The sequence below is a fragment of the Novosphingobium flavum genome (assembly GCF_014230315.1).
GTDB lineage: Bacteria > Pseudomonadota > Alphaproteobacteria > Sphingomonadales > Sphingomonadaceae > Novosphingobium > Novosphingobium flavum.
In genome coordinates this window covers 1-54,319 of sequence record NZ_JACLAW010000016.1, presented here as the reverse complement: position 1 = coordinate 54,319, position 54,319 = coordinate 1, and the positions used below count along the sequence as shown (strand labels likewise).

The following is a 54,319-nucleotide window of genomic DNA, read 5'->3' as shown; positions in this document are numbered from 1 at the left end:
CTCGGTCCAGCGCCCGTCGAGGGCATAGGCATAGGCAAGGTTCTGGCGCAGCTTCGCCGTGTTCTCGCCGCCGCGCAGGGCATCGGCCAGCACGGCCACCCCGCGCGAAGTCTCGCCCGAAAGGGCAAGGGCAAGGCCCAGGTCGCTCGCCGGGATTTCCTCGCGCCAGTCGTCAAGGATCGCCACGGCTTCGCGCGACTGGCCCGAGCCAAGCTTGGCCAGCGCAAGGCCGAGCGCGGTGCGGCCCGAATTGTCGCCCAGCGCCATGGCATCGTCGAAAGCGGTCCCGGCCGAGACGAACCGCCCGGCGGAAAGATAGGCCTGACCCAGCGCGGCGCGCGCGGCGGCATTGTCGGGCGCCTTGGCCACTTCGCCCTCGGCCTTGGTCACGGCCTTGGCGATCCGCGCGTCCACCTTGGCGCCCGGCAGGGCGCCCTGCGGCTCACCGGCGGAGGCGGACTTGACCCCGCCCATCCCCGAGCAGCCGGCGAGCAGCGCGGCGGCCACGGAAGCTCCGGCAAGAAGGGCGGTCTGGCGAGTGGTGGCGGTCATGTCACACTTCCCTTTCACGGGCGCAGAATCAAAAGCGGGGATCAGGTGCGGCCAGACCGGCCGGACTGGTCGGCAAGCTGGCTGAGGTCGGGCATGTCATCGAGCAGGCGGTCAAGCGCGGCGGTCAGCAGCGACTGGGCGCTACGGGCGTCGTGCGCGCAGGCAAGGCGCAGCTTGAGATGGCGTTCGGCGTCGAGCCGCAGGGTGAAGGCGGCCTTGCCCCCGGCGGCGAGGCTGGCCCCGCGCGGGCGGCGCGCAAGGCTGCGACCGGCGGCGGGCTCGCTCGGGAAGGCAACCACGCTGCCCATGCTGGTCACGTCGGTTGCCGGAAAGGTATCGGCATCATGGCCCATGTCGTTCCAGCCGAGATCGTCCTCGGCCGATTCGGTCAGGCCCGAGCGCATGGCCGGGGTGGCAGAGCCCTTGCGGGCGAGCAGGTGCGGAGCCAGCCGGGCAACCCTGGCCAGCGGTGCAACCGTGGCGAGTGAGGCAACCTTGCCCGGAGTGCGGCCCGAGGTTCGCGGAGTGGGCATGGCCGCGTGTCCCTCAGGAGCCGGCGACGCGGCGGCCGAAACCGCCGACCGGGCGCGCAACGCCCGAACCCGGCGCACCGGGAACCGCGACCGCCTGCGGCGACGGGGCCGAAGCGAAGACCGTGCGGCGGAAATTCTTTTCCAGCCGGTCGGCGATGTAATTCCACAGCGCCGCCATCTCGAGCGAAGAGCGGCCGTTGGGATCGATTTCCATCACCGTGCGCCCGTCAATCATCGAGGCGGCAAAGTCGGTGCGGTGATGCAGGGTGATCGGGGCGACCGTGCCATGCTGCGACAGCGCAACCGCGGCCTCGCTGGTGATCTTGGCCTTGGGGGTGGCGCCGTTGAGCACGAACAGCAGCGGCTTGCCCGCGCGTTCGCACAAGTCCACCGTGCCGCCCACGGCGCGCAGGTCATGCGGGCTCGGCCGGGTCGGGACCACGATCAGCTCGGCCACCGAGATGACCGACTGGATCGCCATGGTGATCGCCGGCGGGGTGTCGATCACCGCCAGCTTGAAGCCCTGCTGGCGCAGCACCTGGAGGTCGGCGGCAAGCCGGGCCACGGTGGTCTGCGCGAAAGCGGGAAAATCGTCCTCGCGCTCGTTCCACCAGTCGGCGAGCGAACCTTGCGGGTCGATGTCGATGAGGACGACAGGACCCGCCCCGGCACGCTGCGCCTGTACGGCGAGGTGGCCTGAGAGTGTGGTCTTGCCAGATCCACCTTTCTGCGATGCCAGAGCCAGAACGCGCAACGTACAATCCCCCCGGAAAGCAAAACCAGCCTGCGGATAGCCGCGATAAAGCCGGAAAGTCCCTAAGATCGGGTTAATGGGAACCGCCGGTTTCTGCCCCGGCGCCGGGCCCGACAAAGACTTTGCCTAGCCCCGCGCGCCTGTGGCAAGGTCGGGCGATGCGGGGCCTGCGGGGGGTGATGATGGCAATGATGCGATGGGTCTGCGGCGCGGCGCTGGGGGTCTGCGGCGGGGCGCTGGCAGCCGGGCTGGTGGGAGCAGGCGCCGCCATGGCCGACGTCAAGGCCGGCGCCGACGCCTGGGGGCGGGGTGACTATGCCGCCGCGATCCGCGAATGGCAGGGCCCGGCCGAAAAAGGCGATCCCGATGCGCAGTTCGATCTCGGTCAGGCCTACCGCCTCGGCCGCGGCGTCCCGCGCGACCTGTCGAAGGCCGAAGCCCTCTTCGCCAAGGCCGCCGCGCAGGGCCATGTCCAGGCGGCGGACAATTACGGCCTCCTCCTGTTCGACCGGGGCGAGCGGCAGACCGCCATGGCCTATGTCAAGGCGGCGGCCGGGCGCGGCGATCCGCGCGCTCAGTACCTGCTCGGCATTGCCCACTTCAACGGCGACCTTGCACCGAAAGACTGGCCGCGCGCCTATGCGCTGATGACCCTGGCGCAAGGGGCAGGCCTCGCCCAGGCCCGCGCCGCCATCGCGCAGATGGACGAAAGCGTCCCGCTCGACCAGCGACAGGCCGGCGTCACCCTCGCCGCCCGGCTCGGGCAGGAGGCCGAGGCCCAGCGCGCGACACAGCTCGCCGCCGCCGATCTCGCCGATCCCACCCCGGTCCCCGCCGGGCGCTCCGCCGCCCGCCCCGCCCCGCGCCCCGACGATGCCGTAACCGCCGCCGTGCGCACCTCCGCAGGCAGCAGCCCCGCCACGGCCGGGGCCGACTACGCCCGCCCGGCCGCCCCGCCGAAGCCCGCAAGCCCTGTCAAACCCGCCCCCATCATCACGGCCAAACCGGCGACCGCGCCCCCACCCAAGCCCGCCCCAGTCGTCGCGGCCAAACCCGCAGCCGCGCCCAAACCCGCCCCGAAACCCGCCGTCCCCGCGTCCGGCCCGTGGCGCGTCCAGCTCGGCGCTTTCGGCGTCTCCGCCAATGCCGATGCGCTCTGGGCCAAGGCCCGCGCCCGCCCCGAACTCGCCGGGCACCCGCGCATCAACGTCACGGCCGGCAAGGTGATCAAGCTCCAGGCCGGCGGCTTCGCCAGCCGCGAGAGCGCCGCCGCCGCCTGCTCCGCGCTCGCCCGCTCGGGCCTGGCCTGCGTCCCCGCTCAGGACTGACCGCTTGGCTCCACCGCCCACTCGCCTCGCCGCGCTCGATCTCGTGCGCGGCGTCGCCGTGCTCGGCATTCTCGCGATCAACATCGCGGGCTTCGCCGGGCCGGTCATGGCCACCCTCACCCCGCAAGTCCCGCACCCCGCCACCTTTGCGGACAAGGCTGCCTTCGCGCTCGGCTTCATCCTGTTCGAGGGCAAGATGCGCGCCCTGTTCAGCCTGCTGTTCGGGGCCTCGATGCTGCTGTTCATCGACCGCGCCGAAGAAGCCGCGCGCGATGGCGACCGCTTGCAGATCCGGCGCCTGCTCTGGCTCGGCCTGTTCGGCTATCTCCACTTCCTGCTGCTGTGGTGGGGCGACATCCTGTTCACCTATGCCCTCGCCGGGCTGGCCGCCCTCCCCTTCCGCCATGCCCCACCGCGCCGGCTCGCCGCCGGGGCACTCGCCATCTTCGCCTGCTGGCACCTGCTGATCGGCGGCGGCGGCCTGCCCGAAACCTGGCGCGAACACCGCGTCATCGCGGGCACCGCCAGCCCGGCCGACGCCGCGCGGTACGACAAGGCCGAGGCCATCGTCGCCAGCAAGACCGCCGCCGAAATGGCCTCCTACCACCAGGGCTTCGCCGCGCAGATTGCCGGAAAGCTGCGCGATCAGGCGGCCGAACCGCTCAGCTCCGCACTCGGTTCGATGGGCGAGACCCTACCCCTGATGCTGCTCGGCATGGCCCTGCTGCGCAGCGGCTTCTTCTCCGGCGGCTGGCCGGACGGCGCCCTGCGCCGCCTCGCCCGCACCGGCATCGCGGCGGGCGGCACGCTGACCCTGCTCATCCTCGCCTGGGCCTGGTCGGGCGGCTTCCCCCCGGTCCGGATGATGCTGATCGTAAGCGCCGTGGCTGCCTTGCCCCACCTGCTGATGGCCCTGGCCTACGCGGCCACCCTCGTCCGCGCCGCGCCGCGCCTTGCCCGCACCGCCCTCGGCGCGCGTCTCGTCGCCACCGGCCGCATGGCCTTCACCAACTACATCGCCTGCACGCTGGTCATGACCTTCATCTTCTACGGCTGGGGCCTCGACCTGGTCGGCAAAGTCCCCCCGCGCCAGCAGCCGCTCTACGTGCTGGGCGGCTGGGCGGCGATGCTGGCCTGGAGCAAGCCGTGGCTCGCCCGGTACAGGCAAGGCCCGCTCGAATGGCTCTGGCGCTCGCTGACCGAGCGGCGCCGCCAGCCCTTCCGGCGCTGAACCTTACTTCGTGGCGAAGGGATTCTTCGGGCTGCGCAGCGTCAGCCGGATCGGCACGGCATCGAAGCCCAACTCGCGCCGGATGCCGTTGATCAGGTAGCGCCGATAGCTCTCCGGCAGCATGTCGAGCCGGGTGCCGAACAGCACGAAGCCCGGCGGCCGGGTCTTGGCCTGGGTGATGTAGCGCAACTTGATCCGCTTGCCGCCCGGTGCCGGCGGCGGATTGGCGCCGAGCGCATCGTCGAACCAGCGGTTGAGCGCGGCCGTCGGCACACGCTTGGACCAGGCATCGCGGATATCGAAGGCGACCTGCAGCAGGGTGTCGAGCGCCTTACCCGTCCGCGCCGAAACCGCCACCAGCGGCACCCCGCGCACCTGCGCGAGGCCCTCATCCAGCGCGCCGCGGATGCCGTTGAACAGGCCCGAGGCATCCTCGGCCACGTCCCACTTGTTAATCGCAATGATCAGCGCGCGGCCTTCTTCCAGCACCATCGAGGCGATCTTGAGGTCCTGGTGCTCCAGCCCGCGCGTGGCGTCGAGCAGCAGGACCACCACCTCGGAAAAGTCGACCGCGCGGCGCGCATCGGCCACCGAGAGCTTTTCCAGCTTCTCGACCACCTGGGCCTTCTTGCGCATCCCCGCCGTGTCGATCAGCCGCACGGGGCGCGTCTCGGCGGTCTTCGGGTCGGTCCACTCCCAGTCGATCGAGATCGAATCGCGGGTTATCCCCGCTTCGGGCCCGGTCAGCAGCCGGTCTTCCTTGAGCAAGGCATTGATCAGGGTTGACTTGCCCGCATTCGGCCGGCCGACGATGGCCAGCTTGAGCACGGCCTTGGGATCGTAGTCTTCCTCGCTCTCCTCGGCCTCGGCCTCGGGATCGGGCTGTTTGTCGTCCAGATGCGGCAGCAGGGCCTCGAACAGGTCGCCCAGGCCTTGGCCATGCTCGGCCGAAAAGGCGATCGGATCGCCCAGGCCCAGCGAAAAGGCCTCGAGCAGCCCCGATTCCGCGGCGCGCCCCTCGGCCTTGTTGCCCACCACGATCACCGGAAGCTCCTGCTCGCGCAGCCAGCGGGCGATTTCCTCGTCAAGCGGGGTCAGCCCGGCACGGGCATCGAACACGAACAGCGCCACGTCGGCGCCCTGAACCGAAACCTCGGTCTGCGCCCGCATCCGGCCCGGCAGGCTCGAGGGATCCTCGTCCTCCCACCCGGCCGTATCGACGATGGTGAAGTCCAACCCCAGCAGGTGCGCCTCGCCGAAACGACGATCGCGCGTCACCCCCGGCTGGTCGTCCACCAAGGCCAGCTTCTTGCCGACGAGACGGTTGAACAGGGTCGACTTGCCCACGTTGGGGCGCCCAATGATGATAACCTGTGGCAGCATTTCCCCGCCGCCCTGCCGGTTTACGGCGCTTTGTGCAAGCGCGCTGCACCTTGGCTGCGGATCAATCCCTATCCCCGCAGCAATATGTTAACCACGATTTGCGACCCTGCCTTTACCCAATCGGGGGGAAGGCTCGCACATGTTGGGGAAACTGCCGATCCTGCTTGTCGCCGCGCTGGCGCTGATTCCGGCGCCCGCTTCGGCCGACACGATCGCCGAAAGCCAGGGCGTTACCGGCGGCGGCGGGTCCAACCTGCCGCCCTATCTGCAATGCGTGCCCTATGCCCGGCAGGTCTCGGGAATCGAGATTCGCGGCGATGCGTGGACATGGTGGCAGCAGGCCGAAGGCCACTATGCCCGCGGCCCGCAGCCCAAGGTCGGCGCGGTCATGGCCTTCAAGCCCTATGGCCGGATGGAACTGGGCCACGTCGCGGCGGTCAGCCGGATCATCGATTCGCGCACGGTGCTGCTGCGCCATGCCAACTGGAGCCCGATCAACGGACGGCGCGGCCAGGTCGAGGACGACGTGGCGGCGGTCGACGTCTCACCCGAAAATGATTGGAGCGAGGTCCGCGTCTGGTTCGATCCGATCCAGAACCTCGGCGCGACTCACTGGCCGGTCGCGGGCTTCATCTATCCGAAAAAGGCCAAGTCCCCGCCCGGCAAGGCCAGACTGGCAGACACCCAAATCGCCAAGGCCGACCTCGACGACCCCATCGGCGCCATCATCCAAGCCCGCCTGGCCGAACGCTGACCCAGCAGAACCTCCCCATTTTTGCTGAAAGCACAAATGGGGAGGTGGCAGCCGCCACAGGCGGCCGACGGAGGGGCGGGCCCGCACGCCCCAATCACCAAGTCCGCTCAGCCTGAGCCTGCCCAGCCGAAGGCCAGCGAAGCTAATGCTGCGCGCAGCCAACAGGCCGCGCGCCAAACTCAAACCTCAAGCCTTGGCGACCGGCGCGTCCTCGCCCAGATCCTCGAACCACGCCTCAACCGGCCCATTGAGCTTGAGCGTCAGCGGCTGGCCCTTGCGATCCAGCGTCTTGCCGGCCTGAACCCGCACCCAGCCTTCGGAGATGCAATATTCCTCGACATTGGTGCGCACCACGCCCTTGAAGCGGATGCCCACGCCCCGGCGCAGCTTCTCTTCATCGAAGAAGGGGCTGCGCGGATTGATCGCGAGGTGGTCGGGCGGCACGTCGGGGCCGGTCTGGTTTTGGTCGCTCATGGCGAATGCGCTCTAGGCTCCATTCCCCGCTTGTCAACGCGCGCGAAGGCGTCTAGGGGCACCTCTCCCGACGGAATGGGCGCGTAGCTCAGCGGTAGAGCACACCCTTCACACGGGTGGGGTCACAGGTTCAATCCCTGTCGCGCCCACCATTCCCCGGGCTTCCCTCGCAGACCTGATCCACGCAAAAGCGGCGCCTGCACTGCCGTTGTCGCCGTTTCGGCGCAGGCGGCAATTGCCAATCGCAGGCAATTGCGCTCCATCTTTGCCGGGGCCGAAAGGGATTCGATGCAATTTGCCAAATGGGCCCGCCGCCGGGCGGCGATCATCCTTGCGCCGCTCGTCGCGGCGGCGCTTTCCTCCGCAGCCAGCGCGGCAACCGCAAGCCCGACCCCCGCCATGCCGCTCGGCTCACCCGGCAGTTGGATCACAACGAACGACTATCCCGCCGTAGCCTTGCGCTACAGGCAGCAGGGGACGGTCGGCTTCGTCCTGACCATCGATCCCTCGGGCAAGGTTGCCGACTGTACAATCGCCGCCAGCAGTGGGACCGCCATCCTGGATGAAGCCACATGCAAACTTCTGCGTGACCGCGCCATCTTCAGCCCTGCCACCGACAAGAAGGGACGGCCCGTTTCCGGCACCTACAGCAACCGAACCCGATGGATCTTGCCAGCGTCAGTCCCGCCCACTTCCAAGATCACGTTGATCTTGGCACTTGCCTATGGCCCCGATGGCAATGTCGAGTTTTGCAGATTGAGAGAAACGCACGGGCCGGTCAACGCCCTCAATCGCGCCGAACTGGAGCGTCGGGCCTGCGCTCAGGCCGTTTCGGAAAGCCCCAAAGAGGTTTTTACCGACGCCAACGGCAAACCGGTTACCCATGTGCGCACAATCACGTTGGTCGAGGGATTCACGTTGCGCTCGGCCACGAACACATCTGTCCTGCGGATCTCTCCACACGCCCTGGCCCCCGTGCAATGACGCGGCGCGCCCGCTTTGATCCCCGTCAATGCTTCCACGGCGATTTCGATGCGAATATATTAGCATCAACTGATCAAACGCCGTGGAGAGTGCCATGTTCAAGACCAATGTCGGCTCGCTTGACCGGATGCTGCGCATCGTCGTCGGCATCGTGCTGATTGCGCTCGTCTTCGTCGGGCCGAAAACCCCGCTCGGCTGGATCGGGATCATCCCGCTCGCCACCGGGCTGTTCTCGACCTGCCCGCTCTATTCGCTGCTCGGCTTCAACACCTGCGCGCGGCAATAGCCCAGGAAACCCCGCCAATGCCCGAGTCGCTGCGGCGCGTTTACCTTTGGCTCAGACATGAGCGTTAAGGATTTCACCCACCACAACTCCGGGCCTTTCCGGAGGCATGGTCGTCCCGCTTGGCCGTCCGGCTAACCGTGGCCGTCGCAATTTGGGGGGTAAATTGATGTTCGAGACCAATGTTGGGGGCACCGAGCGCACCGTGCGCATCGTCGTCGGCGCCACGCTCATGCTGCTGGCCTTTATCGGCCCGAAGACTCCGTTCGGCTGGCTCGGGATGATCCCGCTCGCCACCGGCTTCCTGTCGTTCTGCCCGCTCTACCACATGCTGGGCAAGAGCTCGGTGCCGACCGACGCCGAGTAACGAAGGGGCCGAATGCGGCCCGTCATGCTTGCGCTGCGCGTGCCTGTGCGGCATTGCGCAGCGCCATGCACGACATCAAGCTGATCCGCGAGAATCCTGACCTCTTCGACGCCGGCCTCGCCCGGCGCGGGGTCGAACCGATGGCCGGCGCGATCCTCGCGCTCGATACGGCGCGCCGCGCCGTCGCCACGCGCATGCAGGAAGCGCAAGGCCAGCGCAACGAGGCGTCCAAGGCCATCGGCGCCGCCATGGGCAAGGGTGACAAGGCCGAGGCCGAACGCCTCAAGGCCGAAGTCGCCGGCCTCAAGGACATCCTCCCCGCGCTCGAACAGGAAGAGCGCGAGCTGACCGTCAATCTGAATGACGCCCTCGCCCGCTATCCCAACCTCCCCGTGGCCGAAGTGCCCGAGGGTGAGGACGAAGCCGGCAACGTCGAAGTCGCCCGCTGGGGCAGCCCGCGCGAATTCGCCTTCCAGCCCAGGGAACACGCTGATCTCGGCCCCGCGCTCGGCCTCGATTTCGAAACCGGCGCCCTGATCTCCGGCGCCCGCTTCACCTTTTTGCGCGGCCAGATGGCCCGCCTCCAGCGCGCCCTCGCCCAGTTCATGCTGGACACCCAGACTGCCGCCAACGGCTACACCGAATGCGCCCCGCCGCTGCTGGTGAAAGACGAGGCCGTGTTCGGCACCGGCCAGCTCCCCAAGTTCGCCGAGGACCTGTTCAAAACGACTGACGGCCGCTGGCTGATCCCCACCGCCGAGGTTTCCCTCACCAATGCCGTGCAGGGCCAGATCCTCACCGAAGCCCAGCTGCCCCTGCGCATGACCGCGCTCACCCCCTGCTTCCGCTCCGAGGCGGGCGCGGCCGGGCGCGACACGCGCGGCTACATCCGCCAGCACCAGTTCGACAAGGTCGAGTTGGTGACCATCTGCGCGCCGGATCAAAGCGATGCCGAACACGCGAAGATGACCGCCGCCGCCGAAGGCATTCTCCAGGCACTGAACCTGCCCTACCGCAAGGTCCTGCTCTGCGCCGGAGACATGGGCTTCACCGCCCGGATCACTTACGACCTCGAAGTCTGGCTCCCGGGCCAAGGCGCTTACCGCGAGATCAGCTCGATCTCCAACTGCGGTGATTTCCAGGCCCGCCGGATGAACGCGCGCTTCCGCCCGGAAGGGCAGAAGGGCACCGAATTCGTCCACACCCTCAACGGCTCCGGCCTCGCCGTCGGCCGCACCCTCGTCGCCGTGCTGGAAAACTACCAGCAGGACGACGGCTCGGTCACCGTGCCCGAGGCACTCTGCCCCTACATGGGCGGGCTCACCAGCCTGACGCCGGCCGCCTGATGCGCATCCTCCTCACCAACGACGACGGCATCAACGCCCCGGGCCTCACCGTCCTTGAAAAGATCGCGCGCCAGTTTTCCGACGACATCTGGATCTGCGCCCCGGCGGAGGAGCAGTCCGGCGCGGGTCACTCGCTCACCCTCACCCGCCCGATCCGCATGCGCCAACATGCCGAGCGGCGCTTCTCCGTGGCCGGCACGCCAACCGATTCGGTCACCATGGCGCTCAAGAAGATCCTGCCCTCGCCGCCCGACCTGATCCTGTCGGGCGTCAATCGCGGCGCCAACCTGGGCGACGACGTGACCTATTCGGGCACGGTCTCGGCCGCGCTCGAAGGCTCGCTCGCCGGCATCCGCTCGATCGCGCTGAGCCAGGTCTATGCCAAGGAAGGCATGGGCGAAGGCGTCTCCTTCTCGGCGGCCGAGGAATGGGGCGCCAAGGCGATCGCCCCCCTGCTCGACCTGCCGTTTGCCCCGCGCACCTTGGTCAACATCAACTTCCCTCCGATCCCGGCCTCGGCGGTCAAGGGCATCCGCGTCTGCCGCCAGGGCTTTCATGACTATGCGCGCGGCTCGGTGGTCGAAGGGGTCGACCCGCGCGGCTTCGCCTATTTCTGGTTCGGCCTTCACGGGATCGAGCACACCTCCGGGCACGACACCGACCTCGAGGCGATTTCCGATGCCTTCGTCGCCGTCACCCCGCTACAGCTCGACCTGACGCACGAGGCATCGCTGGCCGAGCTCAAGGCCCGCTACACTTGAAACGCACCGCGCTGCTACTCGCCGCGCTGCCCCTGCTGCTCGCGGCGGGCAAACCGGCCAGGAAGCCCGCCCCCGAGCCGGACTGGACGACGGTCGACGAATACAATGTCCGCCCGGGCGAAACCCTTGCCGGCATCGCCCGCAAGGTCGAAGTGCCGCGCGTCCTGATCATCGAGGCCAATGCCCTCAAGGCCCCTTATGTGGTCAAGACCGGGCAGGCGCTCGTCATCCCCCGCCGCCGCGAACGGACGGTCAAGCCCGGCGAGACCGGCTTTGCCATCGCCTACGATGCCGGCGTACCATGGCCCCAGATCGCCACGGCCAACGGCCTCGATCCCAAGGCCAGGGTCCGCGCCGGACAAAAGCTCGTCATCCCCACCCTCGCCAGCCCCGGCAAGGCTGCCGCCGTGGTCAAGGAAGCCGAGGACAAGGGCCGCGCCGAAGCGTCGAAAGCCCTGCTAAAGGCCGCACCCACGAAATTCGTCTGGCCGCTCTCCGGCGAAGTCCGGCGCGGTTTCATCGCCCGCGACCTGCCGCGCAGCCACGACGGGATCGACATCCCCGCCGCCAAGGGCGCGCCGGTCAGCGCCGCCGCCCCCGGCCGCGTGGTCTTCGCCGCGCCGGAGCCGAAAAGCTACGGCAACCTCGTCATCCTTGAACACGGCAAGGGCTGGTACTCGGCCTATGCCAAGCTCAGCCGGATCACGGTGAAAAAGGGCGAAAAGGTGGGGCGCGGCGAACGCCTCGGCCTCGTCGGCGATACCGGCATTTCGCCCGGCACCGAACTGCACTTCGAGATCCGCCGCAAAGCCGTCCCGCTCGATCCGCTGCTGGTCCTGCCCGAGCAGGCGCCTGACACCAAACCCTGATGGCATTAAAGTCATCGTCATTGCGAGCGGAGCGAAGCAATCCAGAGCCGTATTACGCCGCCCTGGATTGCTTCGGGCCTTCGCCCCTCGCAATGACGAAGCGGTTTCCTAAGCCGTCGCGATAAGCGCGAGGCCCGCAACCAGCAGGCCAACCACGATATGCCCCGCATCGATCGCGAACAGCGCAAGCGATCGGCGCTGGTGCAGGTAGTTGATCCCGATCGCCGGCGCGATGATCGCCGCGCCGAATCCGCCCGCCATCATCAGCACCACATGCGGCGCCGGGGCCGTGCGCGCCACGAGATGCGCCAGCATCGAGACCACCACGAACTCCGCCAGCAGGGTCAGCCCCATGATCCGGGCTGCGGCCGCGCCCTTGGGCGGCTCGCTCACCCCCACCTCGCGCTGCCAGCGCTTGCCGAACAGCACGCCGTACCAGAGCGCGCCAACCGCGAAGCAACCGGCCGTTCCCAGCGCCACCCCAAGCCAATTGACCGGACCCATATGCGCAACTCCCGATAGACCGTGCCCCCTGCACCACGGGGCGCCGCGCTTGGCAATGGCCAATTCAGCCGCGCGCGTGTATGGGCCGGCCCAAATGGCAACCGAAATCCCCTCCCCCCGCCGCGTCGGCATGGTCAGCCTGGGCTGCCCCAAGGCCCTGGTCGACAGCGAACGCATCCTCACCCGCCTGCGCGCCGATGGCTACGCGATGAGCCCCGACTATGCCGGGGCCGACGTCGTGCTGGTCAACACCTGCGGCTTCCTCGATTCGGCCAAGGAAGAAAGTCTGGCCGCAATCGGAGAGGCGATTGCCGAGAACGGCCGCGTGATCGTCACCGGCTGCATGGGCAACGAGGCCGAGGTGATCCGGGCGAAATTCCCGGACGTCCTCGCCGTCACCGGCGCGCACCAGTATGAAGCCGTGGTCGAGGCCGTGCACGAAGCCGCGCCCGCCAGCCTCGGGCCCTATGTCGACCTGATCCCCCAGGCCGATCCCGATGCGGCCGGGGTCAAGCTCACCCCGCGCCACTATTCCTACCTCAAGATTTCCGAGGGCTGCAATCACGCCTGCTCGTTCTGCATCATCCCGCAGCTGCGCGGCAAGCTGGACAGCCGGCGGATCGACGCCGTGCTGCGCGAGGCGGAAAAGCTGGTCGCCTCGGGCACCCGCGAACTGCTGGTGATCAGCCAGGATACGTCTGCCTACGGGGTCGACGTGCGCCACGAGGAACGGATGTGGAAGGGCCGCCCGGTCCGCACCCACATGACCGACCTTGCCCGCGAGCTCGGCCAGCTGCGCACGCCCGAAGGCCAGCAGCCGTGGGTGCGCCTGCACTACGTCTACCCCTATCCCCACGTCGATGCGGTGATCCCGCTGATGGCCGAGGGACTGCTCACCCCCTATCTCGACATTCCCTTCCAGCACGCCAGCCCCAAGGTGTTGAAAGCCATGAAGCGCCCCGCCAACGAGGCCAAGGTGCTCGAACGGCTGCGCGACTGGCGGGCGATCTGCCCCGATCTCACCATCCGCTCGTCCTTCGTGGTCGGCTTCCCCGGTGAGACCGAGGAGGATTTCCAGTACCTGCTGGACTGGCTGGACGAGGCCCAGCTCGACCGGGTCGGCGCCTTCCGCTTCGAACCCGTCGCCGGTGCCGCCGCCAACGACCTGCCGGGCGCCGTGCCCGAGGCGGTCAAGGAAGAGCGCTACGCCCGGATCATGGAAAAGACCGAGAGCATCAGCGCGGCCAAGCTCGCCGCCAAGGTCGGACGAACCATTTCGGTTATCATCGATGAGGTTGGCGAAGCGGACGAAGATGGTGACATCGGCGCCACTGGCCGCAGCCAGGCCGATGCGCCCGAAATCGACGGCGCCGTCTACCTGCGCGGAGCCTCCGCCGACCTTCAGCCCGGCATGTTCGTCGAGGCCCTGATCGAAGAAGCGGACGCCCACGATCTCTTTGGTGCAATCGTTTAAATCGCGGCGGTAGATTCGGCGCGAGCGGATCAAATTGCGTTTCATGCAACTACCTACGCCGTTTTCGCACTTGCGAATAACCCGAGTCGGCCGCAAAGAGGACGGGCCTTTCAGGCATCCTCTCCCAAGACTTCAAAGGCCCGGTCGGCAACGACCGGGCCATTTTTTTACCAGATTGGCCCATCGAAAACCATATTGGTTATTCAGGCCGAATCTCGCGGGTCCCGCGGCTGCACGAAAACGCGCGTAACGATCGGAAATCGCCCGGATATTTCGCGCTGGATCGCCGCCACCAGCCCCTCCACCGCCCGCGCGCTGATCGCATCGTCGAAATCGGCGGAAATCAGCACGGTCACCATGTCGGGGGCAAGATGCAGCGTCAGCACCTCGCGCACCGCGACCACGCCGGGATGGGCCAGCGCCGCCGCGCCGATCGCCGCAACCAGTTCCGGCTCGGCCGATTCGCCGATGAGCAGCCCCTTGGCCTCGAACAGCAGGACCAGCGCCAGCGCCCCCAGCACCAGGCCAATCAGGACCGAGGCGAGCCCGTCCCAGAACGGATTGCCGGTGACGAGCGACAGGGCCAGCCCCAACGCGGCCACGCCCAGGCCAACCAGCGCGCCCGCGTTCTCCAGCAGCAGGACCAGCGTCGGCGCGTCCTTGGAATGGCGGATTTCCTTCCACACCGAGCGCGTTCCCCGGGCGCGGTTGAAATCGACCAGCGCCGCCACGGTCGACCAGCCCTCCAGCGCCGCGGCAAAGCCCAGCACGAGAAAGGCGATCAGCGGATCGCTTGCCGCCTCGGGCTCAAGGATGTGCAGGACGCCTTCATAGACCGAAACCCCCGCGCCAAGCGCGAAGACGAGGATGGCCACGACGAAGGACCAGAAATAGAGCTCGCGGCCATAGCCGAAGGGATGGAGCGCATCGGCGGGCCGCTGCGCCTGCTTGCGCCCGTGGAGCAGCAGCAACTGGTTGGTCGAATCGACCATCGAGTGCACGCCCTCGGTCAGCATGGCCGACGACCCGGTGATCGCGGCGGCCACGAACTTGGCTGCGGCGATGCCGAGATTGGCGCCGAGCGCGATCAGGATGGTCTTGTTCGATCCGCTCGCCATTGTGCCCCAACGCCTTCTACAGCCAACCGATCCGCCTGAAGCGCAGCCACAGCCCCCCACAGACGGCAAGGATCGCGCCCAGCACCATGGGATAGCCATAGCGCCATTCGAGTTCCGGCATGTGCTGGAAGTTCATGCCGTAGATCCCCGCGATGGCGGTCGGCACGGCCAGGATCGCCGCCCAGGCCGCCAGTTGCCGGGTCATCTCGCCCTGCCGGTGCTGTTCAAGCAGGCTCGCGGTCTCGACGATCGAGGCCAGGGTATCCTTCAGCCCGCGCATCCGCGCCAGCGCCCGGCGCGAATGGTCGAGCACGTCGCGGAACCAGACATGGGCCGCGGGATCGATATTGGGCAGGTCGGTCGTCGCCAGCCGCTCGCAGACCTCCTCCATCGGCCCGGCGATCCGCTCGAAACGGCGAATCTGGCGGCGCACGCGGAAAATCCGGCGAATCGTCGAAGGCTCCGGAAAAGTGTCGATCGCCCGCTCCTCCATGTCCTGAACCGCCTCCTCGAAACGCTCGATGATCGGCGCAAAGCCGTCGACGATGAAATCGAGGATGGCATGGGCAACATAGTCCACCCCTTCGGCCATCCGCTCGGGATTGGCCTCCAGCTTGCGGCGGATCGGGTGATGGGCCCGGCTCGAGCCGAACCGAACGGTGACGATGAAATCGTGGCCAAGGAAGATCGCGGTCTGGCCATAGGCGATCTTGTCGCCCTCTTCGAACTCGGCCGTGCGGGCGACGATGAACAGGGTCCGGCCATAGACCTCGACCTTGGGCATCTGCTGCGGATTGAGCGCATCCTCCACCGCCAGCGGATGCAGGCAGAACTGGCGCTTTACCGTGGCCATTTCGTCGGGTGTGGGCTCGCACAGCCCCACCCAGTCGAAGGCATGGGCCGGCAAGGCCTCGCGCGGCTCCCCGGTGAGCGGCAGGGCCTCGTTCTGGGTCATGCCATTGTGATAGCGGCGCGCGGCGATGATCGGCATGAGCAGGGTCTGGCAAAGTCGCAGGGCTCTGGCAATCGGCAGCGAGCCGTCCTAACCCAAGCGCCATGCCTGAACTGACGCCTGAATCGCGCATCTATACCGCCGCCCTGATCGTGATCGGAGACGAGATTCTCTCGGGCCGCACGCACGACAAGAACATCGCCCAGGTCGCCACCTGGCTGCAGGTGCAGGGCATCCGCCTCAAGGAAGTGCGCGTCGTGGCGGACGAGACGCCCGCCATCGTCGAGGCGGTCAATGCCCTGCGCACCCGGCACGACTACCTTTTCACCACCGGCGGGATCGGCCCGACTCACGACGACATCACGGTCGACGCCATTGCCGAGGCGCTGGGCGTCGCCGTGGTCATCCACCCCGAGGCGCGTGAAATTCTCTCCGCCTATTACGAAAGCCGCGGCGGCGGCCTGACCGAGGCCCGCCTGCGCATGGCCCGCGTGCCGGAAGGGGCCAGCCTGATCCCCAACCGCTACACCGGCGCGCCGGGGATCAAGTGGGGCAACATCCACATCATGGCCGGGGTCCCATCGATCACCAGCGGCATGCTCGAGGCCCTGACCGGCACACTCGAAGGCGGCGCACCCCTGCTCTCCGAAACGATCGGCTGCTGGGTGGGTGAGAGCGAGGTCGCCGCCCTGCTCGGGCAGACCGAAAAGGACCACCCCGGCAGCCAGATCGGCTCCTACCCCTTCTGGCGCGACGGCAGGACCGGCGCCAACTTCGTCGTTCGCGCGGTCGAGCCCGAACTGCTCGCCGCCTGCGTCGCCGCTCTCGTCGCCGGTCTCGCCGCTGCGGGCAAGGAAGCCGTCCCCGGTGGCATCTAGGCGCATTTGCATTGCCGTTGCAGTAGCGTTGCAGTGCGGTTGCACGCCCCCCCTGCCCCGCTTCGAAAAGACCCTCGCCGCCCAGGACAGCGCCACGGCGGCGCTTGGGGCGTGGTGCGAGGCCCGCCACATCGCCAGCCCCGCCCGCATCACCGCCAGCCGCATCCGGGGCGACGATGCCCCCCCGCCCGCCGAACTGGCCGGGGCCAATGCAGGCTACCGCCACGTCCGCCTGTCCTGCGGAAATTCCGTTCTTTCAGAAGCACATAACTGGTATTCGCGCGATCTCCTCACCCCGGAGATGAACCGCGTCCTCGACACGACCGACACGCCCTTCGGCACGGTCGTCGCCCCCCTCCACTTCCGCCGGGAGCGCCTCTCCTCCACCCGCGGCGCAGCCGCCGGCTGCCCGGCAGGCACGATCCTCTCGCACCGCGCCCGCCTCACCCTTCCGGGCGGCCAGCCGCTCGCCCTGCTGGTCGAGTGCTACACCCGCGCCAATCTCGACTGACTTTACGCGCGCGCCCAAAAGGCGCAGATTGTCGGAAGGAATCAGGGGGACAGGCCATGGCAAGAACGCCGCTGATCGTCCAATCCGGCCAGGCCGGCGAACCGCTCAAGGTTGTCGGCGCCGAAATCTCGATCCTCGCCGCCAACCAGGCAACGGGCGGCATGGGCTTCACCCTCCAGCAGGGCGACGAGGGCACCGGCCCGCCGCCGCACAGCCATCCGTGGGACGAGGCTTTCTTCGTGCTCGACGGGCAGGTCGAGTTCATCCTCGATGGCGCGGGAACCATGCTCCAGCCCGGCGCACTGGTCCACGTTCCGGGCGGCTCACCCCATGCCTTCCGATTCGGCCCGGGCGGCGGGATGATGCTGGAAGTGACCGGCCCCGGCAGCAATGCCGCGCAGATGTTCCGCGATTTCGACGCCGAGATGCCGCCCGACCGGATGGACATCATCAAGGCGGTCGAGATCTTCGACCGCCACGGCGTCAGCCTCATGGGCTGAAGTGCAAAAAGCAAAAGGGCCGGAGGTTTCCCCCCGGCCCTTTCGTATTTTGCGCGTTCGAGCGGTTTAGCCGCCGTGAACTTCAGCAACGTCGATCTTCAGGCCGGGGCCCATCGAAGAGGACAGGCCGACCTTGCGCAGGTACTTGCCCTTGGCGCCCGACGGCTTGGCCTTGACGATCGCATCGACGAAAGCGTCGAAGTTGGCGCGCAGGGCTTCGTTCGAGAACGAGAGCTTGCCGATGCCGCCGTGGATGATGCCGGCCTTTTCGACGCGGAACTCGATCTGGCCGCTCTTGGCAGCCTTGACCGCGTCGGCAACGTTCGGAGTGACGGTGCCGAGCTTCGGGTTCGGCATCAGGCCCTTGGGGCCCAGCGTCTTGCCGAGGCGGCCGACAACGCCCATCATGTCCGGCGTGGCGATCACGCGGCCATAGTCGAGGTTGCCGGCCAGCATGTCTTCCATGAGGTCTTCCGCACCGACCTTGTCGGCGCCGGCGGCGAGAGCGGCCTCGGCCTTGTCACCGCGGGCGAAGACGGCAACCTTGACGTCCTTGCCGGTGCCCGAAGGCAGGGTGACCATGCCGCGGACCATCTGGTCGGCGTGGCGCGGGTCGACGCCGAGGTTCAGCGCGACCTCGAGGGTCTGGTCGAACTTGGCGCTCTGCAGGTCCTTGAGGAGCTGGATCGCATCATCGATGCTGTAGAGCTTCTGGTTGTCGCCCAGCTTTTCGTTCAGCGACTTGTGCTTCTTGGTCAGCGTTGCCATCGGATCAGCCCTCCACAACCTGAAGGCCCATCGAACGGGCCGAGCCCTCGATGATCTTGGTGGCCTGTTCAATATCGTTCGCGTTGAGATCGACCATCTTGGCCTTCGCGATTTCCGCGAGCTGCGAGCGCTTGATGGTTCCGGCCGAAACCTTGCCCGGCTCCTTCGAGCCCGACTTGAGGCCAGCGGCCTTCTTGATCAGGAAGCTCGCCGGCGGGGTCTTCGTCACGTAGGTGAACGAGCGGTCCGAATAGACGGTGATGACCACCGGCAGCGGCGTGCCCTTTTCAACTTCCTGCGTGGCGGCGTTGAACGCCTTGCAGAATTCCATGATGTTGACGCCGCGCTGACCCAGCGCCGGGCCGATCGGCGGCGCGGGCTTGGCTTCGCCTGCAGGAACCTGCAGCTTGATGTAACCTTCGATCTTCTTGGCCACGATGGGCCTCCTTTCTTCCTGTCGCCCCGGAAATCCGGGCCTCAGAGTGAGCGGTCCAACGGTGCCCGAAGGCCCCTCCCGCACGGAATCACAAGGGAATCACCCCTCACGAAGGGTGCGCGCCTAGGCGAAAGCGGCACAAAAGCCAAGGGCTAAGTGCGCATGGAGCTGACGCTCAGCTCTCCAGCATCAGCGCATAGTCCTTGAGCACGTCGAGACAACGCCCCTCCGCCAGGATCAGGCGGTCGTCGCGTTCGTTGCCGCTCTTGCGCTTGAGCATGCGGACCGCGGCGGCGCGGTTGGGGCCGGACAGGCCGTTCATCGTCACGATCAGCTCGGGATTGTGCGAGAGGCTGCCGTCGATGATCAGGTCGAGGCTCTGCGGCGAGAAATCACAGCCGAGGAAAACGATGCGCTGCGACTTCGCCACGGCACCGCGCAGCTCGGCAAGGCTGGCACGGTCGGCCAGCGCCTGGTCGCCAGTCTTGAGTGCGGTCGAGAGCGCGGCCATGTTCCACGGCATCTCGTTGGCGAATTCGACGTCGGGCAGGTCGCCCAGTTGCCAGGGCAGGCGGCCCACCGAACCATAGGGATGATAGAACTTGAGCCGCGCGGCGACGATCCGCTGGGCTTCCGACAGCGTCATGCCATAGGCCGTGGTCAGCACGAAGGGCAGGAAGTGCTCAGTCGCCCGGTCATAGCCGAAGTTGACGATCACCACGTCGCCAAGGCCCTGCTCGAGCTTGTTGCGCGGCAGGCCGGCTGTGATCAGCTTGCCCAGTTCGAGCAGCCAGTAGTCCCCGGTCTGCAACGGCAGGGCATTGTGCCCCTGCGGCGTCGCGCGGACCGACGAGCGCTGCTCCGACTGCAAGGTAAAGACCGCCAGCGCCAGCTTGCCGAAGGCTGCAACCAGCGGATTATCGTTGTTCTGCTCGATCACGCCCTCGATCGTGCGGGCGACCTTGGCCGACTGGTTGATCCGCTGGGCGGCCTTGAACAGGGCCTCCTCGCTGCTCTTGGTCCGCTCCGCCAGCTTGGCGACATGGCGCAGGATCGCGGCGGCGTCGCGCGTCAGCTGGTTGGCCGAAGCGCGCGAAAAGTCGAGCGCCTGGGCGATCCGCTCGAGAACGTCGAGCGGGCTCGGCATGTGCAGCTCGGCCGCGGCACCGGGCCCGAGAATGAAGGCGGTCTTGGTACGGATCATCTTGCCCGCACCAATAGGGGTAATTCCTTAACCAAGCTTATGCGCGTTGGCGCAAACCAGCCCAGACCGGTTCAGCGCAGGCTTTCCGGCCCAAAAGCATGGGGCAACAGGTCGGACAAGCGCAGTTCGAGCACTTCCTCGGCCGAAACGCACCAGACCACCGGGTCAGTCCCGCCAAGCTTGGCCAGTTCGCTGAGCACCTGGCGGCAACGCCCGCAGGGGGTGACCGGCTCGGGGCCGGACTGGGCCTCGCCCCCCTCACCCGCCGGACCGCCAACGAGGGCGACGGCGACAAGGCCGCCTCGGGCGCCAGCGTTCATCGCGCTGGCGGTCGCCACGGTCTCGGCGCAGAGCGCGAGGCCGTAGCTCGCATTCTCGACGTTGGCGCCCGAAACGAGGGTGCCATCGGCAAAGCCGAGCGCGGCGCCGACGTGGAAGCCAGAATAGGGGGCATAGGCCTTGGCCGAGGCGGCGCGGGCGGCTTCGATCAGGGCGGCGCGGCTAGGCGGACGGGTCATGCGGCCGAACCTAGCGCGATCACGGCTGGACGACCACCCAGCGCAGGGGTTCGTCACCCGCGTCGGTGACGAGGTGGGTGTTCGCGGTCCACATCGTCCACGGCCGCCCGGCATAGTCGGGCTGGAAGCGCTCGCCGGTCAGCCACAGGTTGCGGTCGATCTGCGCGGCAACGTGATAGCGCTCCTCGAACCGCTTCGAGACCTTCAGGATCGCGGGCTTGCCGGTGTGAATCTCGATCTGGTTGAGGAAGGTCATCAGTTCGCTTTCGACCGCAGAATCCGAGACCTTGACCGGGCAATCGTCCGCCAGACGGTCAAGATCGACCGCGGGCGGGAGCAGGCTGGCATCGCGGGGGATCACGGTAACGAAATTGGCTGCCTGCCGCTCGGCCGGCTGGCACGGATCGTAAAGGTGGATCGCCCCGACCTTGAGCTTCGCCGCGCGGGCATCCTCGATGTTCTTCACGAAGGCCGGATCGCGGGCAAAGGCGCTGGCCGAAGCATCGAGATAGGCAAAGTCCGCGCCGACCGCCTTCAGCGCGGTCCAGTCCACCGCCCCCTCAAGCGTGCCGACCTCGACCCCCTGCACCGGCCAGGCAGCGCGCGTGGGAGTCCACTGGCGCAGATGCCACCAGCCGGCGATCACGGCGACCAGCGCGGCAAGCAGCGCGATCCCGGCCAGCCGCAGCCGCCAGCGCGAGCCAATCCTGCGTGCCATGTCCTGTTTCGTCCTGCTGGTGTTGCCGGTTTCGGCCGCGTGATCAGGCGGCCGGTCCTCAGGCCCTGATATGGAGGACGCTGATCAAGGTAAAGAGCCTGCGCGCCGTGGCGAAGTCGGTTTCGATCTTGCCTTCCAGCCGTTCGAGCAGAAGCTCGGCCGCCTCGTTGTGGACACCGCGGCGGGCCATGTCGATCGTCTCGATCTCGCGCGCGGAAGCCTTGCGCACGGCCTGATAATAGGAGCCGCAGATCGCGAAATAATCACGGATGTGGCGGCGGAAGCGGCCCAGGCCGAGGATCTGGGTTTCGACCAGTTGAGCCGCCTCGTCGCTGATGTCGAGCTTCAGCCGGCCGTCGTGGACCGAGAGATGAACCCGGTAGGGCCCCTCATGCCCGGCGGAGAAAGCGCGCAGCGGCTTGAAACTGTTATCCTCGATCAGGTCGAACACGGCGACGCGCCGCTCCTGGTCGATATCGGCGTTGCGCCACAGGATCGTGCCTTCGTCGAGGTCGATATGCGAGATGCGCGGGTCCGCCATTGGGGGCGCAGCTTTCGCAAATGCCGGGGCGCCCGGCAAGGCCTTCCCCGCTATCCACAGGCGAGGGCCTGTCATTTGATCGAAGGACACCTTGTCACGCCCGCGCCCCGGGCGCATTGCGATGCCATCATGGCCGAAGACTTTTTGATCACCGCACTCGATGCTCCGCAACCTCCGCAGGCGCGCCAACTGCCCGCCAACATCGAGGCGGAGGCGGCCTTTCTCGGCGCCGTGCTGATTGACAACCGGGTGATCGAGGAACTCAATACCCCGCTGAAACCCGGGCATTTTTTCGAACCGGTCCATGCCCGCATCTACGAGCGGATCGTGCAACTGCTCGATCGCAAGGCGGTGGTCACGCCGGTCACGCTCAAGCCCTATTTCGAGGCGGACGAGGCCCTGCGCGAACTGGGCGGGGTGACCTACCTCGCCCGCCTGACCGCGGACGGACAAGGCCTGCTCGCCCCGCGCGAACTGGCCGAGCAGATTTACGATCTCGCCATGCTGCGCGAGCTGGTCTCGGTCGGCCGCAACCTGGTCGAATCGGCGCTCGACACCTCGCAGTCGGTCGAGCCGATGCAGCAGATCGAGCAGGCCGAGGCCGCGCTCTATGCGGTGGCAGACGGGGCCAGCACCAACAACGAGGCCAAGGACTTCTCGACCGCAACCAAGACCGCGCTCGGCATGATCGAGCAGGCGCTGCTCTCGGGCGGGCATGTTTCGGGCAAGACCACGGGCCTCACCTCGGTCAACGAGAAGGTCGGCGGCCTGCACGATTCCGACCTCATCATCCTCGCGGGGCGCCCGGGCATGGGCAAGACCTCGCTCGCCACCAACATCGCCTTCAACGCGGCCGACCGCCTGCGGCGCGACCGGCTTGACGGGATCGCGGACGAGAAATCGGTCGGCGCGGCCACGGCCTTCTTCAGCCTCGAAATGAGCGCCGACCAGTTGGCGACGCGTATCCTTGCCGAGCAATCGGGCATCAGCTCGGAAGCCCTGCGCATGGGCAAGATCAGCCGCGATGATTTCCAGGCGCTGTCGTTCGCCAGCCAGCGCCTCGCCGAGTTGCCGCTGTTCATCGACGATACCCCGGCGCTGACCATCGCCGGCCTGCGCGCCCGCGCCCGGCGGCTGAAGCGCCGCCATGGTCTCGGGCTCGTGGTGGTCGACTATCTCCAGCTGTTGCAGGGTTCGGGCCGGGCGACCGACAACCGCGTCAACGAAATTTCGGAAATCTCGCGCGGCCTCAAGACGCTCGCCAAGGAACTGTCGGTGCCGGTAATCGCGCTGTCGCAGCTCTCCCGCGCGGTCGAACAGCGCGAGGACAAGCGGCCGATGCTGTCGGACCTGCGCGAATCCGGCTCGATCGAGCAGGATGCCGACATGGTCTGGTTCGTTTACCGCGAGGACTATTACGTCGCCTCCCGCGAGCCCAAGCAGCCGGTCGGCGGGGACGACCCCAAGATCCATGATGCCCATGCCGCCTGGCAGGCGGAAATGGAACGGGTCTATGGCCTCGCCGAACTGATCGTGGCCAAGCAGCGCCACGGCGCCACCGGCAAGGTGCGGATGCGCTTCGAATCGCGCATCACCCGCTTCTCCGACCTTGCCGAGGATGCGCTCGCCGCGCATGCCTATGGCGACGACGAGTGAGCCGGGCTGATTGGCGGGACCGCGTCGCTTTCCTTGACTTTTTCGCAGCCAACCTCTAGCGGCTGAACTTTCCAGCAGATTCTGCCTTACCGGAGTGCCCTATGGCGCGCGTTACCGTTGAAGATTGCGTCGACAAGGTTCCCAACCGTTTCGACCTCGTCCTGCTCGCCGCGCAGCGTGCGCGCGAAATCTCGGGCGGCGCCGAGCTGACCATCGACCGTGACCGCGACAAGAACCCGGTCGTGGCCCTGCGCGAGATCGCCGACGAAACCGTGCGGCCGACCATCCTCAAGGAATCGGTCATCTCCTCGCTGCAGCGCGTCCAGCCCGAAGACGACGACGAAGTCGATGAAATCGGCTCGCTGTCGCAGCAGGCCGAGGCCCTGCGGATCACCGCCGCGGCCCCGGTGCGCAACACCTCGCTCGGCGGCGATTACGACGGCTGAACTGTCGGCGAGAGCCAGAAGAAAAAGGCCCCGGGAAACCGGGGCCTTTTTCGTTGTGCCACCAGCGCGCCGCAATCAGGCGCGTGGCGGTCAGGCTCCTTGCGGAGCCGTCCCGCCCGAATAACGCCGACCCGCCTTGGGAATGGCCGAGCCGCGCACCGGTACCGGCTGCGACGGGCCGCTCGAACGGTCGGGCCGGTCGATCTTGCCGTCCTTCATCAACTGGGTGATTTCATCGCCGGTCAGGGTCTCGTACTCGAGCAGAGCCTGGGCGAGCAGGTGAAGCTGTTGTTCATTGGCATTGAGGATGTCGCGCGCGCGCGCGTGAGCGCCATCAACCAGTTCGCGGATCTCGGTGTCGATCAACTTGTTGGTCTCGTCCGAGGCGAACAGTCGCGCCGAGCCGCCCATGCCGAGATAGCCTTCCTGCTGCTCTTCGTACTGCAGCGGCCCCAGCTTGTCCGACATGCCCCACTTGGTGACCATGTTGCGGGCCAGCGAGGTGGCGTACTGGATGTCGGACGAGGCGCCCGAGGAGACCTTGTCGTGGCCGAAGATGATCTCTTCCGCCACGCGGCCGCCCATCGCGACCGAGAGGTTCGCGTGCATCTTGTCACGGTGGTACGAATAGGAATCGCGCTCAGGCAGGCGCATGACCATGCCCAGCGCCCGGCCGCGCGGGATGATCGTGGCCTTGTGGATCGGGTCCGAGGCATCTTCATGGACCGAGACGATGGCATGGCCGGCCTCGTGATAGGCGGTCATCTTCTTCTCGTCCTCGGTCATGACCATCGAGCGGCGCTCGGCGCCCATCATGACCTTGTCCTTGGCGTCCTCGAACTCCTGCATGGCGACGAGGCGCTTGTTGCGGCGCGCCGCGAGCAGGGCCGCCTCGTTGACGAGGTTGGCAAGATCGGCGCCGGAGAAGCCCGGCGTGCCGCGCGCGATGGTGCGCGGGTTGACGTCGGGCGCCAAGGGCACCTTCTTCATGTGGACCGAGAGGATCTTCTCGCGCCCCTCGATGTCGGGGATCGGCACGACGACCTGGCGGTCGAACCGCCCCGGGCGCAGCAGCGCCGGGTCGAGCACGTCCGGCCGGTTGGTCGCGGCGATGATGATGATGCCTTCGTTGGCCTCGAAGCCGTCCATCTCGACCAGCAACTGGTTGAGGGTCTGCTCGCGCTCATCGTTCGAATTGCCGAGGCCGTGGCCGCGATGGCGGCCGACCGCGTCGATTTCGTCAATGAAGACGATGCAGGGGGCGTTCTTCTTGGCCTGCTCGAACATGTCGCGCACGCGGCTGGCGCCGACGCCGACGAACATCTCAACGAAGTCCGAGCCGGAAATGGTGAAAAAGGGCACGCCCGCCTCACCCGCGATGGCGCGGGCCAACAGCGTCTTGCCGGTGCCGGGCGAGCCGACCAGCAGGGCGCCCTTGGGGATCTGGCCGCCGAGCTTGGAGAAGCGCTGCGGATCGCGGAGGAATTCGACGATCTCCTCCAGCTCCTCGCGCGCCTCGTCGATGCCGGCGACGTCGTTGAAGGTGACGCGGCCCTGACGCTCGGTCAGCATCTTGGCCTTGGACTTGCCGAAGCCCATTGCGCCCGAGCCGCCGCCCTTCTGGACCTGGCGCAAGGCGAAGAAGGCCACGCCGAGGATCAGCATGAACGGCAAGGCCTGAACGAGGATGTAGAGCAGGACGTTGGGCTCTTCCTGCGCCTTGCCCTGATAACGTACGCCGTTGTCCTGCAGCAGCTGGGGCAGCGTGGTGTCGTTCGGGATCGGCACGGTGTTGAAAGCCTCGCCGCTCTTGTAGCGGCCGCTGATCCGCTCGGTCCCGACCTGGACCTCGGACACCGATCCTTCGACCACCTTGGCGCGGAAGTCCGAATAGGGGATCGTGGTCCCCCCGGTTTCTCCGCGCGCCCCGAACATCGAGACAACCAGCAGCAGGGCCATGAAAATCCCGCCCCAGACCAGGAGGCTCTTGAGCCAGGGATTTCCGTTAGGCTGTTCTTCGTTCATCGGGGGAGGCATCCTTTCGCCCTGCAATGTAGGGTGGGAGGGCTGAATGGCAAGCTAACGGCGCGGGATTCTGGCCGGAATCGGCCCGGCCGGGCAGCGCTTGCGGCATTTGTGCCGGAGCTGCCGGTGCGCCGGCAGGCGGCGAGCGCGGCAGGGTGACACGAGTGTAACCCGTGCTCGTTGCGTGAACCACGTGATTTCAAGGACTTGGCGTAAAGTGCATGGGTGACACTTGTCCAACCCGGACGCAGCGGGCTCCGCTTTTCAAGGAACCGGGGGACTATCGCAGGAACGGGCGGTGTAGGAAAATGGAATGGCGCGCGCGGTACGCCATGAGGCCAGTCAGGATGGGCCCCTACCTTCCCAAGGGCGACGGGAGGTAGGGGCAGCAGGCCCGACATTGCCGTCATGGGCACACCCGTTCGGCGGCCCGGAAGCTGCCGTTCCGCCGAGACATTCGCGCATTGGGCAGCGCTGCATGGGGCGACGGAATTGGGGTTGGCCTGCCTCGGTGGGGATGGCCGCGGCGCCCGTCAGATGCTCAATTTCTTGAACACGGCCTCGGGGATGTGGCGGATGATCAGCATGACGAGGCGCCAGATCGGGCGGACGTAGATCACGTCCCTGCCCTTTTCCACCGCGCTCCACACCGCTTGGCCGAGTTCCTTCGGTTCGGCGGTGAGCTTCCTGGGCAGGTCCATGCCCGCCGTCATCCGGGTGTTGACGAAGCCGGGGAGGACCGTGACGACGTGGACCCCGGTCTTGCCCTTGGCGAGGCGGTTCCTGAGGCCAGAGAGGAAAGCGGTGAACCCGGCCTTGGCCGAGCCGTAGACATAGTTGGCGGCGCGGCCGCGAATGCCTGCGACCGAGCTGATCCCGACGAGTGTGCCCGAGCCGCGCACGATCATGCAGTTGGCGAGGATGGCGAAGAGGTTGGCCGGACCCTCGAAATTGCTGCGCAGGACGGTGACGGCCTTGGCCGGGTCAGCCTCGTTCTCGGCTTGCTCGCCCATCAGGCCGATCGCGGTGACGGCAACGTCGGGCAGGACCGGGAGGGCGGCGATGAAGCGCTCGTGCGCGGCGAGATCGAGCGCGTCCAGTTCATGCAGGGTGACGGGCACGTTGAAGCGCACGGCGATGTCGGCCTGTTCGGCGCTGAGCGCGACGGCATCGCGGGCGGCGAGCTGGACCGCCCAGCCCTTGGCCGCGAAGGCATGGGCCACGGCGAGGCCAATGTCGGAGCGGGCGCCGAGAATCAGGATGGTCTGGGTCAAAGTTCAAGTCTTTCCGAAAGGGCGGAGACGAAGCGGCCCGCGCTGCCGCTGGCCGCGCGCATGGCGGTGAATTGGCCGGTGCGTCGATCGGCGGCGCGCAGGGCCTCTGGCGAAAGAAAGGCGTCCTTGGCGAGGTAGAACCGGCCGCCATGATCAATGACGATCCGTTCCAGTTCGGTAAACAAGGCTGCGCTTGCGTCCTTGACCGGGAAATCGAGCGCGAGCGTGTATCCCTCCATCGGGAAGGAGAAGCGGCTTTCCTGCGGGCCCATCCGCTTGAGCACGGCGAGGAACGAGCCCTGCCCCGAGCTTGCGATGCGGCGCAGCAGCGCGGCCACGCCCGCCTCGGCGGCGGCGAGCGGGATCACGCACTGGAACTGGGCGAAGCCCCGCCTGCCGTAGATCCGGTTCCATTCGAGCAGGGCGTCGAGCGGATAGAAGTAGCTGTCGTAATCGATCAGCCCCTCGCCCCGGTTCCACGCGCCCACGCCGTAGTAGAGTTCGTTGAAGGCGCGGACGCTGAGCGGGTTGAGCGCGATCTGGGGAAAGTCGAACGGCACAGCCTTGGCGCGCTTGCCCTGGCGCACGAAGCGGTCGGCGCTTTCGCGCGGGGTGAGTTCGCCGGCTTCGGCATGTTCGCCGGTCATCACGAGCGAGCGGCCGAGCGACTGGCCCCCGGCGAGGCAATCGATCCAGGCGACCGAATAGGTCGCCGCGTGGTTTTCCTCGAACAGGGCCATGGCCGACCTGAGGCCCGGAGCGGGATGGCTGCGCTGGCGGATCCAGCCGCTTTCCACCCGGCGCAGGCGGATCGCTGCGCGCAGGATCACCCCGGTCAGGCCCATGCCGCCGCAGGTCCATGCGAAAAGCTCGGGATTTTCGGCCTTGCTGGCGCGGCGCACCGTGCCGTCCGGCCCGGCAAGGTCGATCCATTCGACGCAGGTGGAGAAAGAGCCGTCCTTGTGGTGGTTCTTACCGTGGACGTCGGCCGCGATCGCCCCGCCGATGGTGACGAACTTGGTGCCCGGCGTGACGGCGGGGAACCAGCCGCGCGGCAGGAACACGTCGATCACCTCGGCCAGTTGCACCCCGGCCTGGGCGGTGAGGATGCCGCTCGCCTCGTCAAAGGCGAGCATCCGGTTGAACTGGCCCATGGCGAGTGTTTCCGGCGCGCCGAGCGCGGCATCGCCGTAAGCCCGGCCATTGCCGCGCGCGATCAGCGGGGTTTGGCCGACCAGCGCGGAGACGTCATCCAGGGCGCGCGGACGCAGGAGCCGGCACTCCGCCCGCGGATAGCGTCCCCACCCGGAAAGCTGCATTACGTCTCCCCCGTTCCGGCCCCGGCTGGCGCCTATTCGAGCGCGACCGGCACCTCGAACCCGTGGTGCTTGAGCAGGGCATGGCGGCGCGCGGTCTTGAGGTCATCGGCGACCATTTCGGCGCACATCTCCTGCACGGTGATTTCCGGCACCCAGCCGAGCTTTTCGCGCGCCATGGTCGGATCGCCAAGCAGGGTCTCGACCTCGGCCGGGCGGAAATAGCGCGGATCAACCCGCACGATCACGTCGCCGGGGCGGACCGTGACCGCATCGATGTCGGCCACGGCCTCGACCGTGGCCACCTCGTTCACCCCCTCGCCCGAGAAGGACAGGGTGATGCCGAGTTCGGCGGCGGCCCAGAGGATGAACTGGCGCACCGAATACTGGACGCCGGTGGCGATCACGAAGTCTTCGGCCACGTCCTGCTGCAGCATCAGCCACTGCATCCGGACATAGTCCTTGGCGTGGCCCCAGTCGCGCAGGGAATCGAGGTTGCCCATGTAGAGGCAGGTTTCGAGGCCCTGGCTGATATTGGCGAGGCCGCGCGTGACCTTGCGGGTGACGAAGGTCTCGCCCCGGCGCGGGCTCTCGTGATTGAACAGGATGCCGTTGCAGGCGTAGATCCCGTAGGCCTCGCGGTAGTTCACCGTGATCCAGTAGGCATAGAGCTTGGCCACGGCATAAGGCGAGCGCGGGTGGAAGGGCGTGGTTTCGCGCTGGGGGGTTTCCTGGACGAGGCCGTAAAGCTCCGAGGTCGAGGCCTGGTAAAACCGGGTCTTCTTCTCGAGGCCGAGGAAGCGGATCGCCTCGAGCAGGCGCAGGGCGCCGAGCCCGTCGACATCGGCGGTATATTCCGGCGCCTCGAACGAGACTGCGACATGGCTCTGCGCGCCGAGGTTGTAGACCTCGTCGGGCCGCACTTCGGACAGGACGCGGGTGAGGTTCGAGGTGTCCGACAGGTCGCCGTAGTGGAGCTTGAGGTTGGGCGAATTGGCGTGCGGATCCTGATAGATATGGTCGATCCGCTGGGTGTTGAACGAGGAGGCGCGGCGCTTGATGCCGTGCACCTCGTAGCCCTTGGCGAGCAGGAATTCGGCGAGGTAGGAGCCGTCCTGCCCGGTGATTCCGGTGATCAGCGCAACCTTGCCCTTGCAATCATCACTCATACCGCCGCCCGTGTCCTTCGCATCGCGCTATCGCATTGACGCGGAACAGCGCCAAGTGAGGGAAGGACCGTAGAGAGGCGCCCGCGCCGGGTCAATCGCGTGGCTTCGCACGTGCAATATCAACGGGATGAAGCGATCGCCGCAGCGGCGCGACATCCGTGCGAGCGCGCCCTGTTGCCGCCGCCGCCGCCCTGTGCCAAGGCAGGCCGCACCAGCGAAACCTTGCGCGAGTCACACGGATTACCATGGCCAGCACCGATACCCTTTCCGGCAAGCTCGTCGTCCTCGTCGGCGGGGATGGCTTCATCGGCTCCCACGCCGCGCAGGAACTGCTGGGGCGCGGGGCAAGGCTCAGGGTGATCTGCCGCCATCCGGAACGGGCCGTGAAGCTGAGGCCGCTGGCCAACCTCGGCCAGATCCAGTTCGTCCGCGCCGACGTGACCAAGACGGATGCCGCCAAGCTGGTGGCAGGGGCCGACGCGGTGGTCTATCTCGCGGGCTCGTTTACCGGCGATCTCGATGCGCTGCACGTGCGCGCGCCGGCCGCCCTTGCCGCCGCCGCCAGCGCCGCGGGCGCATCGGCCTTCGTGCTGGGTTCGGCCAATGGCGCCGACGCCAATGCCGCCACCGACTATGCGCGGACCAAGGGCGAAGGCGAGCAGGCCGTGCTCGCCGCCTTCCCCAAGGCGACCGTGCTGCGCCCCTCGGTGGTGTTCGGGCCGGACGACAAGTTCATCAACATGTTCGCCGCCCTGATCGCCTCGGCCCCGGTCCTGCCGGTGTTCTGCCCCGAGGCGAAGCTGCAGCCGGTCTTCATCGACGACGTGGCCCAGGCAGTCGCTTCGGCCCTGCCCGACCCGGCCCGCTTCGGCGGCAAGACGTTTGAACTGGTCGGCCCGGAAGTGGTGACCATGCTGGAGCTGAACCAGCGGATCGCCGCCGGCGAGGGCCGCAAGCCGCTGTTCGCGCCGCTGCCCGAGATCGTCTCGACCGTGATCGCCGCCGTGCCCGGCACGCCGATCAGCTCGGACCAGCTGGCCCTGCTGCGCGCGGGCAATGTCGGCACCGGGCTGCCGGGGCTGAAGGCGCTGGGCGTGACGGCGCGGCCGATGGGGTTGTTTCTTGACCGCTGGCTGGTGCGCTACCGCAAGCACGGCCGCTTTGGCGACAAGCGGGGCCTCGCGTAAGCACCCTCGGTATTGCGAGCGCAGCGAAGCAATGACGAATTAGGGTACAATCTTACCAGTTCACGTCCGCATAGTGGCTCGGCGGCTGAATCACTTCCATGCGTTCGGCCAGCAGGGGGCGGAAGCTGGGGCGGCTCTTGAACACCGAGTACCAGCCTTTGGCCTGTTCATGGCCCGACCAGTCGAGCCCGCCAAGGTAGTCCGCCACCGAGATCTGGGCGGCGGCGGCAAGATCGGCGAGGCTCATCGTCGCGCCGGCCAGCCAGGGGCGGGTATCGATCAGATAGTCGATATATTCGAGATGCTCGTGCGCCAGCTTCATCGCCTCGCGCAGCATCCGGCTGTCGGGCGACTGGCGATAGACGAGGCGCTTCTTCATCCGTTCGTGCAGAAGCGGAGCGGTGACGTCGCCGTAGAAATTCTCGTCGAACAGGGCGACGAGGCGGCGGATCTCGGCCCGGTTGGCCGAGGTGCCGTTGATCATCGGGTTCTTGTCGACCGTTTCCTCGAAATATTCGGAGATTGCACGGCTATCGACCACGGTGATGCCGCGTTCCTCGTTGCGGATCACCGGGGTGCGCGCGGCCGGGTTCATCACCACGAATTCGTCGCGCATGTCCCACGGATTTTCGCGCCACAGCTCAAAGGGAATGCCCTTTTCCGCGAGGTGCAGGCGAACCTTGCGGCTGAAGGGACAAAGAGGAAACTGGTAAAGCTGCCACATGGATACGGCCATGCCGCAGTGCGGCGGCCAAGATCAACCGCCGGGTGCGCAAATAACCGGTGAATACTGCCTGTTTATCGCGGCGGGGATTTATCGGGGCGCGAAACCGGGCTGGGCATCGAGCATCTTGAGGCAGAAGGGCATCATCCCCTCCACCCCGCGCTGGCGGGCGAGGACCTGCGCCTCGGCGCGGGCGGCAGCGCGCACCCCGGCCTCGTCCATCCCGGCATCGTCCATCAGCTGCGCGGCGAGGCGCACGAAGTATTCGCGGCCGCGCTGGGCCATGGGCGGATATTGCTTCATCGCCGCATCGCCCCGGGCCTGACCGGTGGCGACAACGGCGAAGGCCGCGCCGCAGCGCAGGGCCATGCGCTCGTCCGCCGTGAGCGGACGGGCGGCGAAAGCGGGAGCGGAGAGGGAGCAGGCGGCCGAGGCCAGCAGGGCGAGGGAAAGGGCGGCGCGGTTTTTCATCGCGGGCCTCATAGCCGCCCGAACCTGAATGGCACTCATCCAAAATGGCTGAAGCGCCAGACTGGCGATTGTGCCGGAGCGGATTTCGGCCCAAGAACCATGCCGGGCACAGACCAGAGCGACCCAACCAAGCGGAGCCTCCATGTTCACTCACATCACTGTCGGCAGCAATGACGTTCCCGCCTCGCAGCAGTTGTACGACGCGCTGTTCACCGCTCTCGGCGGCGAGCCGGGCGTGCCCGCATCGGACGGCAGCCGCGTGCGCTACATTCACAAGGGCGGCGTGCTGCTGGTGACGAAGCCGGTCAACGGCGAGCCTGCGACCTTCGGCAACGGCGTTACCATTGGCTTTCAGGCCGAGAGCCCGGAACAGATCGATGCCTGGCACGCCGCCGGCATCGCCAATGGCGGGACGACGGCGGAAAGCCCGCCGGGCGAGCGCAACGGTCCCTTCGGGCACCTCTACCTTGCCTATCTGCGCGACCAGACCGGCAACAAGCTCTGCGCGGTCTATCGCTACGGCTGAGGCGGCGATGACCGACGCTTTCACCGTATCGGCCGAGGGCGCGCTGCGCCCGGTCACGCGCGACTGGGTGCCGGAAGCCCCGGTCGCGCTCGAGTTCAATGGCCTTGCCTATGCAGTGATGATGGCCACGCCCGAGTACCTCGTCGACTTTGCCACGGGCTTTGCCCTGTCGGAAGGATTGGCGACGAGCGCGGACGACGTGACCGACGTGGGGCTGGCCGAGGTCGAGCAGGGCTGGATCGTGCGGGCAAGGCTGGCGGGCCTCGGGATCGAGCGGCTGACCGAGCGGGTGCGCACGCGCGTGGCCGAATCGAGCTGCGGCCTGTGCGGGATGGAGAACCTCGCCGAAGTGACACGGCCCCTGCCCCCGGTGGCGGCGCACGAGCCGATCGACCCGCAGGCGATCTTTGCCGCGCTGGAGGAACTGCCCGAGCGGCAGGACCTGAACCGCCGCACCGGGGCGGCACATGCCGCGGCCTGGTGCACACCCTCGGGCCGGATCGCCGAGATCCGCGAGGACGTGGGCCGCCACAACGCGCTCGACAAGCTGATCGGCGGCATGGCGCGGACCGGCTGGCCGCTGGACGGCGGCTTCGTGCTCTCGACCGCAAGGTGCAGCTACGAGATCGTCGAGAAGGCGGTGAAGGCGGGGGCGACCACGCTGGTTACGGTTTCGCTGCCGACCTCGCTGGCGGTGGAGCGGGCCAAGGCGGCAGGGCTATCGCTCTGGGTTCTGGCGCGGGGGGACAGCGTGACCTGCGTGAATGATGCTTCGCGGGTGGATTGAGTCACTTCTTTGCGAGCGCAGCGGAGGAATCCAAGGCCGCTGCGCTCAACCGCCCTGGATTGCTTCGTCGCCGCGCTCCTCGCAATGACGACGGGTGAGCGGGATGCTTCGCTCCTCGCAATGACGAGGCGCGGGAGATGAGGGCGCCTTAGCGCGAGATCAGGAAGACGGCGTGTTCGGCGCGGAAGTTGGCGGCCGTGGCGCTGGTCTGGCGATCACCCTTGAGGAACCAGGCGTGTTCGACCTTTATCCCGCGTTCGGCCATCAGGGCGCGGAAATCGTCGATCGTCAGGTGGTGGATGTTGGGCGTTTCGTACCAGGCCACGGGCAGCAGGCGCGTGACCGGCATGCGGCCGCCCCACAGCAGCGAGAGGCGCACCCGCCAGTGGGCGAAATTGGGGAACGAGACCACCGCCTTGCGCCCGATCCGGAGCAGTTCGTCGAGCACCTTGTCGGGGCGCATCGTGGTCTGCAGGGTCTGGCTGAGGATCGCGCAGTCGAACGCCTTGTCGGGGTAGAAGACGAGATCCTTGTCGGCATCGCCCTGGATGACCGAGAGCCCGCGCGCCACGCATTCGGCGACGTTGTGGGGATCAAGCTCCATCCCGCGCGCATCGCAGCCCTTTTCGCGCAGGGCCGAGAGCAGCGCGCCATCGCCGCAGCCGACGTCTAGCACGCTGGCGCTGGGCGACACATTGTCCGCGATGATCGCGAGATCCGGGCGCAGCGCGTTCATGCCCCGAGGAAGCCCTTGATCACCCCGTCAAGCGCGGGGACTTCGAGCAGGAAGGAATCGTGCCCGAAGGGGGCCGACAGTTCCATGAAGCTGACCGGACAGCCGGCGGCGTTGAGCGCATGGGCGATCGAACGCGATTCGGGGGTGGGATAGAGCCAGTCCGTATCGAAGGAGACGAGGCAGAAGCGCGCCGTGCTGTTCGCGAAGGCATCGGCGAGACGCCCGCCGTGTTCCTCGGCCAGATCGAAATAGTCCATCGCCCGGGTGATGTAGAGGTACGAGTTGGCATCGAACCGCTCGATGAACGAAAGGCCCTGGTAGCGCAGGTAGGATTCGACCTGGAAATCGGCGTCGAAGCCGAAGGTCTTTTCCGAACGGTCCTGCAGGTTGCGGCCGAACTTGTCGTGCATCCCCTCTTCGGAAAGATAGGTGATGTGCGCGGCCATGCGGGCGACGGCGAGGCCCTTTTCCGGGCCCTTGCCCCCTTGCCCGGCGCTTCCGTAATAGTCCCCATCCTTCCACTTGGGATCGGCCATGATCGCCTGGCGCCCGACCTCGTGGAAGGCGATGTTCTGCGCGGAGTGGCGCGCAGTCGAGGCGAGGACCAGCACGGCGGCGGCCCGCTCGGGGAAATTGGCGGCGAGGCTGAGCGCCTGCATCCCGCCCATCGAGCCGCCGACCACGGCGTGAAGGCAGTCGATCCCGAGCGCGTCGAGCAGGGCGACGTGGGCGCGGACCATGTCGCGCACGGTGATCACCGGGAAGCGCATGCCCCACGGCTTGCCATCGGGCGCAAGGCTGGCCGGGCCGGTCGAGCCCATGCAGGAGCCGAGGACGTTGGCGCAGATCACGAAGAAGCGGTCAGTGTCGATCGGCTTGCCGGGACCGACCATGCGCACCCACCAACCGGGCTTGCCGGTGATCGGGTGCGGGCTGGCGACGTGCTGGTCCCCGGTCAGCGCATGGCAGATCAGGATGGCGTTGGAGCGGTCTGCCGCGAGGGTGCCGTAGGTTTCGTAGGCAATGCGCACGCCGTCGAGCTGCTGCCCGCCATCGAGCGGGAGCGGCTGGGCAAGGTCCAGCACGGTGCTGGAGGCAAGGAGCGGTGCGGTCGCCATAATGGCAAGCGAATTGGGGGACCGCAGGCACGGTGTCAATGCAAGCGAGGCTGTCAAACGCGCGCAAGCCTGCTAAGGGCCAGCCGTCATGACCAAGCTTCCCGCCCCCAAGCCCTGGATCGCCGAGATCCACGCCTATGTCCCCGGCAAGTCGGCCGGCGCGGACGGGCGCCCGCTGATCAAGCTTTCGGCCAACGAGAACCCGCTCGGCACCAGCCCGGCGGCGCTGCTGGCGCGCGACCATGCGGTGAAGCCGTCGCTCTATCCCGATCCGGACAGCCACGCCCTTCGCAAGGCGCTCGGCGCCCTGCACGGGATCGACCCGGCCCGCATCGTCTGCGGCACCGGATCGGGCGAGCTGCTGGCCATCGCGGCGGGCTGCTATGCCGGGCCGGGGGACGAGGTGCTCTACGTCCGCTACGGCTTTTCGCTTTACGACATCGCCGCGCGCCGCTGCGGGGCGACCCCCGTGATCGCGCCGGATGACGACTATGGCACGGACGTCGATGCCCTGCTCGCCCTGGTGAGCGAGCGGACGCGCGTGGTGTTCATCGCCAACCCCAACAACCCGACCGGCTCATACCTGCCGCAGGGCGAAATCGCGCGGCTCCACGCGGCGCTGCCGGGCGACGTGCTGCTGGTGATCGATCAGGCCTATGCCGAATATGTCGCGCCCGAGGATGACGACGGGGCGCTGGCGCTGGCGGAGACGGCCGGCAACGTGCTGGTCACCCGCACCTTCTCCAAGGCTTATGGGCTGGCTGGAGATCGGGTCGGCTGGGCAACCGGCGCGGCGGAACTGATCGGGACGATGAACCGCATCCGCGGGCCGTTTCCGCTCAGCAATTCGGCCCAGGCGGCGACGCTTGCGGCGGTCGAGCACCAGGAGTTCGTCGACCATTCGCGCCGCCACAACGCGGCCGAGCGGGCGCGCTTCGTCACGGCGCTTGGCGGCCTTGCCAACCACGGCCTGCGCCCGGTGCCGAGCGAGGCCAATTTCGTGCTGGTGCTGTTCGAGGGCAAGCTGACCGCCGAGACGGCCTACAACGGGCTTGCCGCGCAGGGCTACATCGTCCGCTGGCTGCCGGGACAGGGCCTGCCGCATGGGCTGCGCATCACCATCGGCACGGCCGAGCAGATGAACGACATCGTCCGCATCCTGCGCGATCTGGCCAAGGCTGCGTGATGTTCGGAGCGGTCGCGATCATCGGGCTGGGGCTGCTGGGCGGATCGACCGGGCTGGCCGTGCAGGAGTATCTGCCCGGTGTGCACACCACCGGCTATGACGCCGACCCGGCGACGCGCGAGCGGGCACGGGCGCGCGGACTGGTGGCGCAGGTGTGCGAGACGGCGGCCGAGGCCGTGGCGGGGGCCGACCTCGTGGTGTTCTGCGTGCCGGTCGGCGCGATGGGCGCCGCAGCGCGCGAAGTGGCGGGCCACCTCAAGCCGGGCGTGCTGGTGAGCGACGTCGGCTCGTCCAAGCAGACCGTGCTGTCCTCGCTGTCCGAGGCCCTGCCCGGCGTGGCGATCATCCCGGCCCACCCGGTTGCGGGCACGGAAAACTCCGGCCCGGACGCGGGCTTTGCCAGCCTGTTCGGGCGGCGCTGGTGCATCGTCACCCCGCCGGACGATGCCAATCCGATCCTGCTGACCAAGCTGGTCCAGTTCTGGGAAGGGCTCGGCGCCCATGTCGAGCTGATGAACCCGCAGCATCACGATCTGGTGCTCGCAGTCACCAGCCATGTGCCGCACCTCATCGCCTATACCATCGTCGGCACGGCCTCGGACCTCGAGGAAGTGACCCAGAGCGAGGTGATCAAGTATTCGGCGGGCGGCTTCCGCGACTTTACCCGCATCGCCGCTTCCGACCCGACGATGTGGCGCGACGTGTTCCTGTCCAACCGCGATGCCGTGCTGGAAATCCTCCAGCGCTTCACCGAGGACCTGACCGCCCTGCAGCGCTCGATCCGCAACGGCGAGGGCGACAGGTTGTTCGATCACTTCACCCGCACCCGCGCGATCCGCCGCTCGATCATCGAACAGGGCCAGGACGACGCGCGGCCCGACTTCGGGCGGTCCGACCATAACGGTCAGGGCTAACTCAGCAGGAACACCGCCGCGACCGCAGTCATCACCGCGGTCGAGACCCAGCCGCCGAAGGCCAGCCACGGCGAAATGACATGCTTGTGCATGACCCTGGGATTGCGCGAGATCAGCATGGTCACCACCATCAGCGGCGGGGCGAGCAGACCGTTGACCACGGCGGCCCAATAGAGCGCCTGCATCGGGTCGATCGCCAGCAGGTTGAGCGCCATGCCGCCCGCCGTGGCCAGGGCAATGATCGCGTAGAAGGCCTTGGCCTCGCGCGGCTTGCGGTCGAGACCTTCGACCCAGTCGAACGTCTCGCTGACCGCATAGGCGGCGGAGCCCGCGAGGATCGGCACGGCGAGCAGGCCGGTGCCGACAATCCCCAGCGCGAAGAGAGCGAAGGCAAGGTCGCCCGCGATCGGGCGCAGGGCCTCGGCAGCCTGGGCGGCGCTGGCGATTTCGCGGATGCCGTGCGCGTGGAGCGTCGCCGCCGTGGCCACGACGATGAAGATCGCGGTGATGTGGGAAAAGCCCATGCCAACCAGCGTATCGAGCCGGATCCGCGCCAATTCCTCACCGACGAACTGCCGGGGGCTGACCATCAGCGGCTTGACGTGGCGGCGGTGCTGTTCCTCCACTTCCTGCCCAGCCTGCCAGAAGAACAGGTAGGGACTGATCGTGGTGCCGAACACGGCGACGAGCGCCATGGCCTGTTCCTTGCCGAAGCTGAAGGAGGGCACGGTGAGGCCGCGCAGCGCCTCCAGCACCGGGACATGGGCGACGAAGGCCACCGCGACATAGGCGAACAGCGAGAGCGTGGTCCATTTCAGAACAGCGGCATAGCGCTCGTAGCTCAGCCAGACCTCGAGCACGACCGAGACCACCCCGAAGCCCACGACCCAGGCCATCGCATTGCCCGGCAGCAGCAGGGCGACCGAGGCGGCCATAGCGCCAAGATCGGCGCCTATGTTGACCACATTGGCGACCAGCAGGAGCAGGACCGTCACGCGCAGGAGCGAGCGGGGATAGTGCTGCCTGAGATTGCGGGCGATCCCCTTGCCGGTCACTGCGCCGATCTGGGCGCAGACCGCCTGGATCGAGGCGAGCAGCGGAAAGCCGAAGAACAGGGTCCAGCCAAGCGAATAGCCGAACTGCGCGCCGACCTGGCTGTACGTGCCGACGCCGGAGGGATCGTCGTCGGCCGCGCCGGTCACCAGCCCCGGCCCCAGCACCTCGTACCAGCGGCGCTTGCGCTCCGGCTCGCTCATGCCGGCACGGTCATGCAGGATTCAGCACGTTGATCGCGGCGTGGACGCGCGCCTCGATCTCCTCGCGCGGGAGACCGGGCGGGATGGTCTCGCCGATCCGGATGGTGATCCGCCCCGGCTTTTTCCAGCGCCGCTTGTAGCGCGCGCCGCTGTCGATCGCGATCGGCACGACCGGCACGCCGATCAGCTTGTAGATCCCGGCGAACCCCGCCTGGAGCGGCGGGCGGGTGCCGTGCTGCACGCGGGTGCCTTCGGGAAAGATCGCCAGCGGGCGCCCCTCGGCAACACGCTTCTTCGCCTCGCTGATCATCGTGCGCAGGGCCTTGGCCCCCTGATCGCGCTCGACCCCGATCAGGCCGTAGTGCCGCCCGGCGCGGCCCCACAGCGGCATGTGCAGCAGCTCGATCTTGGCGAAAACCGCCGGATAGGAGAGCAGGACCGGCATGTCGATCGCTTCGAAATAGCTCTCGTGCTTCATCGCCACCAGCACCGGGGCGACCGGCACCTGTCCTTCGATCCTGACCTCGATCCGCAGGATATGCTCGACGCACCAGCGATGGAACCGGACCCAGGTGTGGACCGTGTGAACGAAGCCGCGGCCCGGCATGATCAGGCGAAAGGTCACCACGAAGGCGAGCAGCACGGTCGCGCCATAATAAATCAAGTAGAAGGCGAGGCTGCGCAGCACGTCGGCCGGGCCGGCCGGGGGAAGCGGCTGAGCAAGCTCTGGCGCGAGCGGGGACGCGGTCACGAGCCGGTCACCCGCTGCACCAGCCGCGCCAGCAGCTTGTGGTATTCAAGGAACAGCACCTTGAAGCTGGGCCGGGTCGAGACCGCGTCCTCGACCACGGTGAGGCCCGGCGGCGCGACCTGCGACAGGTCGAAGGCGGCGCGGCGGATGTGCCAGTCGCTCGTCACCAGACGGACCGAGGTGAAGCCGTTCTTCGCAATCCACTGCGCCGCTTCGCGCGCATTGGAGCGGGTGTCGACCGATTCGTAGCCGAGCGTGATGCAGCAGGACATGCGGGCGCGGGGGATATGGTACTGCGCGGCGAACTGGCGCGCGGTCACCTCGCGGTCCACGCCCGAGACCAGCATGCGCGGGGCCAGCTTGCTCGAAAGCACTTCCAGCCCGCGGTCGATCCGCCCGCCCGAGCCGGTCAGCACGACCACGGCGTCGGTCTTTTCCCCGCCGGCTGGGCGCGGCAGGAACACGGCGAACCAGAGGAAGCCGAGCATCCACAGGAGGAGAAGCGAAGAGCAAATACGGCGGATCATATGGGAACCTATAGCATCCGGCGCAGCGCGCGCATCACTGTCCAGCGCGCGGTGATCGTTGCCACCACTGCGGCCACGGCCGGGACCAGCGCGAGCAGGGCCCAATCCATCCAGCCGAGCGCCGAGCCGGTGACGATCCCGGCCTGAAGCTGGGCAAAGCTGCGCCCGAGCAGGGCAATCACGACGAAGGCGGCGCCGAAACCGACCACGCCGCCGCCGATCGCATCGAATGCGATCGAGCGCTGGAAAATCGCCGCGATCTGCGCATCGGTGCCGCCGAGCAGGTGGACGATCTCGATCGTCTCGCGGTTGTTGCCGAGCGCGGTTCGCGCCGCCAGCAGCACGGCCGCGCCGGTGGCGCCCGAAAGCAGCACGATCAACGCCACGGCCAGCCACTGCAGCGACTGCGCGGCCCCGAACACCGGGCGCAGCCAGATCGCCTGATCATCGACCCGGGCGGAGGGCGCGGTGCGGCGGAGCTGCTCCTGCAAGGCCGCGAGGCGCGCGGGCGCGAGCGATCCGGCCAGCCGCGCATCGATCAGGGCCGGGACGGGAACGCCGAGGCTGTCCCCCTGCCCGCCGCCCTGCGCCTGCTCGTCCACCGCCTCGCCCAGCCACGGCTCGACCAGCGCGTCCAGCTCGGCCTGCGGCACGATTCGCGGCTCGGTCACCCCCTGCGCGCGCTGGAGCAGGGCCAGGGCGGCGCGGGCCTGCCGGTCGCGCTCGGCCGGGCGCGCCTCGACGATCTGGACCGTAATCCCGCCGGAAAGCTCGCGCGCCGCCGCCTTGCCGGTGTTGCGCAGGGCGAGGCCACCCGCGGCGGCAACCACCATCAGCGCGACCATGATGGCGATCACCCACGGTATCGGGCCCGACATTCGTGCCTGCGGCACGATCTCGGCAGAGCGGCGCGGCAGGCGAGAGGCGGCCTGCGGAATCGGCGGCGCGTCGTTCATGCCGGCCCCGTCTGACGCCGGGGCGGATAGCGCAGGGCCCCGGTAGGATCGGAGAGGCGGCCCTTGTCGAGCCGCATGATCAGGCTTTCCGGCACCTTGCGCAGCAGGTGGGCATCGTGAGTCGCCACGACGACCGTGGTGCCGAGGCGGTTGAGCGCCTCGAACAGGCGCAGCAGTTTGACCGCCATGTCGGGATCGACGTTGCCGGTCGGCTCGTCGGCCACCAGCAACTGCGGCCGGCCGATCACCGCGCGGGCGATGGCCACGCGCTGCTGCTCCCCGCCCGACAGCGTAGCCGGGCGCGCGTCCATCCGGTCGGCCAGGCCCACCCATTCGAGCATGTCGGCCACGGGCTGGACAATGTCCCGCTCGGCCGCGCCAGAAACGCGCAGCGGCAGGGCGACATTGTCGAAGGCGGAAAGGTGGGGAACCAGCCGGAAGTCCTGGAACACGACCCCGAGGCGGCGGCGCAGCAGCGGCAGGCGCTCGCGCGGCATGGTGATCGCATCTGTCCCGAACATGTGGATCGCCCCGCGCGAAGGCCGCTGCGCGAGGTAAAGCAGCTTGAGCAGGCTGGTCTTGCCCGCGCCGCTGGCCCCGGTGAGGAAATAGAAGCTGCCAGGATAAAGGGTGAAGGAAACGTCGCTCAGCACCTCGCGCCCCGTGCCGTAGCGCAGGCCGACATTGTCGAACTGGACGATCTCGCCTTCGGCGTCCGGCGTCATGCGGCAGGCCGAGTCAGGCAGCGTCGATCACGGCGAAAAGTTGCGAACACGGCGAAACAATGGCTCCCGAACCGACCGGCGGCTACCCCTTGTGGCCTATAGCCATCAATCGGTGTGGAAAAAAGGGGCGCAACCGGAGTGCATTCCGGCCGCGGCCTTGTCGGGCGGCAAGCGCACGTGCTTAATCCCCATCCATGATCATCGCCTGCCCTGCCTGCGCGACCCGCTACGTGGTTCCCGACAGCGCCATCGGCGTAGATGGGCGCACGGTGCGCTGCGCGAAGTGTCGCCATTCGTGGTTTCAACATGGCCCGGAGCTGCCACAGCGCCCCGAACCCGTGCCGGTTGCCGCGCCGCCGCCTGCCCAGGCCTCGGCTGAGCCGGCCGCACAGGCTGCCGCTCCGGAAGCGGATGCGGCGAGCGAGGCGGTTCCTTCCGGTACGGAGGCCGAGCCCCCCCCGCCGATTCCCGAAGAACCGCGCATCCAGCAGGTCTATTCCGACGAGACGACAGCGGAAGACTTCTCCTATTCGAGCTTCGCGCACGAGCCGCCGTTCCGGCCGCGGCGCAACCGGCTCAAACTCTACACCATCGCCGCCTCGGTCTTTGCCGTGATCGCCTTCGCCGCGATCGGCGCGGTCGCCTGGTACGGGCTGCCCGACTGGGCGCCGCTTGCGCGCCAGACCTTCGCCTCGGCCCAGCCCGATCTCGTGCTCGAATTCCCGCCCAACCGGCAGGACCGGCGCACGCTGCCCAACGGCGCTGAATTCTTCGGGGCAAGCGGCAAGGTCACCAATGTCGGCAAGGAACGCCGCAATGTCCCGCCGATCCTGATCGTGCTGCGCGATTCGGCCGACCGCATCGTCTATTCGTGGGAGGTCTTCCCACCCAAGCGCCAGCTCGCCCCGGGCGAGAGCATGACGATCAACGAAGCCGTGACCGATGTGCCGCGCTCGGCCAAGTTCGCCGAAATCGGCTGGAAACCGGGCTGAGAGGCCCTGTTGAAAAAAGCCTTCGCAAAAAGCGCATATCATCGCTTGCAGCCCCCCGGACCATTTGCTAGGGGCGCGCTCCTACCCCGCGGGGCCAGCTTCTTCTCCTAGAAGTGGCCCTGTTCGATTATGCGGTCGTGGCGGAATTGGTAGACGCGCAACGTTGAGGTCGTTGTGGGCGAAAGCCCGTGGAAGTTCGAGTCTTCTCGACCGCACCATCCCTTGAATTCATCGACGAAATTCAAGCGGTCAGGGCCAAGGTAGCAAGCCCCCCTCTCTCAAGCCATCCTCCGACAAGATCCTGATCCAGCCGCGCAAGGCGACCGAAACCCCGCGCCTGCGAGGGCGACGATCGGAGAAACCGGCGATCTTCAGGGAAATATGGTGAATGACGCAGTCGGGGCCTAACGGGTCTCGCCGCCCCGTTTCCCTACTTAACTGGGAATCTACAGGGAATTGTTGAAACGAAGCGCCCAAAAGGAAGAAATTTCTTCGATCACACTCGCAGAATTCGGCCACTTCCGCCGGCATTTCCCTGGTGAACGAACAGGGAAAAAATCCGGCCATGCTGGGAACGGCGGAGTGAAATCTGCGTGTTGCAGGCGAGCCGGATCAGAGGCATTCATTTCCCGTGAAATTCGATTTCTCCAACATCTCCGTTATTACTACAGACACGGTCGTCTCGCACCTCGAGGAGGGCCAATGCCCCACGGACGAGATGCTGCTGGAGGCCGCCGAACGGGTAACGCCTGCACTGATGCCGGCCATGATGATGCGCTTGCTCCGAACGGAGCTTGGACATCAAGCACAGCGCAAGGGACGGCCGCGCCGCAATGTGCCCAGAAACGTATTGTTGGCGCACAGGCTGCGGAAGCTGCACCGCCCCAACCTGCCGGCGAAATATCTTGAATGGCTCGTTGCCCGGCTCGAAGGCAAGGTGCCCAGACTGTCCGAATTTCAGCGCAGCCTTCGCTGTCACAACCGCATCGCGAAGCTCAAGCGGAACAACGCCATTCGTGGGATCTATGACGACCTTTACCCACTGATCCGAGAGCACAACAGTCAATCGATCGAACACCCGATCATCGGGACAATCTCAGTCGCTCCTGGCAGCACGCCAAGCGAACGAGCGCTCGCGACAACGGCTAACACGGTGCGTTGGCTTTTAGGCTACAGCCCTTCCCCGGCGACAATCCGCAATCTGGTATCAGGGAAAAATCGGACCCGCTTTCGTGAGTCAAAGCGGCGCTGACGTGGTGTAGCTGAACTGCTTCCTTTTTGAGGAGCAGTTGATGACCCACATCCCCAACCACCCGCATCTCGAGCTGGTCGCGACCAGTTCGCTCACGCCCAACCCGCGCAATGCGCGGACCCACTCCGACAAGCAGATCAGCCAGATCGGGGCGTCCATTCGGAAGTTTGGCTGGCTGGTGCCGATCGTGATCGACGATGCCAACATGATCGCGGCCGGGCATGGCCGCTGGCTGGCGGCCAAGGCGCTCGGCCTCGACGAGGTCCCGGTGATCCGCGCGCGGTTCATGACCGACCACGACCGCCGCGCCTTTGCCCTTGCCGAGAACCGTCTCGGCGAACTGGCCGGCTACGATGCCAAGCTGCTCACCGAAGAGCTCGAGATCCTGTTCGCCGACGGCTATGATCTCGAGATCACCGGCTTCACGACCGCCGACCTCGACTTCGCGCTGCCGGAGGACAAGGTCGAGGAGAAACCGGAGAAGGTCGAACTGCCGGATGAGGACGCGGTTGCGGTCAGCCGCGAGGGTGACCTGTGGCTGATCGGCCCGCACCGGCTCTACTGCGGCGACGCGCGCGATGCGGCGAGCTACGAAGCCCTGCTCGGCGAAGACCGGGCGGGAATCGTCTTTGCGGACCCACCCTACAACGTGCCGATCGACGGGTTCGTCTCGGGCACCGGCCGCCACCGCGAGTTCGTGATGGGCACCGGCGAGATGAGCGTGGCTGAGTTCACCACTTTCCTGCGCGCGATCTTCCGCCAGTGCGCACGGTTTTCGGCCGAAGCCTCGATCCACTACATCGCGATGGACTGGCGTCACGCGCGCGAACTGCTCGATGCGGCCGACGGGGTCTATTCCGAGCACAAGCAACTGGTGGTCTGGGACAAGGGCACCGGCGGCATGGGCAGCTTCTATCGCAGCCAGTACGAGCTGATCTTCGTGTTCAAGTCGGGCCGCGGCAGGCATACCAACAACTTCGGCCTCGGCGACACCGGCCGCTACCGCACCAATGTCGTGAAGTATGCCGGCGCGAACACCTTCCGCAAGGGCCGCAAGCGTGACCTGGCTGATCACAGCACGGTCAAGCCGACCGCGCTGATCGCCGACTTCCTGATCGACTGCTCGAACCGCGGCGAGATCGCGCTCGATCCCTGTGCCGGCTCGGGCTCGACCCTGATCGCCGCCCACCGCACGGGCCGGCGCGGCGCCGGGATCGAGCTCGACCCACGCTATGTCGATACCGCCCTCGCCCGTCTGGCCGATGCCAGCGGTCTTGTCCCGGTGCTTGCCGCCACCGGTCAGACCTTTGCCGAGGTCGCGGCCGAGCACGCCGGCCTGGTCGAGGAGAACTGACCATGAGCAAAATCGACGATATCCCCGGCGAGCCCTCGGACGACGACCTCGTCGGCTATGGCCGGCCGCCGAAGCACAGCCGGTTCAAGCCCGGCCAGTCGGGCAATCCCAAGGGACGTCCGCGCGGCAGCCGCGGGTTGAAGACCGATCTACACGAGGTGCTCTCGGCCCGGCACACCATCCAGATCAACGGCAAGACCCTGAAGGGTACCCGCCAGCAGCTTGCCCTGGTCACCCTCAGCGCTCGCGCCGCCACCGGTGACCTCAAGGCCCAGGCGCTGCTGCTGCCGCTGATCATGCAGGTATTCGGGACCGAGGACCGCGGCGGGGATAAGAACACCTTGCCACCCGCAGAACTTGCCATGCTGGAGGGCTTTCTCGCCGGCATCGGCGAGTTGCCTGTCGAAGCCGCCGCCACGGCTGCTGACGCCGCCATGGCCGGACATCTGCGGGATGACCCGAGCGACCACGACTTGCCGCTCGCACCCGGTCCCGACGAACCGGAGGGGCCCGCATGATAGAGCGGGGCCTGCCTCCCGGGCTGGCGGACCGGTTCAGCGATCCGGTCGCGGTCCACAACTGGCTGCTGGTCCACGACTTTGCCTACTTCCTGCGCAAGGCCTTCGCCTTCGTGAACGGCGGCGAGGTCATGGTCTGGAACTGGCACTTTGACGCGATCGTGCACCAGCTCGATCGCGTCCGGGCCGGCGACAACCGCCGCCTGCTCATCACCCTGCCCCCGCGCAACGGCAAGTCGATCGCGATCAGCGTCGCCTGGGTGGCCTGGATGCTGGGCAAGAACCCGGCCCTCAACTTCGTCTGTGTCAGCTATTCCAACGAACTGTCGGGCAAGCTGGCGCGCGATTGCCTCTCGGTCATGCAGTCTGCCTGGTACCGCGAAGCCTTTCCCGGCACCGTCATCGCGCAAAAGCGCTCGGCCAACTATGACTTCGAGACCACCCGGCGCGGCGGCCGGCTCTCGACCTCGGTCGGGGGCACCCTGACCGGGCGCGGCGGCGACATCATCATCATGGACGACGTGATCAAGCCCGAGGAGGCGAACTCGGAGACCACCCGCACCTTCGTCAACGGCTGGTTCCGCTCGACCCTGTCCTCCCGGCTCGACGACAAGAGCCGCGGGACCATGCTCTGCGTGATGCAGCGCCTGCACGAGGATGACCTGGCCGGGATGCTGCTCGAGAGCGGCGGGTGGGAGCACCTCACGCTGGCGGCCATCGCCGAGGTAGACATGACGATCCCGCTTACCCGCAGGCGGGTCCATCGCCGCAAGGCGGGTGAACTGCTCCACCCCGCGCGCGAGCCGCTGCCGGTCCTGATGGAGCTGAAGGCGGCCATGGGCTCCTATGCCTTTGCCGCACAGTACCAGCAGGACCCGGTGCCCGCGCTCGGCAATGTGATCCGGGGCGAGTGGTTCAGGACGTTTGCTACCGCTGGCTTTGCCCGCTTTCCCGGGACCGTGATCCAGTCGTGGGATACGGCAAGCAAGGACAACCCCCACAACGACTGGTCGGTCTGCGTGACCGCGCTGGTCCGCGGCAACGACGTCTACATCCTCGACCTGTTCCGGGGCCGGCTGCAACTGCCCGATCTCACCCGCACCGCGATCAGCCTGGCCCGCGAACATCGCGCCGATGTCCTGCTGATCGAGGACCAGGCCTCGGGCACCCAGCTGATCCAGAACCTGAGGCACGACGATCCGCCGGGCGTGCCTTCCCCCGTCGGGCGGCGGCCCGAGACCGACAAGCAGAGCCGCGCGCTCGGGGTCAGCGCGATGATCGAGGCCGGCCGGGTCCATGTGCCCGAAGATGCGCCGTGGCTGGCCGAGTTCATCCGCGAGGTGAGCGCCTTCCCCAACGGGCGCCATGACGATCAGGTCGATGCCCTGTCGCAGTTGCTCGGCTGGGTGCGCCAGCACGGCGCCTGGTGGAACAGCCCACCCGCCGCGCCGGAAGAGATCGGCATCGGCTACGGCTTCCGCTACTACGGCGATGAGCGGGACGAGGAGGACGACGAGGCCTGGTACAACGTCAACGAGGACGACGATCCTGGTCTGTACTGACCCTTCAGTTGCGGTTGAGCCCGGCCTCGCGGGTGTGCAGGCGGTTCTTCCAGCTGGCTTCCAGCGCGATGACATCGGCTGGCTCAAGATCGGGCGAGGTGCGCTGGAGGATGGAGAAGCGCAGGTTTGCAGGATTGCTCTGGCGCAGAGCGACATTGCCGCCGTGGCCGGTACGGGCATAACCCCGCCAGCGGCCGAGGATATTGTCCTCGCCATAGGCCGAGCCGACATAGCCCGCCCGCCTCTCGACATCGTGGATCAGGTAAACCCCGCGCCACTGCGCCAGCGCGCTGATCCACGACGCAGGCAGGCTCTGCAACTCGTACCAGCTCAGGATCAGATCACTCCATTCCGGCATCGCGCGGACGAACCGGCTGTCCGGATCGATTGCGCTGACCGGGAACGAGGCATTGCCAGCCCAGCGCCACCACTGACGCGAGGGCGTCGGCCAGTTCACCACCAGCCGACCGACGTAATCGGCAAAGCAACCGGTCTCCTCCAGCTCGAAGGCGAGGCAGTGTTCCATGTCTGGCCCGCGCAGGTCCATGCCGAGGTCGGCCAGTTCGCGGTTGCCGGGAAAGTCGAGATAGGCCGCATGATCGAGGCTCTGCCAGCCGGTGATCCGGCTGATCCCGGCAAAGGTTGCCATGCCGCTGTCCTGCCCCACGAACGAGGCCATGTAGCGGGCCCGCATCAGGGCCTTTTCCAGTTTCTCCCACTGGATCTGCTGCCAGGCCATGAACAGTTCGGGGCGCTCGACCACCAGCCAGGGCAGCACGCGGCGCAGGGCCTTCTGCTGCGGGGCATGGCGCACGGCTACCACCTCACGCGGGTCGAGGCTGGCGAGGTCCAGCATTCCCCGGAAATCAAGGTTGGCCGGCAACACGCTCACGGCCGTTTGCTCGTCCTGTGCTCGACCGCGAGCAGCAGCCCGGCCGCCTCGGCCGGCGCAATCCGGTCTTCCCAGTCGAGCCCGCTTTGCGCCTTGAAGCGGAACCGCCACAAGGGTGAGCCGCCGGGGTGGTACTGCGCGGCAATCTCGCGGACCGCCGCCTCGGGAAGGTCGAACCCGAGCGTGTCGCGGTAGGAGCAGGTCCCGCCGAAGCAGCCCAGCACCTCGTGGGCGAGTTCGGTCACCGCAGCCGACTGCGCCCCCGCCGCCGTCGCATAGACCGCCTGCCGGAACATGCGGTAGGCATAGTTGTACGAGACCTCCTCGTAGACCTGCCAGCGCACCTCGCCGGTCCTGGTGCTGATAAAAGCCCGGAGCATCGCGTCCGAGCGGACCGGATCGGTAAAGGCGCCCTTGCTCTTCCACGCCTCGGCCGTGGTCAGCACCGTCACCGGTTCGAGTTCGTCGCCCTTCACCGTCACCAACGCCGCGACGCCTTCCGGGGTCAGGGCATTGAGCTTGGCCAACTGGGCCGGGCTCGGCTCGATCCGTTCCTCTTTGGACTGGGCCGCTACCCCGCTTGCCAGCAGCCCAGCCGCTGCCGCCATCCAACAAATCCGCACATCCATGCCGCGCCCCAATGTCGTCGATCAGTGACACCCATCAGGCTTCGTTTGCGGGGCAAGTCAACGTCAAATGTCACTGATCGTCTGTAGATCGATGAGCGACATGGCTGTCTGTAGACGGCCGTGGATATTCGGATACGCCTCGGCCGGAATGTACGCGCCCTGCGCGAGGCCAAAGGCTGGAGCCAGGAAGACTACGCCGACCGCGCCGGCATCCACCGCACCTATGTCAGTGACATCGAGCGAGGACGGAGGAATCCGACAATTACTGTCGTGGAGAAGCTTGCGGAGCCACTTGGGGTGACCGCTGGGGCTTTGCTGGACGGCGATTGATGGCCCTTAAGGAACCCGCGTGAGATCGACCGACTGATTACGACCTTCGCAAAGATATGGGAACCGGGCGACGGTCGCGCGTACTTCCTTCAGTCGCCCACCATGGTCGCCCCACAGGATGACCACCTCGGCCCCCTCATTCGCTTCAGCCCCATCAATGGTACAGTGCGAGATCACCTTGCGGAAATGATAGCTGTACACCGTGCCGGAGGAGATGCCGACCGGCACACCATCTTTCATCACATGATCTGCGTGGCCACAAATTCCCCGATTGGCAGGCGAAACCGGAATTTCGAGATATTTGTATTCCTCGCCTTCGCGCAGCAGCGAGGCATAGATGTCGATGACATCCTCCGCATTCCATTCAAGGGTGACGACGGTCCGCCGCGGCGCGGCCAGTTCCGCCTCGACCGCAGCGCGGCCGGTAAAATCGTGGTCAAGCCGAACCGAACGCTCCCAGCCGACCTCGACAGGAGTGCGGCAGCGGGCGCGAAAGTCGGCCGGATCGACACTGCCGGCGGGCGCCGGATCGGGGAAGTGCCAAGGCTGCTGCGCCATCCATCCGCGAAAGCCGGGATCGTCGTGCATCGCGGACTGGAAGGTCCAGAACTGCTGCGGAAATCCGCCCTCGACATGGTTGACCTGGAAGGTCTGCCAGCCGAGCGGCTCGATCCCGAAAGGAACCCCGGCGCGCAGGATCGCGTCATAGATCTCGGGTCCATGCGCCAAGGAGCCGTGCAGTTCGAAGGCCAGCGTACCGGCCATGCCGAGACGCATGATCTGGATCTCGTGACCGCAGATGGTGACCTGCCGATAGCGCAGGAAGGCAATGTCGCGCAGGCTCTCCCCGGTCGCAGCCTCCAGCGTTTCCAGCGAGGTCGGTCCGGCAATCTGGAACAGGAAGTCGTCGCCCACCGCCTGCTCGACATCCCCGGAAAAGCGGCTGAACGCATAGGGCGTCCAAGGCCCGGCGACATAGAGACGGAATTCCTCCTCACCCCGCTTCTGCAGCACGCCGTGGCCGGCGATCAAACCGCGATCGTCGCAGGCGATGGCATGTTTGGCCGTGCCGACGCGAAACTTGCTGAAGTTGTTGACGAAGGTCCGGGCGAGAAAGGCTTCCGCATCGCGGCCGCGATAGGTGATCTGGCCCATACCGGACAGGCCCGCGTGGATGTAGCAGGTCTTCTTCCACGACAGGCTCTCGCGCTTCCAACCGTTGTATTCCCATTGCCGGACAAACCCGCCCGTGAGGCTGAACAGGCCGTACTGCGGATAGAAGGGGATCGCGCAGGCCTGCTTGAAGGGGGACGTGAGCATCGCTGAATTCCTGTTCCCGAGAACAAAGGCGCCACCGGTTCCTGGGAACGGTGGCGCAGGCTTGAGATGGCCTTGCGGCCGGGAGTCAGTATTTGAAACCGAGTGTCACGCCGTAGGTGCGCGGCGGGGCGGCGACGCGGTTGTCGCCCACGTCGAGCGCGTTCTGCTGCTGGGTATGGAAGGTATCGGCCAGGTTCTTGCCCCAGACCTTGACGAAGAGACTGTCGGCCCGGGCATACCAGGTTACCGAGGCATCCAGCAGGGTGTAGTTCGGCTGACGCAGGCGGTTCTGCGGATCGTCGTAATAGCCGCCATTGTAGTAGACGTTGCCCGCCAGATCGACGTGGCCGCTGCCCACCGGGACGGAATAGGTGAAGCCGGCGTTGAGAGTTACGTCCGGCGTATTCTGGATGTGCAGGCCCGATGCATCGCAGGGCGCGAAAGTGGCCGGAACGAAGGCGTTGACCCCGCCCACGGCCGGGCACTGGATCACCGAATTGCCGCCGATGGAATGGAAGAACGGGTTGGCGTTGCTATTGGCATTGGGAGCCGGAATCGACCAGAAAGCCGAGGTAAACCCTTGCTTGTAACGGGCGTGCAGGAGGGCGGCGCCAGCGGTCAGGGTCAGGTTCGGCGTGGCCCTGATCGCCAGATCCGCATCGAGGCCGTAATTGATCGAGCCGGGGGAGTTGTAGACGAACAGCTGCCCCTGGATGATCTGGTTGGCCTGAATGTTGGTATAGTCGTAATAGAAGGCCGAAAGGTTCAACCTGACCTTGCGGTCGGCAAGGTCGGTCTTCAACCCCACTTCGAAGGCATCGACCGTTTCAGGCTGAAGTACCTTGGGCGGGAAGCTGTTGGGCTGAAACGAGCCGCTCTTGAAGCCGCGGTTGTACGAAGCGTAGGCCATCACCTCGGGCGAGAAGCGGTGGTCCATGGCCAGCCGCCAGGTCAGCTTCGGGAACTTCTTCGATGCCAGCGCCGTGCCCGAGACAACGGTATTCGCCCCGAAGAACGGCACGGTGGTGATGGTCTGGCTCTCGTCGATCAGGCGGTTGTCGATCGTATAGCGCAGACCGGCCGTAATGTTGGTGGTATCGTCGATGGCATAGGTGCCCTGCGCGAAGGCGGCCCAGGAATTCAGCTTCTGCCGAACGTACTGGACGATGATGTCGTTGGCACAGGCAAAGCCGCAAGCCAGCACGCCCTCGGTCTTGATCGGATCGTACTTGCCTTCCGACCACATGTAGAAACCGCCGAGCGTCCATTTGAAGGGGCCGGTGCCCGTGGACAGCAGCTGGAGTTCCTGAGTGAACTGGCGATCCTTCTGCACTTCCGAAAAGGTCAGCGAGTTCGCCGTGGTCTGGTCGGCGTCGATCTTGGTGTAAAGCCGCGCTTCGCGGAAGGACGAGATCGAGACCAGTTGCACGCCCGCGAAATCGTGGCTGACGTTAAGCATTGCGCCGCCCTGGTGGGTACGCACGATGGGATCGACGTTCAGGTAGATGTCGCGGTCGCCGCCGGGGGTCGGCGTGCCCGCGATCGTCAGCCCCTGGTAAGTGCGGATTGCCGGATCGCTGCGGCTCGATTCCGAATAGTCACCCGCCAGCGTGATGCTGGTCGCACCATCGGGCAGTTGCCAACGCAGCTTGCCGCGCAGGCCATAGTCCCAGCCCTTCTGTACTTCGCTGCCGGTGGCGAGATTGCGACCGTAGCCCTTGTCCTGCTGATTGAACACGCCGGCGATGCTGGCGGCGAGCCCATCGGCAAGCCCTCCCGTGGCATAGGCCGAACCGCCCCAGCTGTCATAGTTACCGTAATGGACCTGCCCGCTGACGTGGGGCGTGTCGGTTGGCTCCTTGGTGGTAACCTGGATCACGCCGCCGGTAGCATTGCGGCCGAACAGGGTGCCCTGCGGCCCGTTGAGCACGTCGATCTGCTGGACGTCGGCCAGGGCGAAGATCGCGCCGGTGGACGAACCGATGTAGACGCCGTCGACATAGGTCGCGACCGGGTTCTCGATGCCGGGGCCGGTCGCCGTGGTGCCGATGCCGCGGATGCGCGGCTGGCCGAAGCCGCCAAGATTGGTATTGAAGTTGAGCGCAGGTGCGAGTTGCTTGAGCTCGGTCGTGTCCGTGATGCCGGAGCTCGACAGCCTGCCCGGATCGATCGACGTAATCGCCACCGGCACGTTTTGCGCCGCCTCGGACCGCTTCTGTGCGGTGACGATGATCTCGCCGAGGCCGCCGCCATCGCTCGCTTGCGCAAGGGCGCTGGTCGAACCCAGGGCTGCTGCGGCGATCAGGGCCGCCATGCCCGACGTATGCTTCCACCGGTTGTCCATATACCTCTCCCCCTCGCTCGATCCGCCAGCTATTCCCGCCTCGCATCCGCTTGATTTCGCGGTTCTCCGAGTGCCTGGAAGGAAACATATCACTCCATGCGGTAAACAGTGATTACCAACTTGTGGACAATCTGTTGCGAATGGCACACCAATGGGCCGCGCATAGGCGGGTGCAATGAACGTGCTGCACGCTATGCTCCATGAAGCGCGCGGCTGGCAGACGAGGCAGAGTTGAACCTAGCGAAGTCCGATCTCGATCGCCCGCGCGACGTTCGCCGCGCGTTGATCGAGGCCGGCCGCGCCTTGCTGAACGAGGAGGGTGCCGACGGGCTTTCGCTGCGCGCAACATCGCGCAGGGCGGGCGTCAGTCCGGGTGCTCCCTACAAGCACTTTGCCGACAAGAAGGCCTTGCTGGAAGCGATCGCCGACGAGGGCTTCGATGAGCTTTGCGCAGAGACCGGCAGCGCTTTCGATCGATATGCGTCCGGCCCGGAACGCATTCGCGCGCTTTGCCTGATCTACGTGGAATTCGCGCTGCGAAATCCGCTTCTGTACGGGGTCATGATGTCGGCCACGCGCAGCCGCGAACTCGTGAACGATGGAGGGCGGGGTCAGGCCGAAGTGGTGCGGTTGATGCGCCTCAGCATTGCCAGCGCTTCCGGCCTGACGATCGATGATCGCGCGGTCGAACTGCGGGCACTGGCCGTCTGGTTCGCGCTTCATGGCCTGATCGAGCTCCATTCATTTCGGGCGGTTCAGACCATGCGTACCGCCTCGGAAAACCTGCACGACTTCCTGGATGAGATCATCGCGCAGATCGTTGGTTGAGGCTGAACTCGGCCTAAATCCCGCGGGTGACCTCCAGCCCCCTGAGGCCGTCTTGCAAATGGTCCATCAGCGCCCGGACCCGCGCGGGCAGGGCCGGGGCCGGCGGATGAACCGCGAAGATCCCCACCTCTCGCGAGCCGCGCCAGGCCGGCAGGATTCGCCGCAGCGCGCCGCTCGCCAACATGTCCGCCACGTCCCAGATCGAGCGCAGGGCAATGCCGCAGCCACCCACGGCAAGCTCGCGCACCACTTCGCTGGAATTGGTCCGCACCGCGCTTCTGCCATGGTGGATCACCGTCCCCTCCGGCCCGTCGAGGTGCCACGGCAATTGCCGCTCAGTGGCCAGCAGGCGGTGGCGCGTCAGGTCCGCAATGCCGGCGGGCAGGCCGAACCGGTCGAGATAGGCCGGCGCGGCGCAGAGCACCCGGTTGCTGGTGGCAAGACGGTGCCCCACCAGACCCCCGCCGATCCGCGCCCCGATGCGGATGGCAAGGTCGTAGTTGCCGTCCATCAGGTCGACGAATTCGTCGGACAGGTCGATCGCCAGGTCCACCTCGGGATGGCGCTCGAGGAAGGCGGGCAAGTGCGGCACGACATGCATCCGCCCGAACGAGGTCGGCGCCGTGATCCTGAGCGGCCCGCCGATCTCCGCCTGCTTACCGGCGATGCGGTCCTCGGCTTCGCGCAGCGCGGCGCGCAGCGGCAACAACGCGCCGAGCAGGTCCTGCCCCGCAGAGGTCGGGGCCATCCGCCGCGTCGTGCGATGAACCAGCCGGGTGCCGAGCCGCTGCTCCAGCCGCACCAGCC

General features: G+C 67.0%; 59 protein-coding genes and 2 tRNA genes (1 of these 61 cut by a window edge). 29 read left to right on the top strand and 32 right to left on the bottom strand.

The window, feature by feature from the left end:
- The 3 genes in view from H7F51_RS17155 to H7F51_RS17145 are tightly spaced (at most 41 nt apart) and all read right to left on the bottom strand, a layout consistent with a single transcriptional unit that may run on beyond the window.
- On the bottom strand, window positions 1-552 hold the 5' portion of the coding sequence (locus H7F51_RS17155) for an SPOR domain-containing protein (RefSeq protein ID WP_185665544.1). It extends 816 nt beyond the left edge of the window; the window shows 552 of its 1,368 coding nt (coding positions 1-552); it begins with the start codon at window positions 550-552; the stop codon falls past the left edge of the window.
- A gap of 41 nt (window positions 553-593) precedes the next feature.
- Window positions 594-1,085 carry a hypothetical protein gene (locus tag H7F51_RS17150; protein WP_246448672.1) on the bottom strand — a complete coding sequence of 164 codons (492 nt, stop codon included), beginning with the start codon at window positions 1,083-1,085 and terminating at the stop codon, window positions 594-596.
- A gap of 13 nt (window positions 1,086-1,098) precedes the next feature.
- On the bottom strand, window positions 1,099-1,839 hold the full coding sequence (locus H7F51_RS17145) for a ParA family protein (protein ID WP_185665543.1): 741 nt from the start codon (window positions 1,837-1,839) through the stop codon (window positions 1,099-1,101).
- A gap of 182 nt (window positions 1,840-2,021) precedes the next feature.
- On the opposite strand from H7F51_RS17145, the gene H7F51_RS17140 reads away from it, so the two are divergent.
- Window positions 2,022-3,167 carry an SPOR domain-containing protein gene (locus H7F51_RS17140; RefSeq protein WP_246448671.1) on the top strand — a complete coding sequence of 382 codons (1,146 nt, stop codon included), beginning with the start codon at window positions 2,022-2,024 and terminating at the stop codon, window positions 3,165-3,167.
- Window positions 3,168-3,171: 4 nt separating this feature from the next.
- On the top strand, window positions 3,172-4,398 hold the full coding sequence (locus H7F51_RS17135) for a DUF418 domain-containing protein (protein WP_246448670.1): 1,227 nt from the start codon (window positions 3,172-3,174) through the stop codon (window positions 4,396-4,398).
- A 3-nt stretch (window positions 4,399-4,401) separates the two neighbouring features.
- On the opposite strand, the gene der is transcribed toward H7F51_RS17135, so the two are convergent.
- Window positions 4,402-5,781: a ribosome biogenesis GTPase Der gene (gene der / locus H7F51_RS17130; protein WP_185665542.1), complete on the bottom strand. Its 1,380-nt coding sequence runs from the start codon at window positions 5,779-5,781 to the stop codon at window positions 4,402-4,404.
- A 139-nt stretch (window positions 5,782-5,920) separates the two neighbouring features.
- Between der and H7F51_RS17125 the strand changes: the two genes are divergently transcribed.
- On the top strand, window positions 5,921-6,535 hold the full coding sequence (locus tag H7F51_RS17125) for a CHAP domain-containing protein (RefSeq protein WP_185665541.1): 615 nt from the start codon (window positions 5,921-5,923) through the stop codon (window positions 6,533-6,535).
- A gap of 186 nt (window positions 6,536-6,721) precedes the next feature.
- Here H7F51_RS17125 and H7F51_RS17120 read toward each other — a convergent pair whose 3' ends face one another.
- On the bottom strand, window positions 6,722-7,009 hold the full coding sequence (locus H7F51_RS17120; protein WP_185665540.1) for a DUF3297 family protein: 288 nt from the start codon (window positions 7,007-7,009) through the stop codon (window positions 6,722-6,724).
- A 77-nt stretch (window positions 7,010-7,086) separates the two neighbouring features.
- Here H7F51_RS17120 and H7F51_RS17115 point away from each other — a divergent pair.
- The 7 genes from H7F51_RS17115 to H7F51_RS17085 all read left to right on the top strand — a co-directional run bounded on the left by H7F51_RS17115 (window position 7,087) and on the right by H7F51_RS17085 (window position 11,619).
- A tRNA-Val gene (locus H7F51_RS17115) sits at window positions 7,087-7,161 on the top strand.
- 136 nt (window positions 7,162-7,297) lie between these two features.
- Window positions 7,298-7,993: an energy transducer TonB gene (locus tag H7F51_RS17110; RefSeq protein WP_185665539.1), complete on the top strand. Its 696-nt coding sequence runs from the start codon at window positions 7,298-7,300 to the stop codon at window positions 7,991-7,993.
- 94 nt (window positions 7,994-8,087) lie between these two features.
- Window positions 8,088-8,279, top strand: a complete 192-nt coding sequence (locus tag H7F51_RS17105) for a YgaP family membrane protein (RefSeq protein WP_185665538.1) — start codon at window positions 8,088-8,090, stop codon at window positions 8,277-8,279.
- Between the two features lie 166 nt (window positions 8,280-8,445).
- Window positions 8,446-8,643, top strand: coding sequence for a YgaP family membrane protein (locus H7F51_RS17100; protein ID WP_185665537.1), 198 nt, complete (start codon window positions 8,446-8,448; stop codon window positions 8,641-8,643).
- Between the two features lie 65 nt (window positions 8,644-8,708).
- Window positions 8,709-9,989: a serine--tRNA ligase gene (serS, locus tag H7F51_RS17095; RefSeq protein ID WP_185665536.1), complete on the top strand. Its 1,281-nt coding sequence runs from the start codon at window positions 8,709-8,711 to the stop codon at window positions 9,987-9,989.
- The gene (surE, locus tag H7F51_RS17090) at window positions 9,989-10,750 is read left to right on the top strand and encodes a 5'/3'-nucleotidase SurE (RefSeq protein WP_185665535.1); all 762 of its coding nucleotides are present in this window, start codon (window positions 9,989-9,991) and stop codon (window positions 10,748-10,750) included. The genes serS and surE overlap by 1 nt, the downstream gene beginning before the upstream one ends.
- Entirely contained in the window at window positions 10,747-11,619 is an 873-nt protein-coding gene (locus H7F51_RS17085; RefSeq protein ID WP_185665534.1) for a peptidoglycan DD-metalloendopeptidase family protein, read from the top strand. The genes surE and H7F51_RS17085 overlap by 4 nt, the downstream gene beginning before the upstream one ends.
- A gap of 108 nt (window positions 11,620-11,727) precedes the next feature.
- On the opposite strand, the gene H7F51_RS17080 is transcribed toward H7F51_RS17085, so the two are convergent.
- Window positions 11,728-12,123, bottom strand: a complete 396-nt coding sequence (locus tag H7F51_RS17080) for a DUF1761 domain-containing protein (RefSeq protein WP_185665533.1) — start codon at window positions 12,121-12,123, stop codon at window positions 11,728-11,730.
- A 94-nt stretch (window positions 12,124-12,217) separates the two neighbouring features.
- On the opposite strand from H7F51_RS17080, the gene rimO reads away from it, so the two are divergent.
- Window positions 12,218-13,597: a 30S ribosomal protein S12 methylthiotransferase RimO gene (rimO, locus tag H7F51_RS17075; protein ID WP_185665532.1), complete on the top strand. Its 1,380-nt coding sequence runs from the start codon at window positions 12,218-12,220 to the stop codon at window positions 13,595-13,597.
- A gap of 203 nt (window positions 13,598-13,800) precedes the next feature.
- On the opposite strand, the gene H7F51_RS17070 is transcribed toward rimO, so the two are convergent.
- Together H7F51_RS17070 and H7F51_RS17065 are read right to left on the bottom strand one after the other, a co-directional pair.
- On the bottom strand, window positions 13,801-14,715 hold the full coding sequence (locus H7F51_RS17070; protein ID WP_185665531.1) for a cation diffusion facilitator family transporter: 915 nt from the start codon (window positions 14,713-14,715) through the stop codon (window positions 13,801-13,803).
- Window positions 14,716-14,731: 16 nt separating this feature from the next.
- On the bottom strand, window positions 14,732-15,706 hold the full coding sequence (locus H7F51_RS17065; RefSeq protein WP_185665530.1) for a magnesium and cobalt transport protein CorA: 975 nt from the start codon (window positions 15,704-15,706) through the stop codon (window positions 14,732-14,734).
- Between the two features lie 65 nt (window positions 15,707-15,771).
- On the opposite strand from H7F51_RS17065, the gene H7F51_RS17060 reads away from it, so the two are divergent.
- From H7F51_RS17060 to H7F51_RS17050, 3 genes are read left to right on the top strand one after another with little or no spacing between them, the layout of a single operon-like run.
- Entirely contained in the window at window positions 15,772-16,545 is a 774-nt protein-coding gene (locus tag H7F51_RS17060; RefSeq protein ID WP_425491047.1) for a competence/damage-inducible protein A, read from the top strand.
- 28 nt (window positions 16,546-16,573) lie between these two features.
- Window positions 16,574-17,056 carry a hypothetical protein gene (locus H7F51_RS17055; protein WP_221774198.1) on the top strand — a complete coding sequence of 161 codons (483 nt, stop codon included), beginning with the start codon at window positions 16,574-16,576 and terminating at the stop codon, window positions 17,054-17,056.
- 56 nt (window positions 17,057-17,112) lie between these two features.
- On the top strand, window positions 17,113-17,556 hold the full coding sequence (locus H7F51_RS17050; protein WP_185665529.1) for a cupin domain-containing protein: 444 nt from the start codon (window positions 17,113-17,115) through the stop codon (window positions 17,554-17,556).
- A 66-nt stretch (window positions 17,557-17,622) separates the two neighbouring features.
- On the opposite strand, the gene rplA is transcribed toward H7F51_RS17050, so the two are convergent.
- The 6 genes from rplA to H7F51_RS17020 all read right to left on the bottom strand — a co-directional run bounded on the left by rplA (window position 17,623) and on the right by H7F51_RS17020 (window position 21,741).
- Window positions 17,623-18,324 (bottom strand): 50S ribosomal protein L1, encoded by a 702-nt coding sequence (gene rplA / locus H7F51_RS17045; protein WP_185665528.1) that lies wholly within the window; start codon window positions 18,322-18,324, stop codon window positions 17,623-17,625.
- 4 nt (window positions 18,325-18,328) lie between these two features.
- A complete protein-coding gene (gene rplK / locus H7F51_RS17040; RefSeq protein ID WP_185665527.1) occupies window positions 18,329-18,760 on the bottom strand; it encodes a 50S ribosomal protein L11 in 432 nt (143 codons plus the stop codon).
- A gap of 175 nt (window positions 18,761-18,935) precedes the next feature.
- Entirely contained in the window at window positions 18,936-19,964 is a 1,029-nt protein-coding gene (locus H7F51_RS17035) for a hypothetical protein (RefSeq protein ID WP_185665526.1), read from the bottom strand.
- Between the two features lie 71 nt (window positions 19,965-20,035).
- Complete coding sequence (locus H7F51_RS17030) at window positions 20,036-20,482, bottom strand: cytidine deaminase (protein ID WP_185665525.1); 447 nt, start codon at window positions 20,480-20,482, stop codon at window positions 20,036-20,038.
- Between the two features lie 19 nt (window positions 20,483-20,501).
- The gene (locus H7F51_RS17025) at window positions 20,502-21,200 is read right to left on the bottom strand and encodes a glycoside hydrolase family 25 protein (protein WP_185665524.1); all 699 of its coding nucleotides are present in this window, start codon (window positions 21,198-21,200) and stop codon (window positions 20,502-20,504) included.
- Window positions 21,201-21,258: 58 nt separating this feature from the next.
- Window positions 21,259-21,741, bottom strand: a complete 483-nt coding sequence (locus H7F51_RS17020) for a UPF0262 family protein (protein ID WP_185665523.1) — start codon at window positions 21,739-21,741, stop codon at window positions 21,259-21,261.
- Window positions 21,742-21,870: 129 nt separating this feature from the next.
- Between H7F51_RS17020 and H7F51_RS17015 the strand changes: the two genes are divergently transcribed.
- Together H7F51_RS17015 and rpoZ are read left to right on the top strand one after the other, a co-directional pair.
- Complete coding sequence (locus tag H7F51_RS17015; RefSeq protein WP_185665522.1) at window positions 21,871-23,397, top strand: replicative DNA helicase; 1,527 nt, start codon at window positions 21,871-21,873, stop codon at window positions 23,395-23,397.
- A gap of 101 nt (window positions 23,398-23,498) precedes the next feature.
- Window positions 23,499-23,843 (top strand): DNA-directed RNA polymerase subunit omega, encoded by a 345-nt coding sequence (gene rpoZ / locus H7F51_RS17010; protein WP_185665521.1) that lies wholly within the window; start codon window positions 23,499-23,501, stop codon window positions 23,841-23,843.
- 90 nt (window positions 23,844-23,933) lie between these two features.
- On the opposite strand, the gene ftsH is transcribed toward rpoZ, so the two are convergent.
- The 4 genes from ftsH to gmd all read right to left on the bottom strand — a co-directional run bounded on the left by ftsH (window position 23,934) and on the right by gmd (window position 29,627).
- Complete coding sequence (gene ftsH, locus H7F51_RS17005; protein ID WP_185665520.1) at window positions 23,934-25,868, bottom strand: ATP-dependent zinc metalloprotease FtsH; 1,935 nt, start codon at window positions 25,866-25,868, stop codon at window positions 23,934-23,936.
- A 533-nt stretch (window positions 25,869-26,401) separates the two neighbouring features.
- Complete coding sequence (locus tag H7F51_RS17000) at window positions 26,402-27,142, bottom strand: SDR family oxidoreductase (protein ID WP_185665519.1); 741 nt, start codon at window positions 27,140-27,142, stop codon at window positions 26,402-26,404.
- Window positions 27,139-28,461, bottom strand: a complete 1,323-nt coding sequence (locus H7F51_RS16995) for an FAD-binding oxidoreductase (protein ID WP_185665518.1) — start codon at window positions 28,459-28,461, stop codon at window positions 27,139-27,141. Before H7F51_RS16995 ends, H7F51_RS17000 begins: the two co-directional genes overlap by 4 nt.
- Before the next feature lie 32 nt (window positions 28,462-28,493).
- Window positions 28,494-29,627, bottom strand: a complete 1,134-nt coding sequence (gene gmd / locus H7F51_RS16990; RefSeq protein ID WP_185665517.1) for a GDP-mannose 4,6-dehydratase — start codon at window positions 29,625-29,627, stop codon at window positions 28,494-28,496.
- A 245-nt stretch (window positions 29,628-29,872) separates the two neighbouring features.
- Between gmd and H7F51_RS16985 the strand changes: the two genes are divergently transcribed.
- Window positions 29,873-30,814: a complex I NDUFA9 subunit family protein gene (locus H7F51_RS16985; RefSeq protein ID WP_185665516.1), complete on the top strand. Its 942-nt coding sequence runs from the start codon at window positions 29,873-29,875 to the stop codon at window positions 30,812-30,814.
- 52 nt (window positions 30,815-30,866) lie between these two features.
- Here H7F51_RS16985 and H7F51_RS16980 read toward each other — a convergent pair whose 3' ends face one another.
- Window positions 30,867-31,538, bottom strand: coding sequence for a glutathione S-transferase family protein (locus H7F51_RS16980; RefSeq protein ID WP_185665572.1), 672 nt, complete (start codon window positions 31,536-31,538; stop codon window positions 30,867-30,869).
- Between the two features lie 90 nt (window positions 31,539-31,628).
- Window positions 31,629-32,009 (bottom strand): hypothetical protein, encoded by a 381-nt coding sequence (locus tag H7F51_RS16975; protein ID WP_185665515.1) that lies wholly within the window; start codon window positions 32,007-32,009, stop codon window positions 31,629-31,631.
- A 142-nt stretch (window positions 32,010-32,151) separates the two neighbouring features.
- Here H7F51_RS16975 and H7F51_RS16970 point away from each other — a divergent pair, with 142 nt between their 5' ends.
- Both H7F51_RS16970 and fdhD read left to right on the top strand, forming a co-directional pair.
- The gene (locus H7F51_RS16970) at window positions 32,152-32,535 is read left to right on the top strand and encodes a VOC family protein (RefSeq protein WP_185665514.1); all 384 of its coding nucleotides are present in this window, start codon (window positions 32,152-32,154) and stop codon (window positions 32,533-32,535) included.
- A 7-nt stretch (window positions 32,536-32,542) separates the two neighbouring features.
- The gene (fdhD, locus tag H7F51_RS16965; RefSeq protein WP_185665513.1) at window positions 32,543-33,322 is read left to right on the top strand and encodes a formate dehydrogenase accessory sulfurtransferase FdhD; all 780 of its coding nucleotides are present in this window, start codon (window positions 32,543-32,545) and stop codon (window positions 33,320-33,322) included.
- Window positions 33,323-33,470: 148 nt separating this feature from the next.
- On the opposite strand, the gene metW is transcribed toward fdhD, so the two are convergent.
- Together metW and metX are read right to left on the bottom strand one after the other, a co-directional pair.
- Window positions 33,471-34,058: a methionine biosynthesis protein MetW gene (metW, locus tag H7F51_RS16960; protein ID WP_185665512.1), complete on the bottom strand. Its 588-nt coding sequence runs from the start codon at window positions 34,056-34,058 to the stop codon at window positions 33,471-33,473.
- Window positions 34,055-35,176: a homoserine O-acetyltransferase MetX gene (gene metX / locus H7F51_RS16955; protein WP_185665511.1), complete on the bottom strand. Its 1,122-nt coding sequence runs from the start codon at window positions 35,174-35,176 to the stop codon at window positions 34,055-34,057. Before metX ends, metW begins: the two co-directional genes overlap by 4 nt.
- A gap of 88 nt (window positions 35,177-35,264) precedes the next feature.
- Between metX and H7F51_RS16950 the strand changes: the two genes are divergently transcribed.
- Together H7F51_RS16950 and H7F51_RS16945 are read left to right on the top strand one after the other, a co-directional pair.
- Window positions 35,265-36,362: a pyridoxal phosphate-dependent aminotransferase gene (locus H7F51_RS16950; protein WP_185665510.1), complete on the top strand. Its 1,098-nt coding sequence runs from the start codon at window positions 35,265-35,267 to the stop codon at window positions 36,360-36,362.
- Entirely contained in the window at window positions 36,362-37,276 is a 915-nt protein-coding gene (locus tag H7F51_RS16945) for a prephenate/arogenate dehydrogenase family protein (protein ID WP_185665509.1), read from the top strand. Before H7F51_RS16950 ends, H7F51_RS16945 begins: the two co-directional genes overlap by 1 nt.
- Here H7F51_RS16945 and H7F51_RS16940 read toward each other — a convergent pair.
- Genes H7F51_RS16940 through ftsE form a run of 5 tightly spaced genes read right to left on the bottom strand, consistent with a single transcriptional unit; the run spans window position 37,273 to window position 41,491 of the window.
- Complete coding sequence (locus H7F51_RS16940) at window positions 37,273-38,532, bottom strand: NRAMP family divalent metal transporter (protein ID WP_185665508.1); 1,260 nt, start codon at window positions 38,530-38,532, stop codon at window positions 37,273-37,275. The genes H7F51_RS16945 and H7F51_RS16940 overlap by 4 nt on opposite strands.
- A 10-nt stretch (window positions 38,533-38,542) precedes the next feature.
- A complete protein-coding gene (locus H7F51_RS16935) occupies window positions 38,543-39,283 on the bottom strand; it encodes a lysophospholipid acyltransferase family protein (RefSeq protein WP_343061319.1) in 741 nt (246 codons plus the stop codon).
- Entirely contained in the window at window positions 39,280-39,810 is a 531-nt protein-coding gene (locus H7F51_RS16930; RefSeq protein ID WP_185665507.1) for a YdcF family protein, read from the bottom strand. Before H7F51_RS16930 ends, H7F51_RS16935 begins: the two co-directional genes overlap by 4 nt.
- Window positions 39,811-39,818: 8 nt before the next feature.
- Window positions 39,819-40,766, bottom strand: a complete 948-nt coding sequence (locus H7F51_RS16925) for a cell division protein FtsX (RefSeq protein ID WP_185665506.1) — start codon at window positions 40,764-40,766, stop codon at window positions 39,819-39,821.
- A complete protein-coding gene (gene ftsE, locus H7F51_RS16920) occupies window positions 40,763-41,491 on the bottom strand; it encodes a cell division ATP-binding protein FtsE (protein WP_185665505.1) in 729 nt (242 codons plus the stop codon). The genes H7F51_RS16925 and ftsE overlap by 4 nt, the downstream gene beginning before the upstream one ends.
- A 194-nt stretch (window positions 41,492-41,685) precedes the next feature.
- Here ftsE and H7F51_RS16915 point away from each other — a divergent pair, with 194 nt between their 5' ends.
- The 6 genes from H7F51_RS16915 (at window position 41,686) to terL (ending at window position 47,169) form a co-directional block, all read left to right on the top strand.
- Window positions 41,686-42,483 (top strand): zinc-ribbon domain-containing protein, encoded by a 798-nt coding sequence (locus tag H7F51_RS16915; protein WP_185665504.1) that lies wholly within the window; start codon window positions 41,686-41,688, stop codon window positions 42,481-42,483.
- Between the two features lie 131 nt (window positions 42,484-42,614).
- Window positions 42,615-42,701: transfer RNA gene (locus H7F51_RS16910), tRNA-Leu, on the top strand.
- A gap of 413 nt (window positions 42,702-43,114) precedes the next feature.
- Entirely contained in the window at window positions 43,115-43,735 is a 621-nt protein-coding gene (locus H7F51_RS16905) for a hypothetical protein (protein ID WP_185665503.1), read from the top strand.
- Between the two features lie 40 nt (window positions 43,736-43,775).
- A complete protein-coding gene (locus H7F51_RS16900; RefSeq protein ID WP_185665502.1) occupies window positions 43,776-45,089 on the top strand; it encodes a site-specific DNA-methyltransferase in 1,314 nt (437 codons plus the stop codon).
- 2 nt (window positions 45,090-45,091) lie between these two features.
- Entirely contained in the window at window positions 45,092-45,607 is a 516-nt protein-coding gene (locus tag H7F51_RS16895; RefSeq protein ID WP_185665501.1) for a DUF5681 domain-containing protein, read from the top strand.
- Window positions 45,604-47,169, top strand: coding sequence for a phage terminase large subunit (terL, locus tag H7F51_RS16890; protein ID WP_185665500.1), 1,566 nt, complete (start codon window positions 45,604-45,606; stop codon window positions 47,167-47,169). The genes H7F51_RS16895 and terL overlap by 4 nt, the downstream gene beginning before the upstream one ends.
- 4 nt (window positions 47,170-47,173) lie before the next feature.
- Here the strand turns inward: terL and H7F51_RS16885 are convergent, their stop codons facing one another.
- Window positions 47,174-48,061, bottom strand: coding sequence for a GIY-YIG nuclease family protein (locus tag H7F51_RS16885; RefSeq protein ID WP_185665499.1), 888 nt, complete (start codon window positions 48,059-48,061; stop codon window positions 47,174-47,176).
- Window positions 48,058-48,669, bottom strand: a complete 612-nt coding sequence (locus tag H7F51_RS16880; protein WP_185665498.1) for a hypothetical protein — start codon at window positions 48,667-48,669, stop codon at window positions 48,058-48,060. The genes H7F51_RS16885 and H7F51_RS16880 overlap by 4 nt, the downstream gene beginning before the upstream one ends.
- A gap of 141 nt (window positions 48,670-48,810) precedes the next feature.
- Here H7F51_RS16880 and H7F51_RS16875 point away from each other — a divergent pair, with 141 nt between their 5' ends.
- Window positions 48,811-49,020, top strand: a complete 210-nt coding sequence (locus H7F51_RS16875; RefSeq protein ID WP_185665497.1) for a helix-turn-helix domain-containing protein — start codon at window positions 48,811-48,813, stop codon at window positions 49,018-49,020.
- 6 nt (window positions 49,021-49,026) lie between these two features.
- Here the strand turns inward: H7F51_RS16875 and H7F51_RS16870 are convergent, their stop codons facing one another.
- Window positions 49,027-50,340 carry an aminomethyl transferase family protein gene (locus tag H7F51_RS16870; protein WP_185665496.1) on the bottom strand — a complete coding sequence of 438 codons (1,314 nt, stop codon included), beginning with the start codon at window positions 50,338-50,340 and terminating at the stop codon, window positions 49,027-49,029.
- Window positions 50,341-50,425: 85 nt separating this feature from the next.
- A complete protein-coding gene (locus tag H7F51_RS16865) occupies window positions 50,426-52,684 on the bottom strand; it encodes a TonB-dependent receptor (protein WP_185665495.1) in 2,259 nt (752 codons plus the stop codon).
- A gap of 231 nt (window positions 52,685-52,915) precedes the next feature.
- Here H7F51_RS16865 and H7F51_RS18760 point away from each other — a divergent pair, with 231 nt between their 5' ends.
- Window positions 52,916-53,512: a TetR/AcrR family transcriptional regulator gene (locus H7F51_RS18760; RefSeq protein WP_185665494.1), complete on the top strand. Its 597-nt coding sequence runs from the start codon at window positions 52,916-52,918 to the stop codon at window positions 53,510-53,512.
- A gap of 13 nt (window positions 53,513-53,525) precedes the next feature.
- On the opposite strand, the gene H7F51_RS16855 is transcribed toward H7F51_RS18760, so the two are convergent.
- Window positions 53,526-54,319, bottom strand: a 794-nt coding sequence (locus H7F51_RS16855) for a LysR family transcriptional regulator (protein WP_185665493.1), incomplete at its 5' end; no start/stop codon positions are given.

Bases quoted from the DNA above. Each gene is read 5' to 3' on its own strand.
- H7F51_RS17150 (WP_246448672.1), bottom strand. From the start codon at position 1,085: ATGCCCACTCCGCGAACCTCGGGCCGCACTCCGGGCAAGGTTGCCTCA.
- H7F51_RS17140 (WP_246448671.1), top strand. From the start codon at position 2,022: ATGGCAATGATGCGATGGGTCTGCGGCGCGGCGCTGGGGGTCTGCGGC.
- der (WP_185665542.1), bottom strand. From the start codon at position 5,781: ATGCTGCCACAGGTTATCATCATTGGGCGCCCCAACGTGGGCAAGTCG.
- H7F51_RS17125 (WP_185665541.1), top strand. From the start codon at position 5,921: ATGTTGGGGAAACTGCCGATCCTGCTTGTCGCCGCGCTGGCGCTGATT.
- H7F51_RS17120 (WP_185665540.1), bottom strand. From the start codon at position 7,009: ATGAGCGACCAAAACCAGACCGGCCCCGACGTGCCGCCCGACCACCTC.
- H7F51_RS17110 (WP_185665539.1), top strand. From the start codon at position 7,298: ATGCAATTTGCCAAATGGGCCCGCCGCCGGGCGGCGATCATCCTTGCG.
- H7F51_RS17105 (WP_185665538.1), top strand. From the start codon at position 8,088: ATGTTCAAGACCAATGTCGGCTCGCTTGACCGGATGCTGCGCATCGTC.
- H7F51_RS17100 (WP_185665537.1), top strand. From the start codon at position 8,446: ATGTTCGAGACCAATGTTGGGGGCACCGAGCGCACCGTGCGCATCGTC.
- serS (WP_185665536.1), top strand. From the start codon at position 8,709: ATGCACGACATCAAGCTGATCCGCGAGAATCCTGACCTCTTCGACGCC.
- surE (WP_185665535.1), top strand. From the start codon at position 9,989: ATGCGCATCCTCCTCACCAACGACGACGGCATCAACGCCCCGGGCCTC.
- H7F51_RS17080 (WP_185665533.1), bottom strand. From the start codon at position 12,123: ATGGGTCCGGTCAATTGGCTTGGGGTGGCGCTGGGAACGGCCGGTTGC.
- rimO (WP_185665532.1), top strand. From the start codon at position 12,218: ATGGCAACCGAAATCCCCTCCCCCCGCCGCGTCGGCATGGTCAGCCTG.
- H7F51_RS17070 (WP_185665531.1), bottom strand. From the start codon at position 14,715: ATGGCGAGCGGATCGAACAAGACCATCCTGATCGCGCTCGGCGCCAAT.
- H7F51_RS17065 (WP_185665530.1), bottom strand. From the start codon at position 15,706: ATGCCGATCATCGCCGCGCGCCGCTATCACAATGGCATGACCCAGAAC.
- H7F51_RS17060 (WP_425491047.1), top strand. From the start codon at position 15,772: ATGCCTGAACTGACGCCTGAATCGCGCATCTATACCGCCGCCCTGATC.
- H7F51_RS17050 (WP_185665529.1), top strand. From the start codon at position 17,113: ATGGCAAGAACGCCGCTGATCGTCCAATCCGGCCAGGCCGGCGAACCG.
- rplA (WP_185665528.1), bottom strand. From the start codon at position 18,324: ATGGCAACGCTGACCAAGAAGCACAAGTCGCTGAACGAAAAGCTGGGC.
- H7F51_RS17035 (WP_185665526.1), bottom strand. From the start codon at position 19,964: ATGATCCGTACCAAGACCGCCTTCATTCTCGGGCCCGGTGCCGCGGCC.
- H7F51_RS17030 (WP_185665525.1), bottom strand. From the start codon at position 20,482: ATGACCCGTCCGCCTAGCCGCGCCGCCCTGATCGAAGCCGCCCGCGCC.
- H7F51_RS17025 (WP_185665524.1), bottom strand. From the start codon at position 21,200: ATGGCACGCAGGATTGGCTCGCGCTGGCGGCTGCGGCTGGCCGGGATC.
- H7F51_RS17020 (WP_185665523.1), bottom strand. From the start codon at position 21,741: ATGGCGGACCCGCGCATCTCGCATATCGACCTCGACGAAGGCACGATC.
- H7F51_RS17015 (WP_185665522.1), top strand. From the start codon at position 21,871: ATGGCCGAAGACTTTTTGATCACCGCACTCGATGCTCCGCAACCTCCG.
- rpoZ (WP_185665521.1), top strand. From the start codon at position 23,499: ATGGCGCGCGTTACCGTTGAAGATTGCGTCGACAAGGTTCCCAACCGT.
- ftsH (WP_185665520.1), bottom strand. From the start codon at position 25,868: ATGAACGAAGAACAGCCTAACGGAAATCCCTGGCTCAAGAGCCTCCTG.
- H7F51_RS16995 (WP_185665518.1), bottom strand. From the start codon at position 28,461: ATGCAGCTTTCCGGGTGGGGACGCTATCCGCGGGCGGAGTGCCGGCTC.
- gmd (WP_185665517.1), bottom strand. From the start codon at position 29,627: ATGAGTGATGATTGCAAGGGCAAGGTTGCGCTGATCACCGGAATCACC.
- H7F51_RS16985 (WP_185665516.1), top strand. From the start codon at position 29,873: ATGGCCAGCACCGATACCCTTTCCGGCAAGCTCGTCGTCCTCGTCGGC.
- H7F51_RS16980 (WP_185665572.1), bottom strand. From the start codon at position 31,538: ATGTGGCAGCTTTACCAGTTTCCTCTTTGTCCCTTCAGCCGCAAGGTT.
- H7F51_RS16975 (WP_185665515.1), bottom strand. From the start codon at position 32,009: ATGAAAAACCGCGCCGCCCTTTCCCTCGCCCTGCTGGCCTCGGCCGCC.
- H7F51_RS16970 (WP_185665514.1), top strand. From the start codon at position 32,152: ATGTTCACTCACATCACTGTCGGCAGCAATGACGTTCCCGCCTCGCAG.
- fdhD (WP_185665513.1), top strand. From the start codon at position 32,543: ATGACCGACGCTTTCACCGTATCGGCCGAGGGCGCGCTGCGCCCGGTC.
- metW (WP_185665512.1), bottom strand. From the start codon at position 34,058: ATGAACGCGCTGCGCCCGGATCTCGCGATCATCGCGGACAATGTGTCG.
- metX (WP_185665511.1), bottom strand. From the start codon at position 35,176: ATGGCGACCGCACCGCTCCTTGCCTCCAGCACCGTGCTGGACCTTGCC.
- H7F51_RS16950 (WP_185665510.1), top strand. From the start codon at position 35,265: ATGACCAAGCTTCCCGCCCCCAAGCCCTGGATCGCCGAGATCCACGCC.
- H7F51_RS16945 (WP_185665509.1), top strand. From the start codon at position 36,362: ATGTTCGGAGCGGTCGCGATCATCGGGCTGGGGCTGCTGGGCGGATCG.
- H7F51_RS16940 (WP_185665508.1), bottom strand. From the start codon at position 38,532: ATGAGCGAGCCGGAGCGCAAGCGCCGCTGGTACGAGGTGCTGGGGCCG.
- H7F51_RS16930 (WP_185665507.1), bottom strand. From the start codon at position 39,810: ATGATCCGCCGTATTTGCTCTTCGCTTCTCCTCCTGTGGATGCTCGGC.
- H7F51_RS16925 (WP_185665506.1), bottom strand. From the start codon at position 40,766: ATGAACGACGCGCCGCCGATTCCGCAGGCCGCCTCTCGCCTGCCGCGC.
- ftsE (WP_185665505.1), bottom strand. From the start codon at position 41,491: ATGACGCCGGACGCCGAAGGCGAGATCGTCCAGTTCGACAATGTCGGC.
- H7F51_RS16915 (WP_185665504.1), top strand. From the start codon at position 41,686: ATGATCATCGCCTGCCCTGCCTGCGCGACCCGCTACGTGGTTCCCGAC.
- H7F51_RS16900 (WP_185665502.1), top strand. From the start codon at position 43,776: ATGACCCACATCCCCAACCACCCGCATCTCGAGCTGGTCGCGACCAGT.
- H7F51_RS16895 (WP_185665501.1), top strand. From the start codon at position 45,092: ATGAGCAAAATCGACGATATCCCCGGCGAGCCCTCGGACGACGACCTC.
- terL (WP_185665500.1), top strand. From the start codon at position 45,604: ATGATAGAGCGGGGCCTGCCTCCCGGGCTGGCGGACCGGTTCAGCGAT.
- H7F51_RS16880 (WP_185665498.1), bottom strand. From the start codon at position 48,669: ATGGCGGCAGCGGCTGGGCTGCTGGCAAGCGGGGTAGCGGCCCAGTCC.
- H7F51_RS16870 (WP_185665496.1), bottom strand. From the start codon at position 50,340: ATGCTCACGTCCCCCTTCAAGCAGGCCTGCGCGATCCCCTTCTATCCG.
- H7F51_RS16865 (WP_185665495.1), bottom strand. From the start codon at position 52,684: ATGGACAACCGGTGGAAGCATACGTCGGGCATGGCGGCCCTGATCGCC.